The sequence below is a fragment of the Bacillus sp. AFS023182 genome, assembly GCF_002560575.1.
In the GTDB taxonomy this organism is placed as follows: Bacteria; Bacillota; Bacilli; order Bacillales; family Bacillaceae_G; genus Bacillus_A; species Bacillus_A arachidis.
The window spans coordinates 1-57,671 of record NZ_NTRO01000023.1 but is presented as its reverse complement, the minus strand read 5'-3'; the positions used below and the strand labels follow the sequence as shown (position 1 = coordinate 57,671).

General features: G+C 36.0%; 51 protein-coding genes, 4 pseudogenes and 2 riboswitches (1 of these 57 running past the window's edge). Of the genes and pseudogenes, 18 read left to right on the top strand and 37 right to left on the bottom strand.

What is annotated here, in order from left to right:
- From CN288_RS12880 to CN288_RS12870, 3 genes are all read right to left on the bottom strand, one after another.
- Positions 1 to 391 carry the 5' portion of a spore coat protein gene (locus tag CN288_RS12880; RefSeq protein WP_090692528.1) on the bottom strand. 62 nt of this gene lie to the left of the window's left edge, so the window shows 391 of its 453 coding nt (coding positions 1-391); the start codon lies at positions 389 to 391; its stop codon lies off the left edge, out of view.
- 37 nt (positions 392 to 428) lie between these two features.
- Positions 429 to 935: a hypothetical protein gene (locus CN288_RS12875; protein ID WP_026592587.1), complete on the bottom strand. Its 507-nt coding sequence runs from the start codon at positions 933 to 935 to the stop codon at positions 429 to 431.
- Positions 936 to 1,269: 334 nt separating this feature from the next.
- Positions 1,270 to 1,509, bottom strand: coding sequence for a helix-turn-helix domain-containing protein (locus CN288_RS12870; protein ID WP_090692530.1), 240 nt, complete (start codon positions 1,507 to 1,509; stop codon positions 1,270 to 1,272).
- Positions 1,510 to 1,662: 153 nt separating this feature from the next.
- Between CN288_RS12870 and CN288_RS12865 the strand changes: the two genes are divergently transcribed.
- Positions 1,663 to 2,031 carry a hypothetical protein gene (locus tag CN288_RS12865; RefSeq protein WP_098302386.1) on the top strand — a complete coding sequence of 123 codons (369 nt, stop codon included), beginning with the start codon at positions 1,663 to 1,665 and terminating at the stop codon, positions 2,029 to 2,031.
- A gap of 178 nt (positions 2,032 to 2,209) precedes the next feature.
- On the opposite strand, the gene CN288_RS12860 is transcribed toward CN288_RS12865, so the two are convergent.
- Positions 2,210 to 3,259 (bottom strand): NAD(P)/FAD-dependent oxidoreductase, encoded by a 1,050-nt coding sequence (locus CN288_RS12860; RefSeq protein ID WP_026592590.1) that lies wholly within the window; start codon positions 3,257 to 3,259, stop codon positions 2,210 to 2,212.
- 324 nt (positions 3,260 to 3,583) lie between these two features.
- Between CN288_RS12860 and CN288_RS12855 the strand changes: the two genes are divergently transcribed.
- Genes CN288_RS12855 through CN288_RS12845 form a run of 3 tightly spaced genes read left to right on the top strand, consistent with a single transcriptional unit; the run spans position 3,584 to position 6,588 of the window.
- Complete coding sequence (locus CN288_RS12855; RefSeq protein WP_026592591.1) at positions 3,584 to 4,507, top strand: iron-hydroxamate ABC transporter substrate-binding protein; 924 nt, start codon at positions 3,584 to 3,586, stop codon at positions 4,505 to 4,507.
- Positions 4,508 to 4,555: 48 nt separating this feature from the next.
- Complete coding sequence (locus tag CN288_RS12850) at positions 4,556 to 5,590, top strand: FecCD family ABC transporter permease (RefSeq protein WP_141527961.1); 1,035 nt, start codon at positions 4,556 to 4,558, stop codon at positions 5,588 to 5,590.
- Positions 5,587 to 6,588, top strand: a complete 1,002-nt coding sequence (locus CN288_RS12845; protein WP_026592593.1) for a FecCD family ABC transporter permease — start codon at positions 5,587 to 5,589, stop codon at positions 6,586 to 6,588. The genes CN288_RS12850 and CN288_RS12845 overlap by 4 nt, the downstream gene beginning before the upstream one ends.
- 27 nt (positions 6,589 to 6,615) lie before the next feature.
- Here the strand turns inward: CN288_RS12845 and CN288_RS12840 are convergent.
- Positions 6,616 to 6,774 (bottom strand): annotated as a pseudogene (locus CN288_RS12840) (DeoR/GlpR family DNA-binding transcription regulator); the annotation flags it as partial.
- Positions 6,775 to 7,127: 353 nt separating this feature from the next.
- Here CN288_RS12840 and ahpC point away from each other — a divergent pair.
- Positions 7,128 to 7,691 (top strand): alkyl hydroperoxide reductase subunit C, encoded by a 564-nt coding sequence (gene ahpC, locus CN288_RS12830; protein ID WP_026592594.1) that lies wholly within the window; start codon positions 7,128 to 7,130, stop codon positions 7,689 to 7,691.
- 14 nt (positions 7,692 to 7,705) lie between these two features.
- Positions 7,706 to 9,232 carry an alkyl hydroperoxide reductase subunit F gene (ahpF, locus tag CN288_RS12825; protein WP_026592595.1) on the top strand — a complete coding sequence of 509 codons (1,527 nt, stop codon included), beginning with the start codon at positions 7,706 to 7,708 and terminating at the stop codon, positions 9,230 to 9,232.
- Positions 9,233 to 9,284: 52 nt separating this feature from the next.
- Here the strand turns inward: ahpF and CN288_RS12820 are convergent, their stop codons facing one another.
- The 10 genes from CN288_RS12820 to murQ all read right to left on the bottom strand — a co-directional run bounded on the left by CN288_RS12820 (position 9,285) and on the right by murQ (position 18,465).
- Positions 9,285 to 9,893: an SAM-dependent methyltransferase gene (locus CN288_RS12820; protein ID WP_098302384.1), complete on the bottom strand. Its 609-nt coding sequence runs from the start codon at positions 9,891 to 9,893 to the stop codon at positions 9,285 to 9,287.
- Between the two features lie 498 nt (positions 9,894 to 10,391).
- The gene (locus CN288_RS12815; protein WP_026592597.1) at positions 10,392 to 11,255 is read right to left on the bottom strand and encodes a MurR/RpiR family transcriptional regulator; all 864 of its coding nucleotides are present in this window, start codon (positions 11,253 to 11,255) and stop codon (positions 10,392 to 10,394) included.
- A 25-nt stretch (positions 11,256 to 11,280) separates the two neighbouring features.
- Positions 11,281 to 12,177, bottom strand: coding sequence for an N-acetylglucosamine kinase (locus CN288_RS12810; protein WP_098302383.1), 897 nt, complete (start codon positions 12,175 to 12,177; stop codon positions 11,281 to 11,283).
- Between the two features lie 240 nt (positions 12,178 to 12,417).
- Entirely contained in the window at positions 12,418 to 13,503 is a 1,086-nt protein-coding gene (locus CN288_RS12800; protein ID WP_098302382.1) for a DUF871 domain-containing protein, read from the bottom strand.
- A gap of 32 nt (positions 13,504 to 13,535) precedes the next feature.
- Complete coding sequence (locus CN288_RS12795) at positions 13,536 to 13,865, bottom strand: PTS lactose/cellobiose transporter subunit IIA (RefSeq protein ID WP_026592600.1); 330 nt, start codon at positions 13,863 to 13,865, stop codon at positions 13,536 to 13,538.
- Positions 13,866 to 13,980: 115 nt separating this feature from the next.
- Complete coding sequence (locus CN288_RS12790; protein WP_026592601.1) at positions 13,981 to 15,303, bottom strand: 6-phospho-beta-glucosidase; 1,323 nt, start codon at positions 15,301 to 15,303, stop codon at positions 13,981 to 13,983.
- A 39-nt stretch (positions 15,304 to 15,342) separates the two neighbouring features.
- Positions 15,343 to 15,627: a hypothetical protein gene (locus tag CN288_RS12785; protein ID WP_026592602.1), complete on the bottom strand. Its 285-nt coding sequence runs from the start codon at positions 15,625 to 15,627 to the stop codon at positions 15,343 to 15,345.
- Between the two features lie 73 nt (positions 15,628 to 15,700).
- Positions 15,701 to 16,990, bottom strand: a complete 1,290-nt coding sequence (locus CN288_RS12780; RefSeq protein WP_098302381.1) for a PTS sugar transporter subunit IIC — start codon at positions 16,988 to 16,990, stop codon at positions 15,701 to 15,703.
- A 233-nt stretch (positions 16,991 to 17,223) separates the two neighbouring features.
- Complete coding sequence (locus CN288_RS12775; RefSeq protein ID WP_026592604.1) at positions 17,224 to 17,535, bottom strand: PTS sugar transporter subunit IIB; 312 nt, start codon at positions 17,533 to 17,535, stop codon at positions 17,224 to 17,226.
- 36 nt (positions 17,536 to 17,571) lie between these two features.
- The gene (gene murQ / locus CN288_RS12770; protein WP_255259970.1) at positions 17,572 to 18,465 is read right to left on the bottom strand and encodes an N-acetylmuramic acid 6-phosphate etherase; all 894 of its coding nucleotides are present in this window, start codon (positions 18,463 to 18,465) and stop codon (positions 17,572 to 17,574) included.
- 373 nt (positions 18,466 to 18,838) lie between these two features.
- Here murQ and anmK point away from each other — a divergent pair, with 373 nt between their 5' ends.
- Positions 18,839 to 20,038 (top strand): anhydro-N-acetylmuramic acid kinase AnmK, encoded by a 1,200-nt coding sequence (anmK, locus tag CN288_RS12765; protein ID WP_098302380.1) that lies wholly within the window; start codon positions 18,839 to 18,841, stop codon positions 20,036 to 20,038.
- Positions 20,039 to 20,285: 247 nt separating this feature from the next.
- On the opposite strand, the gene CN288_RS12760 is transcribed toward anmK, so the two are convergent.
- Positions 20,286 to 21,392: a M20 peptidase aminoacylase family protein gene (locus CN288_RS12760; RefSeq protein WP_098302379.1), complete on the bottom strand. Its 1,107-nt coding sequence runs from the start codon at positions 21,390 to 21,392 to the stop codon at positions 20,286 to 20,288.
- A gap of 238 nt (positions 21,393 to 21,630) precedes the next feature.
- Here CN288_RS12760 and CN288_RS12755 point away from each other — a divergent pair, with 238 nt between their 5' ends.
- The gene (locus CN288_RS12755; protein ID WP_098302378.1) at positions 21,631 to 22,740 is read left to right on the top strand and encodes a mandelate racemase/muconate lactonizing enzyme family protein; all 1,110 of its coding nucleotides are present in this window, start codon (positions 21,631 to 21,633) and stop codon (positions 22,738 to 22,740) included.
- A 14-nt stretch (positions 22,741 to 22,754) separates the two neighbouring features.
- Positions 22,755 to 23,450, top strand: coding sequence for a benzoate transporter (locus tag CN288_RS12750; RefSeq protein ID WP_026592609.1), 696 nt, complete (start codon positions 22,755 to 22,757; stop codon positions 23,448 to 23,450).
- A 337-nt stretch (positions 23,451 to 23,787) separates the two neighbouring features.
- Here CN288_RS12750 and CN288_RS12745 read toward each other — a convergent pair whose 3' ends face one another.
- From CN288_RS12745 to rlmD, 4 genes are all read right to left on the bottom strand, one after another.
- A complete protein-coding gene (locus tag CN288_RS12745) occupies positions 23,788 to 24,495 on the bottom strand; it encodes a M48 family metallopeptidase (RefSeq protein ID WP_098302377.1) in 708 nt (235 codons plus the stop codon).
- A gap of 113 nt (positions 24,496 to 24,608) precedes the next feature.
- The gene (locus tag CN288_RS12740) at positions 24,609 to 25,139 is read right to left on the bottom strand and encodes a DUF1456 family protein (RefSeq protein WP_026592611.1); all 531 of its coding nucleotides are present in this window, start codon (positions 25,137 to 25,139) and stop codon (positions 24,609 to 24,611) included.
- Positions 25,140 to 25,399: 260 nt separating this feature from the next.
- A complete protein-coding gene (locus tag CN288_RS12735) occupies positions 25,400 to 26,368 on the bottom strand; it encodes a tRNA dihydrouridine synthase (RefSeq protein WP_098302376.1) in 969 nt (322 codons plus the stop codon).
- Positions 26,369 to 26,604: 236 nt separating this feature from the next.
- On the bottom strand, positions 26,605 to 27,981 hold the full coding sequence (gene rlmD, locus CN288_RS12730) for a 23S rRNA (uracil(1939)-C(5))-methyltransferase RlmD (protein WP_098302375.1): 1,377 nt from the start codon (positions 27,979 to 27,981) through the stop codon (positions 26,605 to 26,607).
- A 121-nt stretch (positions 27,982 to 28,102) separates the two neighbouring features.
- Positions 28,103 to 28,204: riboswitch (purine riboswitch) on the top strand.
- A 207-nt stretch (positions 28,205 to 28,411) separates the two neighbouring features.
- On the opposite strand from rlmD, the gene CN288_RS12725 reads away from it, so the two are divergent.
- From CN288_RS12725 to CN288_RS12715, 3 genes and pseudogenes are all read left to right on the top strand, one after another.
- A complete protein-coding gene (locus CN288_RS12725; protein WP_098302374.1) occupies positions 28,412 to 29,608 on the top strand; it encodes a NupC/NupG family nucleoside CNT transporter in 1,197 nt (398 codons plus the stop codon).
- Positions 29,609 to 30,134: 526 nt separating this feature from the next.
- Complete coding sequence (locus tag CN288_RS12720; RefSeq protein ID WP_098302373.1) at positions 30,135 to 31,253, top strand: polysaccharide deacetylase family protein; 1,119 nt, start codon at positions 30,135 to 30,137, stop codon at positions 31,251 to 31,253.
- A 329-nt stretch (positions 31,254 to 31,582) separates the two neighbouring features.
- Positions 31,583 to 31,738, top strand: a pseudogene (locus CN288_RS12715) (IS6 family transposase); the annotation flags it as partial.
- A 75-nt stretch (positions 31,739 to 31,813) separates the two neighbouring features.
- Here CN288_RS12715 and CN288_RS12710 read toward each other — a convergent pair.
- The 3 genes from CN288_RS12710 to sdaAB all read right to left on the bottom strand — a co-directional run bounded on the left by CN288_RS12710 (position 31,814) and on the right by sdaAB (position 35,023).
- Positions 31,814 to 33,133, bottom strand: a complete 1,320-nt coding sequence (locus CN288_RS12710) for an amino acid permease (protein WP_026592616.1) — start codon at positions 33,131 to 33,133, stop codon at positions 31,814 to 31,816.
- Positions 33,134 to 33,413: 280 nt separating this feature from the next.
- Positions 33,414 to 34,304: an L-serine ammonia-lyase, iron-sulfur-dependent, subunit alpha gene (gene sdaAA / locus CN288_RS12705; protein ID WP_026592617.1), complete on the bottom strand. Its 891-nt coding sequence runs from the start codon at positions 34,302 to 34,304 to the stop codon at positions 33,414 to 33,416.
- Between the two features lie 20 nt (positions 34,305 to 34,324).
- Positions 34,325 to 35,023: an L-serine ammonia-lyase, iron-sulfur-dependent subunit beta gene (gene sdaAB, locus CN288_RS12700; protein ID WP_026592618.1), complete on the bottom strand. Its 699-nt coding sequence runs from the start codon at positions 35,021 to 35,023 to the stop codon at positions 34,325 to 34,327.
- A gap of 1,055 nt (positions 35,024 to 36,078) precedes the next feature.
- On the opposite strand from sdaAB, the pseudogene CN288_RS12695 reads away from it, so the two are divergent.
- A pseudogene (locus tag CN288_RS12695) lies at positions 36,079 to 36,469 on the top strand (polysaccharide deacetylase family protein); the annotation flags it as partial.
- Positions 36,470 to 36,570: 101 nt separating this feature from the next.
- A pseudogene (locus tag CN288_RS12690) lies at positions 36,571 to 37,666 on the top strand (aminopeptidase).
- 110 nt (positions 37,667 to 37,776) lie between these two features.
- On the opposite strand, the gene CN288_RS12685 reads toward CN288_RS12690, so the two are convergent.
- The 9 genes from CN288_RS12685 to CN288_RS12645 form a co-directional block, all read right to left on the bottom strand.
- Positions 37,777 to 39,228: an NAD-dependent succinate-semialdehyde dehydrogenase gene (locus CN288_RS12685; RefSeq protein WP_026593330.1), complete on the bottom strand. Its 1,452-nt coding sequence runs from the start codon at positions 39,226 to 39,228 to the stop codon at positions 37,777 to 37,779.
- Between the two features lie 295 nt (positions 39,229 to 39,523).
- On the bottom strand, positions 39,524 to 40,885 hold the full coding sequence (locus CN288_RS12680; RefSeq protein ID WP_026593329.1) for a sigma-54 interaction domain-containing protein: 1,362 nt from the start codon (positions 40,883 to 40,885) through the stop codon (positions 39,524 to 39,526).
- A 308-nt stretch (positions 40,886 to 41,193) separates the two neighbouring features.
- Positions 41,194 to 42,555, bottom strand: a complete 1,362-nt coding sequence (gene gabT / locus CN288_RS12675; protein ID WP_026593328.1) for a 4-aminobutyrate--2-oxoglutarate transaminase — start codon at positions 42,553 to 42,555, stop codon at positions 41,194 to 41,196.
- 158 nt (positions 42,556 to 42,713) lie between these two features.
- Positions 42,714 to 43,460, bottom strand: coding sequence for an HAD family hydrolase (locus tag CN288_RS12670; RefSeq protein WP_026593327.1), 747 nt, complete (start codon positions 43,458 to 43,460; stop codon positions 42,714 to 42,716).
- A gap of 157 nt (positions 43,461 to 43,617) precedes the next feature.
- Positions 43,618 to 44,523, bottom strand: a complete 906-nt coding sequence (locus tag CN288_RS12665; protein ID WP_026593326.1) for a diacylglycerol kinase — start codon at positions 44,521 to 44,523, stop codon at positions 43,618 to 43,620.
- 463 nt (positions 44,524 to 44,986) lie between these two features.
- Positions 44,987 to 46,417 (bottom strand): Asp-tRNA(Asn)/Glu-tRNA(Gln) amidotransferase subunit GatB, encoded by a 1,431-nt coding sequence (gatB, locus tag CN288_RS12660; RefSeq protein ID WP_098302372.1) that lies wholly within the window; start codon positions 46,415 to 46,417, stop codon positions 44,987 to 44,989.
- Positions 46,418 to 46,431: 14 nt separating this feature from the next.
- Entirely contained in the window at positions 46,432 to 47,889 is a 1,458-nt protein-coding gene (gatA, locus tag CN288_RS12655; RefSeq protein ID WP_026593324.1) for an Asp-tRNA(Asn)/Glu-tRNA(Gln) amidotransferase subunit GatA, read from the bottom strand.
- Positions 47,890 to 47,904: 15 nt separating this feature from the next.
- Entirely contained in the window at positions 47,905 to 48,195 is a 291-nt protein-coding gene (gatC, locus tag CN288_RS12650) for an Asp-tRNA(Asn)/Glu-tRNA(Gln) amidotransferase subunit GatC (protein WP_026593323.1), read from the bottom strand.
- Positions 48,196 to 48,336: 141 nt separating this feature from the next.
- Positions 48,337 to 48,573, bottom strand: a complete 237-nt coding sequence (locus CN288_RS12645; protein WP_026593322.1) for a YiaA/YiaB family inner membrane protein — start codon at positions 48,571 to 48,573, stop codon at positions 48,337 to 48,339.
- A 218-nt stretch (positions 48,574 to 48,791) separates the two neighbouring features.
- Here CN288_RS12645 and CN288_RS12640 point away from each other — a divergent pair, with 218 nt between their 5' ends.
- The 3 genes from CN288_RS12640 (at position 48,792) to CN288_RS12630 (ending at position 50,718) form a co-directional block, all read left to right on the top strand.
- A complete protein-coding gene (locus CN288_RS12640) occupies positions 48,792 to 49,274 on the top strand; it encodes a MarR family winged helix-turn-helix transcriptional regulator (RefSeq protein WP_026593321.1) in 483 nt (160 codons plus the stop codon).
- Between the two features lie 78 nt (positions 49,275 to 49,352).
- Positions 49,353 to 50,531 carry an ArsA family ATPase gene (locus tag CN288_RS12635; RefSeq protein ID WP_098302371.1) on the top strand — a complete coding sequence of 393 codons (1,179 nt, stop codon included), beginning with the start codon at positions 49,353 to 49,355 and terminating at the stop codon, positions 50,529 to 50,531.
- Complete coding sequence (locus CN288_RS12630; protein WP_026593319.1) at positions 50,524 to 50,718, top strand: DUF3926 domain-containing protein; 195 nt, start codon at positions 50,524 to 50,526, stop codon at positions 50,716 to 50,718. Before CN288_RS12635 ends, CN288_RS12630 begins: the two co-directional genes overlap by 8 nt.
- A gap of 189 nt (positions 50,719 to 50,907) precedes the next feature.
- On the opposite strand, the gene CN288_RS12625 is transcribed toward CN288_RS12630, so the two are convergent.
- Genes CN288_RS12625 through CN288_RS12615 form a run of 3 tightly spaced genes read right to left on the bottom strand, consistent with a single transcriptional unit; the run spans position 50,908 to position 53,458 of the window.
- The gene (locus CN288_RS12625; protein WP_026593318.1) at positions 50,908 to 51,762 is read right to left on the bottom strand and encodes a MetQ/NlpA family ABC transporter substrate-binding protein; all 855 of its coding nucleotides are present in this window, start codon (positions 51,760 to 51,762) and stop codon (positions 50,908 to 50,910) included.
- Between the two features lie 21 nt (positions 51,763 to 51,783).
- Complete coding sequence (locus tag CN288_RS12620; RefSeq protein WP_026593317.1) at positions 51,784 to 52,449, bottom strand: methionine ABC transporter permease; 666 nt, start codon at positions 52,447 to 52,449, stop codon at positions 51,784 to 51,786.
- Positions 52,439 to 53,458: a methionine ABC transporter ATP-binding protein gene (locus CN288_RS12615; protein ID WP_098302370.1), complete on the bottom strand. Its 1,020-nt coding sequence runs from the start codon at positions 53,456 to 53,458 to the stop codon at positions 52,439 to 52,441. Before CN288_RS12615 ends, CN288_RS12620 begins: the two co-directional genes overlap by 11 nt.
- Positions 53,459 to 53,578: 120 nt before the next feature.
- Positions 53,579 to 53,683, bottom strand: a riboswitch (SAM riboswitch).
- Between the two features lie 179 nt (positions 53,684 to 53,862).
- Here CN288_RS12615 and CN288_RS12610 point away from each other — a divergent pair.
- Positions 53,863 to 54,420 (top strand): cysteine hydrolase family protein, encoded by a 558-nt coding sequence (locus tag CN288_RS12610; RefSeq protein WP_026593315.1) that lies wholly within the window; start codon positions 53,863 to 53,865, stop codon positions 54,418 to 54,420.
- A gap of 677 nt (positions 54,421 to 55,097) precedes the next feature.
- On the opposite strand, the gene pruA is transcribed toward CN288_RS12610, so the two are convergent.
- Together pruA and CN288_RS12600 are read right to left on the bottom strand one after the other, a co-directional pair.
- On the bottom strand, positions 55,098 to 56,645 hold the full coding sequence (gene pruA, locus CN288_RS12605) for an L-glutamate gamma-semialdehyde dehydrogenase (RefSeq protein ID WP_026593314.1): 1,548 nt from the start codon (positions 56,643 to 56,645) through the stop codon (positions 55,098 to 55,100).
- Between the two features lie 157 nt (positions 56,646 to 56,802).
- Positions 56,803 to 57,573, bottom strand: a complete 771-nt coding sequence (locus tag CN288_RS12600) for a TSUP family transporter (RefSeq protein WP_026593313.1) — start codon at positions 57,571 to 57,573, stop codon at positions 56,803 to 56,805.
- Between the last annotated feature and the right edge of the window lie 98 nt (positions 57,574 to 57,671).

Below are 57,671 nucleotides of genomic sequence, written 5' to 3'. Positions count from 1 at the left end.
TAACAATATAAATCACTTCATCGCGGTTCACTAATGTAATATATTCATCATTCACTTCACTTAATATACCTTCAACACTCTCTGGACCACCACGATTAATTTTTACCCACTTATGCTTCAAAGTAGCAAGTATATCTTGAAAAGCTTGCCCCGTCACATATGGCTGCTCGATAAAGTTAGCGGCAACACCTAGTTCTTTTGCTTTATTTATCACGCTTTTAACATGCTCTTGTTGATAATAAACAACTTCACCCGTATTGGCTTGAAGAACAAGATAGTCATCTCCAACCGCTAACAACACACCAGTTCGACTCTCTGGTCCGCCGAGGTTCACTTTTACTCCTTGATACACCAAGCCTTTAATTTGATTGAAAGGCTGTATATTTTTCAATTCCACTCCTCCTTTTCCTCTTTTTCCTTCTTTATCATTATCGGTTTCGACTCGACTGTCTTGTTGCTCTTGCTCTATATTGTTGATTATTTGATTGATTATCTTCATCCTCTTCTGCTTGTACTTGTAAACCGTAATTTATGCTTTTAATATGATAATGAGCAATCTGTACAACTTCCTCTTTTACGATTAATGTTACAAATTCACAAGATACATCTTGTAAAATCCCTTCAATTTTTTCAGGACCACCGCGATTAATTTTCACCCAACGATATTTTAAGTTTTGGAGTAAGCCGTGAAAATCATCACTTTCTACAAATGTTGGTAAACTTACAATTTCCACACCGCTCTCCTTTACATTCCTTGTAATACTTTTAATATGCTCTAACTGATAATAGAAAACCGTTCCACTTTCACTTAACAAGACAAAGTAATCAGAATAAACCGAAACCACTGTACCTTTTTGGGACTCTGGTCCACCTCGATTCACTCTAACACTCTCTCCAATCAATCCATACAGCAAATCACTACTAAGCTCGCTCATGAGAAAACTCCTTTCATTCATTTATAAGTCGTTTGCACTGATAGTATATGTATCTGTACATGTTACGTTCTCTATGATTGTCCCATTATATAAAAATATGTTTTTAACACGGAGGTACATTTATCCAATATGTATGTCTCTTATGTACAAAAGACTAACAGGGCTCCTATCAATACCTGGCATGATATTGGCCTCCATTTATGCACATTCTTTTACTATTTCCGCATAAAAAAATACCGTTTCAAGATACTGATTCTACACATCTTGAAACGGTATTTTTAAAAACGATTCTGTATAGCTTTTCATAGGATACTACACCATAGACCCATGAATTTTAATCTTCGTCTTTTACATCCATATCCTCTGGAATTGGCTCATTTAATATTTCTTCTACTAACTGCTTATATTTTTCCATCTGCTCTAAATGCGTATTGAACTGTTCTTTATTCAGCAAATATTGCTCACCGTCATATACGGCTCGAATTCGTTTTTGCTGAATCAATTCTTCAATGTAAGCTTCCGGAAGATTTAAATATTCTGCTGCTTCTTTTACCGTTATATACAATTGTTTCATTCCCTTATTATTTTTTATGTCTAGATCATTATAAAAGATTTTGTAAATACAAATCAAAAAGCAGGTAGATGCATTCCATATCTTGTATAGTAATATAGAGGATATAAAAAATACAGATGGCACTTATCCATTTACAAAAAGGGGAGTTAACATATGGCTACTCATCACATCATTACAATGTTAGAGCAAGCATTACAATCTGAAACAACAAACACCGCTGCTCAGCTTTCTAAAGATTTACCAAAAAGAATTATTGGGCAAAGAAAGGCTATAAATGAAAACGTGAACTATAGTACAATTGGAGAATGGTATCAAAATCATTTCTTATTCCAACAAGATGATTTTCTTTGGGCTAAATATGCTTACTATGATGCATACTGCGAGGCATTACAAAATCAGGGCCGACTTACAAAACGTGTACGTCACATACTAGAATCTGTTGCTAGAAAACATGGTAAACAATACATTGCCTCTGTGCAAAACAAGCAATTTCCTGATCATTACGCACAAGGAACAGCATGATTTTCCTTGCCTTAAGAAAATAGATAAACACCCAGCCTACTTCCTTACTTAATAAAGATAAGAAAGTAACTGGGTGTTTATCTACTACAAAGATATTTATTTCAAATCCCTCATCATTCATTTACGCATTTTTCTCTATTCATTTCTTTCTTTTCTTTGGCCTTCTTAACACAACCCATTATTTCACCATTTGCTTAATAAGTTCTCGGTTACGCTGTTTGAAAACATCATTATGTGAAGAAACCATTCCATATTCACTCGCATCTGGCTGAATAAATTGTTTCGCCTTATTTACAGCATTGCCACCATCTTGGAAGGCCCCAGCAATTAAGTGCAATTTCCCTTCATGCTTTAGAATATCCCCAGCAGCATATAACCCTTCTATGGAAGATTCACTGCTTGCACTCCCAGCAATAAAATAATTATCAACGATTTCAACATTTAGCTCACTATTTTCCAATAACGTCATATCACGTTCATACCCATGATTAATAATGATTTCATCAATAGATAAATGAGAAACTTCACCTGTTTCTTGATTCGTTAACTCAATATATTCAATTACTTCGTGATTATCATCAGCCATCAACTTTGTAATAGACGTATTAAAGAAACACTCTACCGAACTATTCATAAGTTGAGTAACTTGTGCTTCGTGGCCAGCTAAAGCATCTTTTCTATATGTTAAATAAACCTTTTTCGCAATGGGTTCTAATTCATTTGCCCAATCTATCGCAGAGTTTCCTCCTCCTGAAATAATTACAGTCTTATCTTTAAAACGCTTTAAGGATTTTACAGTATAATTTAAATTTGAGACTTCAAACCTCTCTGCACCTTCAATTGCTAACTTTTGTGGCTTCAATATTCCACTTCCAGTAGCTACAATAACTGTTTTTGAAAAATGCTTTTGACCAGAGAAAGTTGTTAGTATAAAAATTCCCTCTTCATTCCGAGTGATTGATTCTACCTTTTCATTCAACACTACTTTTGGATGAAATGTTAACCCTTGCTCCACAAGTTGCTCAATTAACCGCGCTCCAGTAACTGGTGGCAATCCCCCGATATCCCAAATCATTTTTTCCGGATAAACATGTATCTTTCCACCTAACTGTGGCTGAAATTCAATTATCTTTGTTTTCATTTCTCTTAGTCCACTATAAAACGCTGAGTAAAGCCCTGCTGGACCTCCTCCAATCACGGTCACATCAAATAACTCTTCTTGATTCATTTCCGTTCACTCCTCATTCATTGAACAAAATTGATTATCATTATCAATAAAATATATCTTTTTTTCGTTAAATTTACAATTAAAAATACTATTGACAAGACAAAAAGATAAAATTATATTATTTAAAGGGTTAATATTGATAATCATTATCAATATGTAAACTATTAACAAAATTGGTAGGAAAATAAAGATTCATTTTTAGATCAATCAAGTATTTTATTCTTATAAATCTCGATATCAAGATTTATAAGAATAATTAATAGCGAGACACTTAGCTTGTTAGAAATCTATACATTACAAACACTTTATAGAAGGAGAAGAAAAATGAAAAAATTATTCATTTCACTTACAGTTCTATTTGTACTCGCTATGAGTGCTTGTAGCAATGGCTCTACAGATAAGAAAAACGCTTCAAATGCAAAGGAAAGTAAAACAGAAACAGTTACATACCAATCCGAAAACGGGAAAGTTGAAGTTCCCGCAAATCCAAAACGTGTTGTTGTACTATCATCATTCGCAGGTAACGTAATGTCTTTAGGTGTAAATCTTGTTGGTGTAGATTCTTGGTCTAAAATGAATCCACGTTTCGAGAAACAATTAAAAGATGTTACAGAAGTATCTGATGAAAATATTGAAAAAATCATCGAATTAAATCCAGATTTAATCATTGGTTTATCAAACGTTAAAAATATCGATAAGTTAAAGAAAATCGCTCCTACTGTAACATTCACATATGGAAAAGTAGACTACTTAACACAACATTTAGAAATCGGTAAACTACTAAATAAAGAAAAAGAAGCACAAGCTTGGGTCGATGATTTCAAAAAACGTGCACAAACTGCAGGAAAAGATATTAAAGCAAAAATTGGTGAAGATACAACCGTTTCTGTTATCGAAAACTTTGACAAACAAATTTATGTATTTGGTGATAACTGGGGACGTGGAACGGAAATTCTTTATCAAGAAATGAAATTAAAAATGCCTGAAAAAGTAAAAGAAAAAGCGCAAAAAGATGGATACTATGCATTATCTGCTGAGGTTCTACCTGAATATGCTGGAGATTACTTAATCGTAAGTAAAAACAATGATGCAAATAATTCATTCCAAGAAACAGAATCGTATAAAAATATTCCAGCTGTTAAAAACAATAAAGTTTTTGAAGTAAATGCAAAAGAATTCTACTTTAATGATCCAATTACGTTAGATTTTCAATTAGATTTCTTCAAAAAAAGCTTTCTTGGTAAATAATACAACAATGAGGAATTCTTATTTTAAGAATTCCTCTTCCTTTATTCTATGAAAAGAAAAGATGTGAAACTGATGACAAAAGACAATCTACGTTCCACCTCCTTTATATACAAGTTCATTTTAGGAATCATTATGTTCTTCCTTATTTTTATGCTTGCCATGGTATTTGGCGCAGCAGATACCACCATACAAGATGTATGGACCGCACTTACTTCTAACGCTACTGGAGAAAAGCTCTCCCTCATCCGTGAACTTCGGCTACCCCGTGAAATTGCAGCCATTTTTGTTGGAGCTGGGCTCGCTGTTTCTGGTGCAATTATGCAAGGCATAACGCGAAATCCACTCGCTGATCCAGGATTACTTGGGCTAACTGGTGGCGCCAACGCTGCCTTGGCGATTACAATTGCCTTTATCCCTTCTGCAAACTATTTTCATATAATGATTGCTTGTTTTATTGGTGCCGCTGTCGGGGCCATTATGGTCTTCGGAATTGGTATGATGAAAAAAGGTGGCCTTTCTCCTCTTCGTATTGTACTCGCTGGTGCCGCGGTTTCAGCATTTTTAATCGCGATTTCAGAGGGCATTGGGATTTACTTTAAAATTTCACAAGATGTATCTATGTGGACTGCCGGAGGAGTAATCGGAACATCATGGAGCCAACTGCAGGTCATTGTTCCAGTTATTTCAATTAGTATATTCATAGCAATCTTATTTTCAAAGAAACTGACTATTCTTAGCCTAAGCGAAGAAGTTGCAGTCGGATTAGGTCAAAAAATTATCGTCATTAAAATCATTCTTTTTATCGTTATCATTTTACTTGCTGGTGCTTCTGTTGCACTTGTTGGAAATACGGCATTTATAGGTTTAATGGTACCTCATATGGTCCGTCCTATTGTCGGACCTGACTATCGGTTTGTTATACCGATGTCTGCCATTACCGGTGCTTCTTTTATGTTATTAGCAGACACACTTGGACGTACAATCAACGCACCGTATGAGACGCCAATCGCTGCAATTATCGCAATAGTAGGCTTACCATTCTTCCTATTTATCGTACGCAAAGGAGGAAGATCGTTCTCATGATTCAACAATCTAAAAAACAACGAGTAATTGTGCTCATCTTACTTATACTTATTGCAACAACCATCACAATTGGAATGGGCCTAGGGGCTGCTTCGCTATCCTATGATAGGCTACTGCCGACACTTTTTGGCCAAGGCACATTTAAAGAAGAGTTTATTTTATTTTCTCTTCGATTACCTAGAATTGTAATTACACTATTAGCTGGTATGGCCCTTGCACTATCAGGAGCTATACTACAAGGCATAACGCGTAATGATTTAGCTGAACCTGGTATTATCGGTATTAATTCAGGAGCAGGTGTTGCAATTGCCCTTTTCTTTTTATATTTTCCAATAGATGCAGGGTCATTTGTTTACTCACTACCAATTGTTGGATTTATCGGCGCCTTTATTACAGCTTGTCTCATCTATGCATTTTCATATAGTAAAACTGCCGGACTTCAGCCCATAAGACTGACACTAACAGGAATTGGATTTTCATTCGCTCTTTCTGGAATAATGATTGTACTTATTTCATCTGCTGAACGTGCAAAAGTAGACTTTATCGCAAAGTGGATTGCTGGTAACATTTGGGGGGACGACTGGATTTTTGTTTTCGCACTCCTTCCATGGTTAGCTGTGCTCATTCCATTTACTCTCTATAAAGCAAATCGATTGAATCTCCTTGCATTAAACGAGCATGTAGCAATTGGTGTTGGTGTTGCACTCGAAAAAGAACGCCGCTCACTCCTTATAGCAGCCGTTGCATTAGCTGCTTCTGCCGTTTCGGTCACAGGAGGAATCGCCTTTATCGGACTCATGGCTCCTCACATCGCAAAATCTTTAGTCGGGCCGAGACATCAATTATTTATTCCTGTAGCCATTCTAATCGGTGGCTGGTTATTGTTACTGGCAGACACGGTTGGTCGTAATATTGTAGAACCAAGCGGTATTCCTGCTGGGATTATGGTTGCTTTAATTGGAGCTCCTTATTTTATGTATTTGTTGCTTAAAAAATAAAAAACCCCCTTGAGAATGAATTTTTTCTCAAGGGGGTTTTTGTTCACTTGATTTGCTAAGCATTGCTTGTTTCGCTTCCCCTTCATCGATAGACGTATCTGTCAAACCTTCATGAAAGCTCAGCGTTTTACTTGAAATAAAGGCTTTATCAATATAAATTGACTCTAAATACTGTTTTAAAGAAGCTCCCCTAACAGATAAAAATTTTCACTAAATGAGGTTATGGAAAAAGACCGGCTTGAAATTTCAAATAATATTCAAATTAGAGTTAGCGTTATTGATGGTATCTTTTACTATAATAGAATGAAAGGAAATAATAAATTTTACCAGTATCGCATCTATTTTAAGGGAAAAAACATTACATTTCTAAAACAATTGATAATTATTTTCAATAAAGTTATACATTTCCCTTGACAAAATAAACAATTTTATATGATAATTAATATCGAATTAGAATTATTATTGTTAATTTAAAAACTTTATTCTATGAGCAAGCTAATCTATAATGCTCAAAACCCACATTTAGGAGGAATTTTAATATGTTATTAATCGGAACAGAAGTAAAACCGTTTAAAGCGAATGCTTACCATAATGGAGAGTTTATCCAAGTTACTGACGAAAGTTTCAAAGGAAAATGGAGCGTAGTTTGCTTCTACCCAGCAGACTTCACATTCGTATGCCCAACTGAACTTGAAGATTTACAAAACCAATACGGGGCTTTAAAAGAACTAGGCGCTGAAGTATACTCTGTATCTACAGACACTCACTTCACACATAAAGCATGGCATGATAGCTCAGAAACTATCGGCAAAATCGAATACATTATGATCGGCGACCCTACTCGCACAATCACTAGCAACTTCGACGTATTAGTTGAAGAAGAAGGTCTTGCTGCTCGTGCTACATTCATCATCGATCCAGACGGCGTTATCCAATCTGTGGAAATCAATGCTGACGGTATCGGCCGCGATGCAAGCATCCTTGCTAACAAAATTAAAGCAGCACAATACGTTCGTAACAATCCAGGCGAAGTTTGCCCAGCTAAATGGAAAGAAGGATCTGCAACACTTAAACCAAGCCTTGACCTTGTAGGCAAAATCTAAGGAGCCTGATCAAAATGATACTAGATGCAGATATAAAAACACAACTAACCCAATACCTTCAATTAATGGAGAACGATATTCTACTTAAAGTTAGCGCAGGATCCGATGACGTATCTAAAGATATGTTAGCTCTAGTAGATGAATTAGCTACTATGTCATCTAAGATTACAGTGGAAAAAGCTGAGCTTGAAAGAACACCAAGCTTTAGCGTAAATCGCATCGGTGAAGACACTGGAGTAACTTTCGCTGGTATTCCTTTAGGACACGAATTTACTTCATTAGTGTTAGCGTTACTACAAGTGAGTGGACGTGCTCCAAAAGTTGAACAAAAAGTAATCGATCAAGTTAAAAACATTCAAGGTGAATATCATTTTGAATCTTATATCAGCTTAAGCTGTCATAACTGCCCGGATGTTGTACAAGCACTTAATGTAATGAGCGTTCTTAACCCTGGTATTACACATACTATGATTGACGGCGCTGCATTTAAAGAAGAAGTGGAAAGCAAAGACATCATGGCAGTACCAACTGTTTACTTAAATGGTGAATCCTTCGGCAGTGGTCGTATGACACTTGAAGAAATTCTAGCTAAGATGGGTAATGGTCCTGACGCATCAGAGTTTTCTGATAAAGATCCATACGACGTTCTTGTTGTTGGTGGCGGTCCAGCTGGTGCAAGTGCAGCAATTTACGCAGCACGTAAAGGCATCCGCACAGGTATCGTTGCTGAGCGCTTCGGTGGTCAAGTAATGGATACAATGGGCATTGAGAACTTCATTAGCGTAAAACGCACTGAAGGTCCTAAGCTAGTAGCAAGCCTTGAAGAGCACGTAAAAGAGTACGATATTGATGTAATGAAATTACAACGTGCGAAACGGTTAGAAAAGAAAGAACTTATTGAAGTGGAACTTGAAAATGGCGCTGTTCTGAAAAGTAAGAGCGTAATCATTTCAACAGGTGCTCGTTGGCGCAATGTTGGCGTACCAGGTGAAGCTGAGTTCAAAAACAAAGGTGTAGCATACTGCCCTCACTGTGACGGTCCACTATTCGCTGGAAAACACGTAGCAGTTATCGGCGGCGGTAACTCTGGTATTGAAGCTGCAATCGACTTAGCAGGTATCGTAAAACACGTAACTGTTCTTGAGTTCATGCCAGAATTAAAAGCTGATGCTGTCTTGCAAGAACGTCTTTACAGCCTACCTAACGTAACGGTTCTAAAGAACGTTCAAACAAAAGAAATTACTGGTACTGACACAGTAAACGGTATTTCTTATATCGATCGTGAAACTGAAGAAGTTCATCATATTGAACTTCAAGGTGTATTCGTTCAAATCGGTCTTGTACCAAACACAGATTGGTTAGGCGATACTGTTGAACGTGTTCGCGGTGAAATCGTAACAGACAAGCACGGTGCTACAAATGTACCGGGAGTGTTTGCTGCAGGCGACTGTACAAATAATCCGTACAAACAAATCATTATTTCTATGGGATCAGGAGCGAATGCAGCTTTAGGTGCATTTGATTATCTAATCCGAAATTAATGAACTGATATGAACTTTACAAAAGCGGGTGTCTTATCGACACCTGCTTTCTTTATAATTCTAATCTATAAACTAAAAACCTCTCATTCCCGTTCTTTTCATAAGCTCCAGGCAATCTAACTTCCTTGTTCAGGTCAAAAGCAGTCTGATTCTCTAAGAAAAAGATATAATCTTCCGACGGATAATACAAAATAAGTTCAACATCCCTCTCTACTTCTTCTACCGAAAGCAAAATGTTATTCACTACGTTCATAAATACTTGCACTGAAAATGGATTAAAGAAATAAAATCGATTATCACGTGGATCAATTTCATATTCTTGTGCTAAACAACATTGAAATTGAACTTTATCCTTAATATTCTTTGATTTTCTTGCATAACGCTCACGGTTTTCCATTGCTTCCTTATAGCACTCTTCATTCATTTCAATCCCAACTGCCGAAGCACCGCACTTATGATGCATATAAAAGTTTAGTCGCCCTTTTCCGCACCCAAAGTCTACTATTCGATCATTACTACTTATTTCATATTGATTCAACAGTTCTTCTAGACCACTATATGGCGTTGGTTCATAGCGATGATAATGTAAAGATTTATTAAATCCTTTTTGTTCTCCAACTGTTTTTATATTTAATACCGCGTCATAATATTGTTCGTTCATGTGTTCACCCTACTCTCTACAAAAAGAATCTTGATACAATCCAGAATCTTTTCGATTTTCCGTCTTTTATTTTCTACGGAATCCAAATTACATGCGATCCAATTTTATCATATGAATCAATTTCATAATTTCCAATTCTAATATACCAAGGATTTTGAGGACACAAAAAGGAGTACTATTCCAAATTTTTGTATAATGCAAATAACGACACAAACCAAAAACAAGAGAAGCCGTTAATTTCCTCTATGCCTATTATATGATTTAGAGTTAATAAGACGATTCCAAACGTTTTTTCTATCTTGATCATCGAACCTCCTATCGAAAGTACTTCAAAATCTTGTCTTGATGGCGATGCTATGATTCTTCTAATAGTAAAAGTTATACAAAGAAAAAAGCCTTATCTTAAATAGACATAGGCTCTTTAAATAACAGTTCAATAACTACGCAGCAAAAATCACAGGTAAATAATTTGTAATGAGATTTATTACACTTTATATCTTAGAAGGATTTTTTTCCTGTGAATCTTAATACTGATTCTCTTGAACGTTCAATTTCTTTAATATTTTCATCATAATATTTTGATGCATATGCATAAAAGATTATGTCAATAGTCAGAAATTGTGCGAATAACGAACTAGTTGCTGCACTACGAAATTTTGCCTCTGGTGCACGAACATGTTGCAAAGACATATCGACTTTGTTAGTTAATCTGTTATTACCAAATCGTGATAATCCAATTGTTTGAATACCAGATGCTTTAGCAATATCAACAAGTTGCAGTACTTCTTCAGTTTCTCCACTATTAGATATACTGAAAAAAACACAATTTTTTGTGGATGCAGCAAGTGCTGTCGCCATGATATGTGCGTCTTGATTTGCACTTACAATCTTTCCTAAACGTAACCATTTATGAGTAATATCTTCCGCAACAAGCCATGAAGCTCCTAATCCATAGGCATAAATAACATCAGCATTTCTCATAGTTTCAACAATTTGATTAAGAATAACTTCATCTAAATAAATCGCTGTTTCTTGTATCGCCTGTACAGAGTTAGAAACTATTTTTTCTTTAATTTCCGCTATTGTTTCATTTGGTTCAATATCATAAAAACCTTTCTTCTCTGGTTGTGAGATATACGATGATAGAGATACCTTTAACTCCGAAAAACTAGCAATTTCGATAGAACGACAAAGTCTAGTGACCGCCGAACTACTAGCATTAGCATGCGCAGCTAATTCATGTATAGTCATTCTAATCACTTCTTGAGGATTGTCTAAAATATATTGTGCTATTTTCCCTTCAGACTTTGGTAATTGATGTAATAAACTCTCGATTTTTAACAATACATTTACAACATGCATATTGAATGGCTCCCTTACCTTTTAATTAACTCATATATTTCAGAGCTAAATAATATCCCCCTAATGTAGATGATACATCTTCTAAAATAAATTGGACTTTCGGTTTTTCTTGTTTAATATTTTCAATAAAGGCGGTTTGTACAGACGGTATATTAGTTAATATGCCCCCTTTAATAGCAATTGTAACATCGTTATCAAAATTTAGTTTCTTCCAAACAGCAAGCGTAGTCTTGGCAAGGTGATAGCCCGCTTGCTTGAGAATATTCTCTGCAAAACCATCTCCTGCTTTTGCTTGTTGAACGATTATTGGAACAAATGACGCAATATCCGCTTTAGTTGAGGAATAAATAAATGTTTTTAATTCTAGTACATTCTGATAACCAAGTTTTGTTAGTACCAACTTAGTTAGGTCACTATAATTCCCTTCCCCATCTTCCTCTTGCGTCATTTTAATAAAAGCCTGCATAGCAATCCAATACCCACTTCCTCCATCTCCAAGAATATGTCCCCAACCACCTGCTAATTTTTCAATACCATTATGAATTCCAATACTAACAGAACCGGTTCCTGAAATTGTTAAAATACCATCTTTCCCTTTTAGTAAAGCTGCATGTGCAATAATTCCATCATTGACTATCGTAAACGGGATATGAAACGCCTCAGAGAGAGCATCTTTTATACCTTTTGTATTTTTAACCCCTCCATACCCGGCCAATCCTAGGCATATATACTGGCATTCTTCCTTTTTTAAAGGAACTAAGCATTGTTCAATCGCACTAATAATATTATGCATAGCTTGTTTTTCATCTAAAAGTAAATTTCCGAACCCTGCTTTACCCTCACTTATTTTTTCACCATTTAAATTATAAGCTACCGCTTCCGTTTTAGTACCTCCACCGTCTACTCCAATAATATAACTCATACTGGTTCCTCCTTGTGTATAAAGTGAAACTTTAATTAGTGGGGGTTTTCTTCATCCCCCACTGATTATCAGCCCTCACCAATCGGGCTTTTACGGACAGTCGATCTCCCACCTACCTTCTTTGCTTTTGCCGAATTTTGAGGTGGGAGTCTTACTGTCCGTAAATAACAGTATAAATAAAAAGAGAAGGAGCGTTCTGTCCCTTCCCTTTCCCTTACTTTGAGGTTTTTCTCGATAAAATCACTTAATTGAAAATTGGAATTTCTCCCAAGGATCGAGATAATCAAGGAGAAAAATTTCTTCCTCAACTATCCGGCCAACCACATTCGTTTTACCTGAATTCTCCATGTCTTTCAACGCAATCTGTAATTCACCCTTGTATTGTCCATATAGCTCATTCTCAATTAAAATGTCTCCTCTTCTAATATCAGGGGTATAGGTTGGTTTAAATTCTTCTCGTTTATATTTTACACGTGATTGAGTCGAGCGAATAAGGTATTCTGAAACATCTCCACGATAAAAATGAAATTCTTCTAGCACAATCTTTTTCTCTAACTCTGTAATTGTGTCATATAGTTCTATATGAAGCGTTAGCAATTCACTGTTTAATGTACTGAGGGCTTCTAATTCAATCTTTGATGCATATGCGTTAGCAATAATCACATCATCTATTACTCCAGTTGCAAATAAGTGTTTGGCTTGCGTTACAATTGGTAATTCACGATGCATTTCTAATGTACATAAACCTTCTGTTACTGGCCAAGGTCCGTAAGTTGCTGCTTGTGAACTAATGAATGCTGCTGTACGAATATTATGGTGTTTAAATTGCTCACAGCATTTTAGAAAATGAGCATAGCTTAATCCCGCATAACGATGAGGATAGAAATTATGTGACCCTACTAAATTCTCTTTATTAGGCTTATAAGCAATGAGATTATCTAAATAATGCGTTGCATTGCTCATATTAATTTCAACTTTTAAATTATAGGGATTATGTGTCATGATGGACTCTTCAGTTCCTGTAAATCCCATATCTAGACGGATTCCATACGCTCCTAAATCAGCAAAGAATGATAAGTCTTTATAGGAAATATCTAAATCTCCAAATACACGAGGAGATATATCAACCATTACTTCCATACCTAATTGATTTGCAAATGCAATTGTTTCTTTAAATTCCCTCATAATTTTTTCCTTATCACCTTCTACTGACAGCAAGCAAGTAAAGATTTTTTTAAATCCATATTTGTGTGCAAGTGCAATATACTCTATATCTTTTTCTACGGTTGAATGTTCTGGATAAATGGAGATACCTAATTTTCTCATCTTTACATCACCTTTACCTTCCCACATCCCAATTATTGTTGTGGCGCCAGTTTTTTTATGATACGGATCATATGTTCAATCAATTTTTGTTCGCTTATCGCGGTCATTAAGTGATCTTGAGCATGAATCATTAGTAACGTTTTTTCACTTGGAATTCCGTTCAATTCAGCTTGAATTAACTTTGTTTGTGTCTTATGAGCCAAGCTAAGTTCTTCTGCAGCTTGGTTAATAAGATTCGCTGCTCTTTCAAAGTCAAATTCCTCTGCAGCTGTTAATGCTTCATAAGCTAAACCTCTTGCATTTCCACCATGAGAAATAATTTCAAAAATTTCCATTTCGTTATTATTGATTTCCGTTGACATATCATAGCACTCCATATCGTAGTAAAGTATGGGACAATATTCTCTAACTGAAGTTACGTTTCAGAAAATATTATGTCTCAATTTGTCTTTCATATTAAATTTATTATTCTCCTAATCATCTAAAAAATTGAGGCAAATACTCTTTATGGGCTTCTAATAATTTCTGTAATACAGCTTCCGCTAAATCATCACTTGGAATAAGTGGATTAATTGTTAAAGCTAATAAAGCCTTATCATAAGAACCCGTTACGGCTGCCTCAGCACCTACTCTTTCGAATGATTTGATTTGCTGAATTAATCCTTGAATTTGAATAGGCAATTTCCCCATCGTCAAAGGAACTGGTCCATTTTTTGTTACAATACAACTCACTTCAACCGCTGAATCATAATCAACCTCATTAATTGCGCCTTTGTTTTGAATATTTAATACTTGAATTTCCTTTTTGTCATTATAGATAGAAGAAATTACATTACACGCTGCATCACTATAGTATGCACCACCCCGCTTTTCTAATTGTGGAGGTTTCATGTCTAGCTTTTCATCTTTATACAACTCAAATAGATCTTCCTCTAATTTCTTGACAATTTCAGCACGCGTTTTCCCTGATTTAAATGCTTCTAATTCTTCATCTAGAATATTTTTTGTTTTGTAATAATAACGATGATAGGGGCAAGGTACTACGCCTAATGATTTCAAAAATCTTGGATTCCAAGGCAGTGGAGCAATGTTCTTCATTGACATTTGTATCGCTGGATTCCCTAGCATTTCAAGTACTTTCTCTGTTACTTCTTGATCATCAACATATACATGTATTCCGAATACCATATGGTTTAATCCAGCGAAATCAATGTGTACTCTCTCCATTTCAACACCTAACATGTTCGAAATAGACATGTGCATATTAAATGGTACATTACATACACCGATTACTTTTTTATGCTCGCTGTAACGAAGGAGTGCTTCTGTTACCATTCCAGCTGGATTTGTAAAGTTAATTAACCATGCATTTGAGCAAAGTTCTTGCATTTCTTCTGCGATTTCTAGAAGAACAGGGATTGTTCGTAATGCTTTAAATAGGCCTCCTGCACCATTTGTTTCTTGCCCAATTAACCCTAGTTGCAAAGGAATACGCTCGTCTTTAATTCGGGCATCTAGTAAACCAACTCTCATTTGCGTTGTCACAAAGTCAGCATCCTGTAAAGCTTGACGGCGGTCTAACGTCAAATGAATTTCCATAGGAACTCCTGCCTTTTCGACCATTCTTCGTGCTAAGTTCCCTACAATCTCAAGTTTTTCTCTTCCGGCCTCAATATCCACTAACCAAAGTTCTCTAACTGGTAGCTCATCATAACGTTTAATAAAACCTTCAATTAATTCTGGCGTGTAACTAGATCCACCACCAATTGTGGCAATTTTTATTCCGTTTCGCTTTTCCATTTCACTAACACCTCATTTTAGATAACTTACTTTTTTCATTTACGCATAGACAATTGGGTAACAAATTAGTGCACTCGCTACTAATAAAGACAAGAACAAAATTAACGCTTGTTTCTTGTTTTTAAACTTACCTTCAACAAAAATAAGAACAAGAGTTAATCCTGCGCTGATTGCAAAGATATTATCTAGGTACAGTGACAAGCGTTTGTCTATTCCAACTGCATTCATTAAAGGATTAAAGATAAGATTAAAAACAAGAATAAAACTAAAAAATAGAAACGCACTTTTGTAACTAAAAAAGTGAATTCTAGATGTTGAATTCATTTTTATCTCCCTTCTCTCTTTTATATGAAAGGAAGTTTGGAGCAATTAGTCCCAAACCTCCTTTCATGTATTTTTATAAGGCTACGTTTGTGTCCTCTTTTGTTTCTGTTGGATTTTCTTGTGCTAATAGCTTTTGATCATACATTTTAAAGAATGGTAGATAAACAATAACTGAAATCGTAATATTGACTAATACAAGAATAATTGCTCTCCAGTCACCACCCGTTGAAAGGTAGGCACCTATTGGGGCTGGTAATGTCCATGGAACCATTACATATGTCGGATTTACTAATCCGATTGATGTCGCGACATACGCAATTGTTGCACCAATTAATGGTGTCAAGACAAATGGAATAGTTAAAATTGGGTTTAGCACAATTGGCATCCCAAAAATAACAGGTTCATTGATGTTAAATATACTTGGAACAATTGTTGCTCTTGCCATCGTCTTACTATAAGTAGATCTTGCTGTTAATAACATCGCAATTACTAATCCTAATGTTGCACCAGATCCCCCAATCCAAATAAACCATTGGAAGAATGTTTCAGGAGCTACGTGAGGGATCGTCTCACCAGCAGCAACTGCCGCTGAGTTATTAGCCAAGTAAACTTCCCAAACTGGACGAGCAACAGCACCTACAACTGATACACCATGAATACCGAATGACCAGAAAAATGTTATTAAAAAGACTGGAATTAATACACCTGGTAATGTATCCCCAGCTTTAATAAGTGGTGCAACAGCTTTATCAACAAGTGAATGTAGATCAACACCTGCAACTACTGTAATTAATGTCATAATAGAGAGTACGATTGTAACTGGTATTAACGCTTCAAATGAACGAGATACGGACGTTGGAACAGAATCTGGCATTTTTATTGTAATATTTTTAGTCTTACATAAACGTATCATTTCAACCGAAAATATAGAAACAATCATCGCTACAAAGAGCCCATGCCCACCGAGGTTTGTCATTGGCAATACAAAACCTATATCTTTCACCATTTTTACGCCTATTGTGAATAAGAAGGCAGCTACAGATAATAATCCTCCTGATAAAGGGTCTAACTTATAGCTTTGAGACAGACTATGACCGATTCCAAAAGTAATATATAGGGTCATAATAAACATTGTTAATCGATAAGGTATTAAAATCTCCGCGATATGTTTTGCTGCCCATTGACCTATTGCGGAATCTGCTGCCACGGGTGGGAAAGCAATGATAAGAAATATGCTCCCAAAGATGATGAATGGCAAAGCAGAAACTACACCATCACGTATCGCACGTAAATGCTTCTGCTCAGACAATTTAGCCATAGGTGTCGATAAATTATTTTCTAAAAAAGCTACAAATTTGTTCATTTGTATTTTCCCCTTTAGATTGATTAGTAGTTAAGATTTCTTGCTAGATTATGTTTTTACTATCCACAAACGAATAAAGTGAAACTTCCAGCAGTTATTCTTTCTCATCCCCCAATGAGTCTGCACCAATCGGGATTTTACGGGTAGGTAATCTCTCACCTACCTTCCTCTTTCCTCTCTGATTCTTGAGGTAGAAGTCTTACTACCCGCGAATAACAAAATAAATAACAACTTTAATTTGATTGTATTATTTCATTAATTAAATTTAATAGAGCAGGTCCACCAAGGGGACTATATGATCGAGCAGGAATCATTAAACACGGGACTCCTGCTTCATCTGCAGAAGCTTTAAAACCATCAAATCGATGTTTTACTTGTGGGGCAACCATAGCAACATCCCAACCGTTTCGAACCTCTGAATCAAATTCTTGCGTACCAACAGCTAATACTTCTAAATTTTGACCATGCTTTTCCCCTTCTTTTTTCAACGCATTTACAACAATCGCACTCGACATTCCACCTGAACATACAAATAATACTTTCATTTTTACTCCCCCTCATAATATTTTTATATTGAAGCTTTAAATTGCTTTTCTTATAAATCCCTCTGCTGCGTTTAAACGCTCTACGGCTTCCTCATAAGAAACATTTGTTAAAATCATAACAATGGCAACCTTAGGTTGATTATTTGCTTTTACTAAGTATTTTTCTGCTACTTCATAACTGCATTCAGTGGCATCCATAACAATACGTTTTGCACGTTCAACCAACTTTTCATTTGTTAACTGCAAATCTACCATTAAATTCCCATAAACTTTTCCAATCCCAACCATTGAAGCTGTTGAGATCATGTTACATACTAATTTTTGAGCTGTTCCAGCTTTTAAGCGGGTGGATCCTGTAAGTACTTCAGGTCCATTTACAACTTCAATGGCAATTGCAGCAATTTTTCCAATCTCTGATTCCTTATTGCAACTTATCGCTACTGTGCCTGCCCCAAGTTGATTTGCATAATTTAGCCCCGCAATAACATAAGGCGTACGCCCACTCGCAGCAATGCCTACTACAACATCGTTACTCGTTAATTGGATTTTTTCTAAATCTTGACGACCTAATATAAAACTATCCTCTGCGCCCTCAACTGCCTTAATAAATGCACTTTCTCCACCTGCGATTAAACCTACTACTTTACTAGGATCAGTATTGAACGTTGGCGGGCATTCTACAGCATCCAACAATCCAATGCGCCCGCTTGTTCCCGCACCCATATAGATTAATCTACCGCCGCGTTTCATCGCCGCAACAATCATCTCTACAGCTTTTGCAATTTGAGGGAGTTCTTTTTGAACACAGTAAGCAACTTTCATATCTTCTTCATTCATCACCTCCAATAGATTAAGCGTTTTCATTTCATCTAAAAATATAGTCTTTTCATTACGCCCTTCCGTTGTTAAATGTTCTAGCATATAAATCATCCTTCTATCATTCGTAATCTAAAAGCTTTTTTGAAACCGCTTTCTTTAATAAGACTATAGCATCGTTAAAAATAAATTTCAATAATCAAAGATGATTTTAAAATAAAATTTCAAAAAATCTACACAATTAGAAAACTAGCGAGTATAATAACTAATTGTCAACGCTTACATTTTTTATAAACTAAAAATAAGAAAAGGATGTATACCATTAAGTAAAGAAAGCATTTCTAAAAAAATTAAGTTCATTGGCAATATCAATTTTTTAGGTGAATCACTACTACTTCCACTTAAAGTTTCATCATGGTTTTATAAGAATCACCATTGTCGCTTAGCAAGGAATTAAAAAAATCTATGCAAAGTAGGTGTTATGATAATGTACATTGTTGGGTTAATGTCTGGAACATCATTGGATGGTATTGATGCTGTGCTTATCCGTGTGAATAATAGCAAACTAAACACCGAGTTAGAAATGATTGAATTTATAACACATCCTTTTCCAAAAGATGTTAGAGAAGAAATTATACAGTCATTGTCTGTAGATACATCTAATGTGCAGCTAATTTGTAGTTTAAACTTTAAACTAGGAAAATTATTTGCAGATGCTACAAAGGAAGTTTGCAAAAAAGCCGGATTTCCTTTAGATCAGCTGGATCTTATAGGATCTCATGGGCAAACGATTTACCATCAGCCCTTGCAAGAACAAAACTTGGTCCCCTCAACTCTGCAAATTGGAGAACCTTCGGTAATTGCGTACGAAACAAATACAACCGTAATATCTAATTTCCGTACTATGGACATAGCAGCGGGTGGACAGGGTGCTCCTTTAGTACCTTATACTGAATATGTTCTTTACTGGAGTGAAACAAAGGGAAGGTTGTTACAAAACATCGGGGGCATCGGAAATGTAACTGTTTTACCTAAGCAATCTTCACTAGATAACATGTATGCCTTTGATACAGGACCTGGGAATATGATTATTGATGAGGTATGTCGCCAATTGTTTAACATAGGATACGATGAAGGTGGTAATTTAGCGAAACAAGGGAAAATAAATGAACAGCTCCTATCATACTGCATAAATCACCCTTATATTATGAGCCCTCCTCCCAAAACAACAGGAAGAGAATTGTTTGGTAAGCAATATGTTGAAAAACTATTAAATAAGTTTAATAATCTTTCAAGCCACGATATAGTAGCAACCGTAACAATGTTTACAGCGCAATCTATTGTAGAGAACTATCGCAACTTTATCCTTCCACAAGTTAAAATCGATGAAGTCATTATTGGGGGCGGTGGTAGCTATAATACAACTTTACTGAAAATGATTCAATCACTACTTGGGGAGTCAATTCAAATTTACACCCAAGAGGAATTAGGATACTCTTCGGAGGCTAAAGAGGCTATAGCGTTTGCTCTTCTTGCAAATGAAACCTACCATGGTAATGTAAGTAACGTTCCAAATGCTACAGGTGCAAAAAACGCTGTCGTTCTTGGGAACGTGTCCTTCCCAACATCAGATCATTGGATTAAGATAAGAAATTCTTTAGAAGAAAGCAGGGATTTCATCAACTGAGGATTTCTTCATCCCCATCTGATGCTTAACTCTAACCAATCAGACTATCCCTACCTCGTCATTGAAGTAGGGATAGCGCGATAAAGTAAAGAAATTATAATGGCATTCTTATACTCAAAAAATTTTCTCATAGAAATACCGGGAACTATTTGTGCTAGTTTGTATTTCTATCGATTTGAATTTTGTCCTCTAACAAGGCAAAGGATCAATTATGAAATTGATTCAAATGTAAAAAATAAAAACAATACTAGTTTAAAACTTCCAACACAGTTTGCTTCATTATTTCTACTCCATCCATTATGCAAGCATGATCAAATTTCATATAAGGGTGATGTAACCCTGGCTTTAAATTTGCTCCTAATCCTAACATAACGGCTTTTAAATGCGGTCTCTTGACTGTATAATAATGAAAATCATCACTTCCTGTAGTATAAAGCGGTGGTGCGCAACCTTCTTTCCCATATATTTCAATAATCCCTTTGCGCATGATTTGTTCTGCCTCTTCCGAAACCTGTGCCCCAGGCGCAATATCAACCCATCCGTAAGAAATCTTTGTTCCCATTGATTCAGCTGACTGAATGACATGCTCTATCTTTTTCATTAACTCCTCGAGCAATGCATTATTCTCAGCTCTTACATCTAAACCGAATTGTCCATTCCCTGGAATGATATTTAAATTATCTCCACCAGCTTGGCATTTCGTCATTTTGACAGAATATGATTTTTGCGGAGATAGCCATATATTTTTTAATCCGATATTAATCATAGAAAGGACATCAATTGCATTCACACCTTGATGCGGTCGTGCTCCATGTGCATCCTCCCCATGTATATTCGCTTCTAAGAAGGCTGCTGCTCCGTGACGGATAGATGGTGCTGCTTTTTTAAAAGGTAATTCCTCAATTGGACGTAAATGAACACCAAATAAGAAATCAGCGTCATCAACCACACCTTTCTCCACCATTTTTAAAGCGCCGTTCCCTTTTTCTTCCGCAGGTTGGAAAATAAATCTAACTGTTCCGCTTTTCCAACTGGCATTTTTCAATTGTAAAATAAGCCCCATCGCAATCGTCATATGGGCATCGTGACCACATGAATGATTCGCTTTAAATTCTCCATCTACTTCTTGCCACAATGCATCCATATCAGCTCGAATCGCGATAACTGGCTTCCCGTTCCCAACCTCTGCGATCACTCCAGGACAATCATCAAATGTTTTATATGAAATTTCTTCTTCTTTTAGAAATTGAGTGATATAAGCTGTTGTCTCATATTCCTTCCAACTCACTTCAGGGTTTTCGTGTAAATGCTGAAAAATTTCTGTTAAACGCTCTTGTAGCTCTAAAGTTTTCAACCTTCCAGTCTCCTTCCTAAATTCGAAGCAGTTTTTCGTTTATAAAAAATCCTATTTCGAAAAACATATTGAATATTCACTTAAATGTCAAGAGATTGTCCCTTCATTTCTTTTGAAATATAATAAGATAATTAAGATTAAAATTCCGAAAATTCTTTTAAATCACTCATCATTTATCTAAACTCCTTATGAATACGTATAACTTTAAATCTATGACACAAAGGACGTGAATTATACAATGAAAATTACAGCTATTCACATTTATGCAATTCGTTTACCACTTCGTAACCCATTTGTTATTAGCTATGGCTCTTATCCTGATATGCCATCTATTATCGTAAAATTGGAAACAGATGAGGGCATTATCGGTTACGGCGAGGGAGTTGCTGATGATCACGTTACAGGTGAGTCATGGGAAAGTACTTTCCATGTTTTAAAACACACGTTGGCTCCAGCACTAATTGGGAAAAACCCAATGAATATCGAAAAAATACACGACATCATGAGTCAAACAATTTACGGTGTACCTACTGCAAAAGCTGCGATTGATATCGCCTGCTTTGATGTAACGGGGAAAAAACTTGGCCAACCTGTATATCAACTAATTGGCGGACGCTACCATGAAAAATTCCCTGTCACTCATGTCTTAAGCATCGCTTCTCCAGAAAATATGGCAGAAGAATCTGCTTTCATGATTCAAAAAGGATACCAATCTTTCAAAATGAAAGTCGGTACAAATGTAAAAGAAGATGTAAAAAGAATTGAAGCTGTACGTAAGCGTGTAGGAAATGATATCGCCATTCGTGTTGATGTAAACCAAGGTTGGAAAAATAGCGCAAATACATTAACAGCACTTCGTTCATTAGGGCATTTGAACATCGACTGGATTGAACAACCTGTTGTAGCAGATGATATTGAGGCAATGGCTCATATTCGCTCTAAAACAGACATCCCCCTTATGATTGATGAAGGACTAAAAAGCTCTCGTGAAATGCGCCAAATTATTAAACTGAAAGCAGCCGATAAGGTAAATATAAAACTAATGAAATGCGGCGGTATATACCCCGCTATGAAACTCGCTCATCAAGCGGAAATGGCAGGTATTGAATGTCAAGTTGGTTCCATGGTTGAATCATCTGTTGCATCTTCTGCAGGATTTCATGTTGCCTTCTCTAAAAAAATCATTACAAGTGTCGAGCTGACCGGACCATTAAAATTCACGAAAGACATTGGAGATTTATCTTACGACATACCATTTATTCGTTTAAACCAAAAGTCAGGATTAGGTATTGAGGTTAACGAGGATACATTACGTGAATTAACTGTCTTTCAAGACGTTGTTCGCTAAAGGAGGACTACACCATGGATATCCTTTATGAAGGAACATTAAAACAAAATGTGCAAAACTTTCAAGTTACAACATTATCGTTAAATCACGTTGAGGAAATCCTATTATTACAGGATATCATAATTGAAGCATTAGAAAATAAGGATCGTCTGCAGCCTCTGACACTAGAAGAATTTCGATACATATTAAACAGTAATGGCATGATGATAGGTGCCTTTGCAGGAGACCAATTGATCGCATTCCGTGCCCTATTAGTCCCTCCTATTGATGAGGATCATTTAGGACTTGATATTGGTTTAACACATGAAGAATTAGAGCGGGTTATCTATCAAGAAATTTCAAACGTCCACCCTGACTATCGTGGCAATGGCATGCAAAAAATATTAGCGAAAGTCATTATGAAAAAGTTACAACAAGCCGATGGTAAATTCGATTACGTTTGTTGCACCGTTGCGCCATTTAACATTCCGAGTTTAAAAGATAAATTTGCGCAAGGAATGGAAATTGCGGCGCTGAAGGAGAAGTATGGCGGTAGTATGCGGTATGTTTTTGTAAAGGAGTTGCGTAAAGATAAGGAAAGAGATTGGACGGATATTAAAAGCGTTCCGATGAATAATACTAGTGAACAACAGGCATTACTTGCGGAGGGGTATCGTGGGTATGAGATGGAGAAAATAGATGAGAATTTTATTGTGAAGTTTGGACAATAAAGTGAAATTTTAATCAGTGGGGGTCTTCTTCATCCCCCACTGATTATTAGCCCCCACCAATCGGGCTTTTACGGGCAGTTTATCTCCCGCCTAACTTCTTAAAGAAAAGTGGAAGTGGCTCGTCCAGAATGTGAGGGGATGGAGCTTCTGACGTAGAGGTGTTTTTTACCTCGCAGGAAGAAGCGAAGCCACCGAACATTCTAGCCACTGGAACTGGACGATGCTTTCACTCAGTTTTGAAGCGGAAATATTACTGCCCGCAAATAGCTGGATAAATTAGGGTTCTACGTTATTTTAAGCCATATACTCTACATGTCTAGAGTAATAGTAACCGCCACTAAACAGTCATCTTCCAACTTGATAACGCTAACCAGTTTTCCATCTCCTTATAATCAGGCATTATCTTCCCAACAAGGCGCCAAAAAGAGCGATCATGATTTAGATGAACCATATGGCACATTTCATGAACGACTACATAGTCGATCACCCTCTGTGGTGCCATTGCCAGCTTCCAATTAAATGTTAACTGTAGATTTGAATCACAAGTTCCCCATGTACGGTTACTATCTGAAATACGGATGGAACGCGGTTTTGTTTTAAAGTTGCTTTGATACGATTTAATACTCTTCTCTACTAATGCTTTACACTGCTTATAATAAAACCGTTTTAAAGCTTGTTTTATTTTCTCATCTTCAAGCTCTTTCACATATATATGCAGCTTATCACCTTCAAACACTGCATTGTCTTGCCCAATACTTGCATCTTGAGAGATTTGTATCGAATATATGTTTCCTAAATACAGAAAACCCTCTCCTTGATCATAAGCCTTTTCCTGCGGTCCAAGCACTCGCTCCTGCATTTCCTTACATGTTCTCTGAATCCAATCCCATTTCTCCTCTAACAATTGAATTATATATTCAACTGGCGTCCCTTTCGGAGCTTGCACTTCAACATTCCCATAAGAATCTACATAAAGACGTACGGATTTTTTCTTCTTATAATTTATATGAAAATTAATCGTCTCACCTAAATATGTATGTATCATTTCATCACCTAGCGTATTTGTTCTTATTATTTTACAAATAAAAAAGAGTAGGCTATAAACGTCCTACTCTACCTATTATATCATTTACTGCTTTACCATGAATGTTACAATGCTTATCCTCTATACTTTACAGCTAATCCCTTTAAGAAATTCCTTGCGTATCTATCACCACACTCTTTGTAATTCTTGTGGCCTTTCTTTCTTAATAGAGCGCCTAACTCTCCTTTTGTCACCTTAACACCCACGCTATCTAATATAGCAAGTACATCTTCACTCGTTAATGATAGTGCTATTTTCATTTTCTTTAAAAGAAGATTATTGGCACTCTCATTGCCCTGTAAAGGTGCTGCTTGTCCTGCAGGTTGCCCCGGTTTCGGATCTTGCTTTCCTCTTTTTAAAGTAATAAAGCCATTTAAAAATGATTCTAACATCATCATATCGCATGTTAATACATAATCATCTTCGACTACATCCGCATTTTCAGCTTCATGTTGTGGACTTTTCTTTACTTTTGTAAGCATATCAACTACTTCTTCTTTCGTTACTTCCATGCCACCAAGTTTAAATATCTCTACCATATCTATATCTTTTATATCCATAGCATATCTTACTCTTTTTAATATATCGTTGTTGCTCATTGCCATTGTTAGTCCTCCTAAAATATTGATTATTTATACAGCTGTTAAAGTTTATCCTCTAACATGCTTTAAACTATCATGTTTAATATAACCTTTCAGTTAATGTCCGCCAAATTAATACTTTAACATTTTAAAGATAGGTTTTATAGTCTCCCTCGAACTTTTCTCCACCATTGTATCTATGGATCTCTTACTTGTTCGTTGTATGCTAATAAAAAGGTTTCTCTCTTAACATTAAATAAAAGAAAAAACAGTGCTTTGATTTCTCAAATACACTGTTCTTTTCCAAAGTTATCAAGCAATGCACGCACTTCATCTGTTGATTTCGTACTCATCAATTGATTTCTTAATTCAGCAGCTCCATGGAATCCTTTTACATAAATTTTGAAAAAGCGATGAAGCCCTGTAATTGAACGTGGTAGTACTTCTGCATATTGATCTTGAAGATCCAGCTGTAGTCTTAAAAGATCAAGGTATTCTTTACTGCTATGCTCTTTTGGCTCTTTTTCAAAAGCAAAAGGATTTTTAAAAATACCTCGCCCGATCATAACGCCATCAATACCATATTGCTGGGCAAGCTGCAGCCCAGTTTGACGGTCAGGAATGTCTCCATTGATTGTTAGTAGCGTATTTGGTGCGATACGGTCACGTAATTTTTTGATTTCCGGGATTAGCTCCCAATGCGCATCTACTTGGCTCATTTCTTCTCTTGTACGTAAATGAATAGAAAGGTTCGCAATATCCTGTTTTAAAATATGCGTTAGCCACGCCTCCCACTCATTTAACTCCTTATAGCCAAGTCGCGTTTTCACGCTGACAGGCAGTCCGCCCGCTTTTGCTGCTTGAATAAGTTCTGCCGCAACGTCTGGACGCAGAATAAGGCCACTACCTTTTCCTCTTGATGCCACATTCGGTACAGGGCAACCCATATTAATATCGATGCCTTTAAATCCTAGCTCTGCCATGCCAATACTCATTTGACGAAAATATTCAGGATTATCCCCCCAAATATGTGCCACCATTGGCTGTTCATCTTCTGTAAAAATCAAACGGCCACGCACACTTTTCACGCCCTCTGGATGACAATAGCTATCCGAGTTTGTAAACTCTGTGAAAAATACATCCGGTCGCCCGGCTTCACTTACTACGTGACGAAAAACAACATCTGTCACATCTTCCATTGGTGCAAGTACAAAAAATGGTCGTGGTAAATCACGCCAAAAATTATCTATCATTTCAAACTCAAATCCTCTCACTATGATCAAAATTTCAAGCTCTCGGTCAAAAATATACAGCCAAATGTTACATTTATACCATACGTAATAACTTATTATCAAACACAAATATATGTGGACATTTATAATTTGTAAAAATCGGCAATGTTTATTTTAACTACAATCGGGCCTGAATGGTATTTTTATAAGCCAAAAAGCAGATGGTATAGATTTTTTCTATATCAACTGCTTTTCTATTATACCAACTTAAGCCAAGCCACACACTCCACATGAGTAGTATGCGGGAACATATCAACAGGTTGTACTTCCTGCGTTTTATATCCGCCTTCTTCTAATACTTTTAAGTCACGTGCAAGTGTCGCCGGGCTACATGATACATATACAACACGCTTCGGCTTCATATCAATAATCGTGTTTAATAAGGCCTCATCGCAGCCTTTACGCGGTGGGTCTACAACGATTGTGTCTGCGATTACACCTTCTTTATACCAGTTTGGAATAACTACTTCTGCTTCTCCTACTGCAAATTCGGCGTTTGTCATGTTGTTTAATGCCGCATTTCGATTTGCATCCTCAATTGCTTCTGGAACGATTTCAACACCATATACTTTCTTCGCTTTTTGCGCTAGGAATAGTGAGATTGATCCGATTCCGCAGTATGCGTCGATAACTGTTTCATTTCCAGCTAGTTTTGCGTATTCTAATGCTTTATCATATAGCACTTTCGTTTGTTCTGGGTTTACTTGGTAGAAAGAACGTGCCGAGATAGCAAATTTAATATCGCCGATAAAGTCATAAATATATTCCGATCCGTATAGGACTGTTGTTGTGTCTCCAAAGATTACGTTTGTACGTTTCGTGTTTACGTTTTGAACAATTGATTTTACATTTGGGAACTTCGCTGTAATTTCTTCGATGATTGTCTTATTATTTTGAAGTTCTGCCGTACGTGTAATGAAGACAAGCATAATTTCCCCTGTTACTTGTCCGTAACGGGCCATTACGTGACGAAGTGTGCCTTTATGACGTTCTTCGTTGTACGCTGTGATTCCGTGTTTTTCACAAATACGTTTTACTTCTTGAATTAACGTATCGTTTTCTTCTGCTTGAATTAAGCATGTTTCCATATTAATGATCTCATGCGTGCCTTGACGATAGAAACCAGCTACAAGCCCGCCTTCACGTTCTCCAATCGGTACTTGTGCTTTATTTCGATACACCCAAGGATTTTCCATACCAAGAACCGGATGAACTGGTACATCGTGAAGTCCGCCGATGCGTTGCATCACGTCACGCACTTGTTTTTCTTTCGCCTTTAGTTGTCCTTCATATGTTAAATGCTGAAGCTGGCAACCACCGCATTGGTTGTATACTGGGCATTCTGCATCTTTGCGATATGGGCTTTCAGTATGAAGCTTCATTAAACGACCAAATGCGAAATTCTTCTTTACTTTAATAATTTTAATTTGTGCTTCTTCGCCTGGTAATCCGTTTTTTACGAAAATAGGATATCCTTTTACCTTCGCAACACCGGCACCATCATGTGTTAAATCTTCAAATACTACATTTATAAACTCGTTTTTTTCAACTGGTGGCTTCATTTTAGTACTCATCTTCCGACCTCTCTTTTTCATAACACTGCGTTACATTTTATCATACTTATATAGTCTTTTTCTATTGGAAGAAAAAAACCTATTGACGATGCTTCTCTATTAGTGTTACGCTACTACTAATTTAATACGGACGATGTTACCTCATATATACTCGATAATATGGATCGAGAGTTTCTACCCGGCAACCGAAAATTGCTGGACTATGGGGAAACTAATGAATATTAGCTTTTTTGTGTATACAAAGACTCATATTGATTAGCTTTCTCTCATAGATGAAAGTAAATCCATATGGGTCTTTTTTTATTTTTTATTTTTCTAAAAGGTCAGACATCTTACGTATGACATGAAACCTCTACTACTTTTATTTATTAGTTATATAACGAGCGTTTTATGTAAAAACTTTATACGAACTTCTGAAAGGGGCTACTACATGCAATATGTAATAAGCATTATCGGCATTCTTGCCGTGTTAGGTTTATGTTTTGCTTTGTCAAACAACAAAAGTAAAATCAACTTCCGTGCAATTGCTATTATGATTGGTTTCCAGATTTTAATTGGTTGGTTTATGTTTGGCACAAAAATTGGTCAAGAGATCATCATTTTTATTAGTAAAGTCTTCAACAAGTTGATTAAGCTTGGTACAACAGGTGTTGACTTCCTATTTAATGGAATCCAAAGAGACTTTGTCTTTTTCTTCAACGTGCTATTAATTATTATCTTTTTCTCAACACTTCTCTCTATTTTTAGTTATTTAGGCGTTTTACCATTCATCGTTCGCGTCGTCGGTGGTGCGATTTCCAAAATTACTGGTTTACCACGCGTTGAATCATTTCATGCGGTAAACTCTGTATTCTTCGGTTCCAGCGAGGCATTAATCGTAATTAAAAATGACCTAAAACACTTTAATAAAAACCGTATGTTTATCATTTGCTGTTCAGCAATGAGCTCAGTTTCAGCTTCTGTTACAGCTTCATACGTGATGATGCTAGATGCGAAATATGTACTAGCAGCACTCCCACTGAACTTATTCTCTAGCTTAATTGTTTGTTCATTATTAACACCAGTTGATACGAAAAAAGAAGAAGAAACGGTTCAAAAATTTGAAAGAAGTCTATTCGGTGACAGCTTGATCGGCGCAATGATTAACGGCGCATTAGATGGTTTAAAAGTAGCTGGTATCGTTGCCGCTTTAATGATTGCATTTATTGGCGTTATGGAAGTTGTAAACTATGTGATTAGTGCAGTTTCAGGCGCAATGGGACATGCTGTTACACTGCAACAAATCTTCGGTTATATTCTTGCTCCATTTGCATTCCTAATGGGTATTCCAGTTCATGATATTATCTCAGCTGGTGGAATCATGGGAACAAAAATTGTTTTAAATGAATTCGTAGCTATTCTTGATTTAAAAGAAGTTGCTACAACGTTATCTCCACGTACAGTTGGAATCGTTACCGTATTCTTAATTAGCTTCGCAAGTATTAGCCAAATTGGTGCGATTGTTGGTACAATCCGTGCCCTTTCTGAAAAACAAGGAAGCGTTGTATCTAAGTTTGGTTGGAAAATGCTATTTGCATCAACACTTGCTTCTATTTTATCCGCTACGATTGCTGGATTATTTATTTAATAATGAATCACCCTTCTCTTTTTATTAAAGAGAAGGGTGATTTTTTTTAATCAAAAGTAACGATTCTAATAATGTAACGATATGCAAAATTGCATACACTCTTCAGCACAATTTCTCTTTTGTAAATCAAGAAAGAAATATATACTAGTATTGGCACTAAGATATGTTTTGTCTGTTTATAGTGAAAGAAATATCCAACATCAAAACCCCAAAAGAAAAAACGTTTTTAAAGATACCTTCGAAAATAGCTATTTTCGGAGGTATCTTTTTTCATCAAGTAATATATACATACAATTATTTTTCTTCACAAAAATTTCACATAAGACAAAGCCTATGTAAATGAACATCACCTTTGTCGAATTCTCCCAAAAGAGATATTCCCCTCTATATGCCATAGTGATATGATGAACAAGGGTATTATTCAAATAGAAATATTTGAATGCATAGTCTCTTGTAATCAAAAAAGATAAAGAATCGATTACATATGAGAGACAGCACGATAAAAACACAATAGAAGGATGATATTATGAAAAAATATGCTCGTATTGCTTTACTTTCTTCTACTATTCTCGTAGGTTGTAACACTAGCACCATTAGTGAGAAACAGACAAAAGAAGCAACTTACAAGAAGCAAAAGGAAACGCAAGAAGTACAGGCAAAAGCAATAGAAATCCCTGTAACACAAGGACTTATTTCGTGGGATTCCTTTGATTACAACGCAAAAAACACCACACTCTACACTAAAAACTTAAAAGATTCATTTAAAACAGTGCGTTACAATATTTGGCGTACAGCTGATGGACCTGCAAGTAAACAAACATTTGTATCACACGACAAAGCTCGTGATTTCGCTCTCCCATTTCATTTACAATCATTTCATTTAAAACGCGGGGAATTTCAAATTGAAACAGTGGGATTAAAAGAAGATAACACAGAAGTTCCTCTAGTGAAATCTACGATTACATTCCAACAGTATGTACCTTTCCTTATGTATCATGCCATTGAGAAATACCCTGGACCAAGTGATGGCGATTTAGGTTTATATGTGCCACCAGAGCAATTTGAAAAGCATATGCAGTATTTAAAAGATAACGGTTATACAATGTTAACGTTTGAACGTTGGGGTGATATAAATCGTGTCAATAAACCTATCTTTATAACAATGGATGATGGTCGAAAAAATAATATGAATGCTCTGCATATTTTACAAAAATTAAAAGATGATAGATTCCAACCAGCAGCAACAGAATTCCTTGTTTCAAATGATATTGATAAACCAAATCGTCTTACAACAGACGAGGTAAAACAAATGCTTGATTCAGGTATTTTTTCTATTCAATCTCATACCGCTAACCATGCAATGTTGGCTTATACAAACAACTATGATGAAGAATTACGTAAATCTAAAGAAAAAATTGAAAATCTTACAGGCAAAAAAATCATCGCCCTTGCTTATCCAGTAGGTTCTTATAATGATCCAGCTGTGGAAGAAACAAAGAAACATTACCAATTTGCAGTAACGACAGATCATGGAACTCACATTACAAAAGGCTCACCGAACGAACAATACTTAATTAAACGTCATTTTGTTGGTCCTAACACAACAATGGCGCAGTTCATCTCACTTGTAAAAGAAAAGTATTAATCATTTTTCAGGCTACTTTTTATGAAAAAGTAGCCTTTTCTTTTATTTAGAGGTAATCACAGCTTGTTGCTTTAGTCCGTTATATCATTTACATAAAAAACCTTTTTGTTTATCTTTCCGTTTGAATACAGCCAGTACCATAATTATAAGGAAGTGTAGCGGGAGACATATATCGATATAACTCTTCGGTCAATAAAGATCATGCTTGTTTTTGGTTCATATTCATAAAAAGCACGTTACTATCCTCATTAGCATAAGAGAATAGTAACGTGCTTTTCAATTCAAAAATAGTCTAAATCCTTAAGTTGATAGATGTAGGGCGGCACCCCAATATGCTTGGATTAAAATCATTGCAAACAGCTAAAAAAGTGATTGCTGGAATAGAAGTTATGCATATGACCAAAAAGGGACAAACTCCCCAAAGTGAGAAGTCTGTCCAAAAACAGATATATCTTATCCATGATCTCTTTGGTTTAACAGCATAAAATTCAATTCCGCTAAGAATCTTTCGTTCTTTTTTCATACCTCACTATTTTTGCATCAGAACCTACAATAGTGAATTAGAATAATGATTTAATACTTGCTAGGACAGTCAATATACCTATAATAATAACAAATACATTGCTCGCTTTCCCTTTGTATTTAGCTAGTACTGGTACTTTGTGGATCGCGTACATTGGTAATAGACATAAGATAGCAGCAACTAACGGACCGCTAAGGGCATCAATGATTCCAAGAATACTTGGATTTGCATAAGCAACATACCAGCATGTTAATACGACAAAAGTAAGGATCATTGTCTTAACTGTTTTTTCTCCCATATTTTTTCCGCGTTTTTTACCGAACTTGATAATCACGTCACGCATTACTTCATATGCTCCTATATAATGGCCAAGGAAGGACTTTGTTATAGCCACAAAAGCAATGATAGGAGCTGCAATAGTGATTACAGGCGAATTCAGCTCATTAGCAAGATAAGATAGGATTGATAAGTTCTCTTCTTTTGCTTTCATAAGATCACTTGGAGTCAAACTTAATGTACTGCTCCAAACAAAGAACATAACAACAGCGAATGTCATGATATAACAAGCTTTTTGTATTTGAGCACATTTGGCATCAGTAGCTTCTATTCCATAGGTTGCTCTCTGTTTCATAACAAATGATGAAATCATAGGAGAATGATTAAACGAGAATACGATGATTGGTAATATCATTAAAATCGTTCCCATATATCCCGTTCCTGTTGAAGCAGTAGAAACACTTGAAAAACTAAGCATTGACGTATTCCACTGTGGAATCAAAGATATTGCGATAAAAAGTAGAGAAGCTATGAAAGGATATACTAGCATGCTCATTATCTTCACGGTGATATCTTGTCCAAAATTTAGTATAGCTATAAGACCGAGTACTAATACAAGCGATAAAATGGCCCTTGGAGGCTCTGGCATGTGCAATTGATTCACAATAAAACTACTTGCAGTATTTGTAAGTGCAACCGAATACATCAGCACGATCGTATAAATTGAAACGAAGTATACTATGTTAAAAATTATACTTGCCTTATTTCCGAAATACTCTCTTATTGTACCTGTAATCCCCTCATCAGCAGAATTAGAAGCGTATATCATTTTAGCAAGCGCTCTATGTGAGTAATACATAACAGGATATGCAAGTATGGTAATTAACAATAATGATAATAAACCACCTGAACCCGCATTAATCGGTAAAAAGAGTACGCCTGCTCCAATTGCTGTTCCAAAAAGGCTCAATGCCCAGGTAGTATCCTGTTTATGCCACTTTTTAGGATCTAGATATTTCTCATTTTTTACTGCAGTGTTTTCATCTTGAAATTCTATTTTTTTTGCAGTATTTCCATTCATATAATAATTCCTCCTTATATCCTATTCTTACGTCTCTTTTTAAGGCTTAGGAATATAGACCATTCTTGAATAATGAATTGCTTACAAGGTGCGCCACATCGTGTGTCCAACCTGATAGATTTGTTAGCGTTTACAAAACAACTCAATTATATAATATATTAGTATACTTTAATTGTATAGTAGTATATTTTAGTGATAATGGCTTTTAGCATACTGACGCCCTTAGGAGAACAATAGAGAATAGAATTGTTAACTATTTCACAACATTTCCAATAACTGTTTATTTATTTAATTGTTTCTCTCCAAAGATTTTACTTTTAATGGCAATCCCTGTAGGTGTGGCTGCAATTCCACCTAAACCTGTCTCTCTTAATTCGCGAGGCATCTGTCTTCCAACTCTATACATCGCTTCAATAACTTCGTCAGCATTGATGATATTGTTTACACCGGCTAATGCGATGTCCGCTGCTGCTAAAGCATTGGCCGTTCCAATAGCGTTTCTCTTTACACAAGGAATTTCTACCAAACCAGCGACCGGATCACAAACTAAACCGAGTAAATTTTGTAATGCGGTTGAGAAAGCTTCAGAAGATTGCTGCGCTGTTCCTCCGGCAGCTTCTACCGCTGCTGCTGCAGCCATTGCTGAGGCACTGCCTACTTCAGCTTGGCACCCTCCGTACGCTCCGGAAATACAAGCGTTATTTGCGACTATCATTCCAAATAAAGATGAAGTGAATAGAAAATGGACCATATCTTCATGACTTAACTGCAACGTATCTTTAATACTAAATAGGACTCCCGGGATCGTCCCACTCGCACCTGCTGTTGGAGTTGCACAAATAGCTCCTAATGAAGCATTTACTTCATTAACCCCGATAGCACTTTGAATCCCTAACACCATCAAATCTCCAGAAAGAGTTTTTCCATTTTCTCGATATTTTTTTATTTTAACAGCATCCCCTCCGGTTAAACCAGTCGGAGAAAATACCCCGTTGCCCCCGATACTTTTATTTACGGCATTTTCCATAGTCGCTAAGTTCTTTTCCATTTTACTCCAAACTTCTTCATAAGAAGTTTTAGTTTGTTCAATTTCCTGTTCGATTGCTAATTCATAAATTGGCTTTTGCCTTTTATTAGCTGCATCTACAATTTCTTTTATGGTCATATACATATTTTTTCACCTCTTAATAACTAAAGAATAATGATATTAGCTATACTGCTTACACTTCCCAATTCCTTCTGAGCATCACCAGGCAATAGCGAATCCAAAGCGAATACATATAAATATTTTCCATTTTCTTCTAAACTATAAAAATTGTTAATTTCCACATCATATTGTTTAAAGATTCTGCGTAAGACAAATTCAAAGTCAGCTCTTTCGGAAATCGCAATAATAACTGGTAATGGCCCCTGCAAATCTAGGCTAAATCCGTCAATTTCAACATGTTTAACTTCAATTAATCCGCCGCCAACCGAAATACCCACTGTTCTAATACTTCGATTTTCATCCTCTAAATATACATCTGCCGTATTTGGATGACCAGCAGGGCTATCACCTGCTTTTTCAATAAAGGTAATGTCAATTCCTTTAGATTCTGCTATTTTAATAGCATCTGGCACTTTGCTGTCATCGGCAGCAAACCCTAATATCCCAGCAATAATTGCAAAATCAGTTCCGTGTCCTTTATGGGTTTCAGCAAATGATTCATAATACCTTACCACGACTTTTTTTGGAAGACCTTGAAGTAACTTATTGGCAACTGTTCCAATAGCTAAAGCACCTGCAGTATGTGAACTTGAAGGACCTATCATTACCGGCCCAATTACATCAAAACAACTTTTGTATTTAACGACCTTTTTTTCTTTAATAGATACTACATTCATGTTTATATAAGCACCTCCATCATTTATTATTTTTAAGTGCAGTTGAATCTAAGTTATTAGAGTGACCAATTCAAAATAAAATCTGGCTGATAACGTTTCCATTTTCATATTGAATAAATTTCCTTCTGATCACACACCTTTCTTAGAGAAGAAATCGTATCAGTTTGTCCAATTTTAGAAGATTACTTGCAAGGTCTTTAAAATTTTTGTATCCGAACCAAGTTTAATATTTTCTTCGAGGTAATAGATTATTTCTCGACGCCCTCATTATAACTTGTATATTTATAAGTTTAATATTTTTTTATTTTTAGAAAAATTGAATAAATAAAATTTTGAATGAATAATAAATTACATTTGGCACGTAGCAATTGTGTCCATTATTTGAAGCTGTATTAGTTAGTAGCAAAGCAAAAATAACACAGAGTTCCTTTGATTAACACATTGACTATATTGGAAAATCATTATAAAGATACTTATATTATTCTTTGTAGAAACATCTTATTTTATGCGTGAAAGCTGTTGTAATAAATGATTCATGTAGATGAAAAGGAATAAATTAAGAAAATATAAAATTTATTTCGGTTATTTATTATCCTTTTTGAATTTATATACATTTTTCAGAAAAAATAAACTTCCTTTTTCAGCAATCGGTCCATATAGTTGCATAAATCCCAATTTCTCAATTATGACAATGAGAGATGACAATATCGAACAAGGAGATATAAGATGTTGAAAAAAGCAGATCTGCGGATTATTCGGAATTTCAAAAAGTTACTTTGCGGTCTATGACAGCAATCCTGTCACTACCCCATTCCATTCTCCAACTTTAAAATTAGCTTAAATCATAGACTTAAACATGTAGCTCCCTCCCTTCAAATGCTATAATTTGTAAAAAAGTTTATTGGAGGCTTCAATGAAATTACATGCTCTTTTGGATTTTCTACATTTATTATTTTTAAGCATTAAAAGTCATTATGTTCTTGGCATCCCTATTTATGTATTTTTAATCCCTTTCATATTTGTTGTCGGTTACATTATTATCACGATTAACAAACCTATAAAAAGAAAAAGACGCTACATTTAAGCCAATTGCAACCGAATATATGATTGTTGATAACGTCGATGCAGAAGGTTCTTTATCCACCGCGAATCTAAAAGAAATGGTTGATTCAGGTATATTCTCTGTCCAATCACACACAGCAACACATGCTGAAAGCCCCAAAAGAAAAATTTGAAAAGATTACTGGCAAACCTGTCATTGCCTTCGCATACCCATTTGGTCATGTAAATGATTAAGTTGTCGAAGAAACAAAAAAATATTATCAATTTGCAACAACGACAAAGCCAGGGCGGTTTATTACGAAAGGTGAGCCTAACGAATTATTCAAAATGAAGCGTTTTCGCATACATCATTCCATAACAGTGGAACAATTTACACGCTCTATTAAATAACCAAAAAATAGAACTCAATCTCATTTGAGTTCTATTTATATTTTTGAATTTTTCTTGTATTATGTATATAATAAATCTTTTGAATAAAGGAGATCGTACATATGTCATTTGAACAAACGTTAGAAAAGTATGCTGCTCTTGCAGTAAATGTTGGTGTTAATATTCAACCTGGGCAAACATTATCTATTAATGCGCCACTTGAGGCAGCTCCATTTGTCCGCCTTGTTACAGAAAAAGCATATAAATCAGGGGCAAAGCATGTATATGTAGANNGAGAATCCAGATCTATTAAAGGGTGTAGATGCAAAGCGAATTGCAAGTGCTCATAAGGTTGCTGGTGAAGCAATGAAAGTATACCGCGATTATGTACAAGCAGATAAAGTAAGCTGGTGCGTGATCTCTGTACCTACGAAAGAATGGGCTGCAAAAGTATTCCCTGATGTTGCGCCAGAAAAGCAAGAAGAAAAGCTATGGGATGCAATTTTCCAAGCAACTCGTGCAAATTTAGAAAATCCTGTGGAAGCATGGAAAGAACATGATGAAACATTACATGAAAAAGTAGACTACTTAAATGAAAAACATTATAAAGCTCTTCATTATACAGGTCCTGGGACAGATTTAACAATTGAACTTCCAGAAAAACATGTATGGGCTGGAGCTGGAAGCTTAAATGAAAAAAACGTACCCTTTATGGCTAATATTCCAACAGAAGAAGTATTTACAATGCCATTAAAATCAGGTGTAAACGGACAAGTATCAAGTACGAAACCATTAGTTTTTGGAGGCAACATCATTGATAATTTTACACTTACATTCGAAAATGGACGTATTGTAAACTATAAAGCTGATACTGGCGAAGAAGCTTTAAAACATTTAGTAGAGACAGATGAAGGCTCTCATTTCTTAGGAGAGGTTGCATTGGTACCTCACGACTCGCCAATTTCTAATACAAATATTTTGTTCTATAATACGTTATTTGATGAAAATGCATCTTGCCATTTAGCAATTGGAAATGCTTATGCATTTAACTTAGAAGGCGGTAAAACAATGACAAAAGAAGAGCTTGCTGAAAATGGGGCGAACTCTAGTATTACACACGAAGACTTTATGATCGGGTCAGCTGAGCTTGATATCGACGGTATTACAGCTGATGGAAGACATGAGCCAATCTTCCGTAAAGGAAACTGGGCATTCTAAAAATATAAATGATTGAATGAAAAAGAGCTGCTTTCTTAGAAAACAGCTCTTTTTCATTTTACCTCGCTTTAACGGGTAGTAAGGCTCCCACTGATTAAAGTTTCACCTTATTATAATCCTAATGAAATATATTTAATTTCTAAATACTCTTCGATTCCAAAATAACCGCCTTCACGACCAATCCCACTTTCTTTAAATCCGCCAAATGGCGCTTGTGCAACAGATGGAAGTCCATCGTTTAAACCAATAATACCGTATTCTAATGCTTCACTAATTTGAAATGCTTGGCTAATGTCTTTTGTAAATACATAAGCCGCTAAGCCATACGGTGTGTTATTCGCACGCTCAATAACTTCTTCCACCGTTTCAAATTTCGCAACTGGTGCAACAGGACCAAATGTTTCTTCAGTCATACATAACATTGTGTCATTTGCGCCTCCAATGACAGTTGGCTCAATGAAATGGCCATTTAATTCTGTAAGTGTTTGGCCTCCATATAGAATTTCGCCGCCTTTTTTGATTGCATCTTCAATATGCTCCTGTACTTTTTCTACAGCATTCGCATCGATAAGTGGCCCTACAGTCGTACCTTCTCCAAATCCATCGCCTACTTTAAGCTGCCCTACTGCTTTTTGGAATTTTTCCGCGAATTCTGCATACACCCCTTCTTGCACAAATACGCGATTTGTACATATACATGTTTGTCCAGCATTACGGAATTTCGAACCAATTACTGCTTCTACCGCTTTATCTAAATCCGCATCGCTCATTACAATAAATGGAGCATGGCCACCTAGCTCAAGCGAAACTTTCTTCATTGTTTTCGCAGCTCCAGACATTAATTCTTTTCCGATTTCAGTTGATCCTGTAAATGAAACCTTTCTTACGCGTCCATCCTCCATCCAAGTATCAGCAATTGCCTTGGCGCTACCAGTGACAATATTTAAAACACCTTTTGGAATATCGGCTTCATGTGCAAGTTCAGCTAATTTCAATGCAGTTAACGGTGTTTGACTTGCAGGTTTTACAACTGCTGTGCAGCCTGCTGCAAGTGCTGGTGCCACTTTTCTTGTAATCATTGCAGCTGGAAAATTCCACGGTGTAATCGCCGCAATAACGCCTACAGGCTGCTTCGTTACTAAAATGCGTTTATTCGGATGAGAAGCTGGAATCATGTCCCCGTATACTCGTTTCCCTTCTTCCGCATACCACTCTACAAAACTATTCGCATAGTTCACTTCCCCAAGTGCTTCTGCAAATGGCTTCCCTTGTTCCTTTGTCATAATCGCCGCAATTTCTTCTTTGTTTTCATCAATTAATGTAAACCACTTTTTTAGTTTTTGCGCACGATCAGCTGCTGTTAATTTTGACCATGATTTAAAAGCTTCATGTGCAGCATCTACCGCCTGCTTTGCCTCAGTGACTCCGCCCTTTGGGACAGTTGCAAAGATTTCCTGCGTCGCCGGATTATTAATCTCAATTTGTTCCTGCAACTGAATCCATTCTCCATTTATATACATAGCTTTCTGCTCTAGATTTACATACGCCGCTTTCTTATTCACTATTTTCTTCCTCCTTTATATTCACTTCATTTTTTTCCATATTTCTATCATACTTTCAAAAAGGCGTTCGAACAAAGAAATACCCTCCAAAAAACTTTCATCCAAATGTCATTAGCCATCCTTATAGCTATATAAATCTACCTTGATTTTTCAACATATAAGTTACTGCCATGGGGTACGCAAAGTAACCTCTACTCGTTTTCTCCTCGACAAAAAAGATGCTGATGGTTTCTATGCATGAACAGGTACTCTCTCATCTAAAAAGAAAGATTATATACCTGCTTTCAATTTGTATTTATATAATTTCCTCTCCTATAAACTTCTTAATTTTCCTAGTTGCTGCAGACTGGCTTATTTTCAAAAACTCTGCTACTTTATAGCTTGATCCATATGTTTTATATGCTTTAAGGATAATATTCCGTTCTACTTCTTCCAACATTTTATAGAGACTTTGACCGGACTGCTCAACTGTTGACCCTTGCATAGATAATGGTAAGTCTTCTATCATGACAATATCATCTGCAGTAATAACAATCCTTTCAATTACATTTTCTATTTCTCTATTATTCCCTTCCCAAGGATACCCTACAAACATTTGTAAAGTACTAGGGGCCAATTTCACATCACGTCCATACTTTTCGTTAAAGTGATGTAAATAATGATAGACTAACGGTAAAATATCTTCTGTTCGCTCGCGAAGTGGAGGAATTTGAATCGGTATTACATTCAAACGATAGTATAAATCTTTTCGGAAAGTACCTTGTCTTACCATTTCAGCTAAATCTCTATTCGTAGCTGCCACAATACGAACATCTACTTTCTTTAGTTCCCTACCTCCTACTGCGCGGAATGTTTTTTCCTGCAGTACTTGTAACAGTTTGGCTTGAATTTCAAGCGGCATTTCACCGATTTCATCTAAGAAAAGAGTCCCTTTATGAGCTAGCTCTAAAATTCCTTTTTTTCCTTCACGATTTGCACCTGTAAATGAACCACCCGAATAGCCAAACAGTTCCGATTCGATTAAGTTTGTTGGCAATGCCGCACAATTAATTTCATAAAACATTTCATTTTTACGATGACTCACTTCATGTAAATGACGCACTAATCTACTTTTCCCGACTCCGGTTTCACCTAAAATAAGGACCGTACTATCTACCATAGATACTTTTTTGATTGTTGCGACTATTTTTTGCATAGCTACACTTTTAAAAATGAGCCCTTCATATTCATATGTTTCTCTTAACTCTTTCTTATATGTCTTTAACTGATTATCCATCTCCTCTACTTTTTTTCGTAATTGGTAGAGTTCAGTGAGATCACGAGAATAACTAATGACTCTTCGCAAATTCCCTTGTTCATCAAACACAGGCCTTGTACGGACGTGTAAATACTCTCCCGACTTTGTTGTCTGAACAAGTTCAATCGGCTTTTTCTTCTCAATTACTTCCAACGTTGCAGATGGATAAAAAATCCCTTCTTTTTGTAACTCTTTTACATGCTTACCTACTAACTCCTCGGCAGATAATTGATAGTGCCTTTCACATGTACTATTTACACGAACAACGGTTCCTTCCTCATCCGTAACAAAGATCTCATCAAATGCATATTCAAATACATCTTTTAAATCCATAAATGCTCGTTCCTTTTCTGCAACCATTCCAGCCACTCCTCAAATTCAGGTTCCATTGCTTCACTTTATTATCGCTTATATTTCATTATAAAGTGAAACTTGCATTTAAGGGAATTTTCTGTTTTTTCAAGAGACAAACTAGAATGGTCACAAATATGTTTTATATTCATTTTGATTTTCCAACATATACATCACTGTTACGAAAAACAAAACGTGGCCCGTGCTCATTTTTTCTCTTTATTTTCACTTAGTATGGGGCAAGAAGAGAACCTGACCGCTTCCATGCACGACAGATGCTCTCACCCCAAAAAAGAAAGGTTTTTATATCGTATTATTTACACACGAGCGATATCTGCTTGCTCATAACAAGCTTGCAAGGAATCTTCAATAATTGTAAGCCCTTCTTCTAATTGTTCATCTGTAATGACAAGTGGCATTAAGACACGAACTACATTCCCATACGTTCCAGCAGATAATAAGAGGAGTCCTCGTTTATTTGCTTCAGCACATAAATTTGCTGTTAATACTTTATCTGCTTCTTTCGTTGTACGATCTTTAACAAGTTCGAACGCACACATCGCCCCTAAACCACGTACATCACCAATACAGTTATATTTTTTCTTCATTTCTTCAAATCGATCCATTACAACTTTTCCTACATGTACAGCTCGATCATTTAATTTTTCTTTCTCTATAATATCCAAAACAGCTAATGCCGCAGCGCATCCTAATGGACTTCCAGCATATGTTCCACCAAGTTCCCCTGGTGCGGATTCATTCATAATTTCTTTTCGTCCAATAACACCACTAATTGGTACTCCTGCCCCTAATGATTTCGAAACAGTAATTAAATCTGGAACGACATCATAGTGATCTATTGCAAAGTATTTTCCCGTACGGCTAAAGCCTGTTTGAATTTCATCCGCTACAAATAAGATGCCATGCTCAGAGCAAAGACGACGTACTTCCTGTACGAACTTTTTACTTGGAACAATAAAGCCACCTTCACCTTGGACTGGCTCCATCACAACGGCCGCTATGCTTTCTGGTGCAACTTCTGATATTAAAAAGTTTTTAAACTCTTCAATAATAAAGTTATCGTATTGCTCATCTGTTAAGCCTTCTGGACGACGGTATTCATATGGGAATGGCGCTTTATATACTTCTGGTGCAAATGGACCAAATCCAAATTTATAAGGCTTTACTTTACTTGTCATCGTCATTGTCATCAAAGTGCGGCCGTGAAATCCTTTTGTAAAAGCAATAATTCCAGGGCGCTTCGTATATTTACGAGCAATTTTCACAGCATTTTCAACTGCTTCAGCACCACTATTTAAAAATAGTACTTGTTTTTCAAAATTTCCAGGAGCTAACGCAGCAAGCTTCTCTGCTAGTTCAATATATGGCTCATACATCATGACATTAAAGCCAGTATGAATATATTGATCTACTTGTTTATGAAGCGCCTCTTTCACAGCAGGGTGACAATGTCCTACATTAATTGTTCCAATTGCTCCCGCAAAATCGATAAATTGATTTCCATCTACATCTGTTACAAGCGCTCCATCTGCTGATTGTACAAATGTTGGAATTCCATTACTCACGCCCCTTGGTACGATATTTTGACGGCGTTCTAATAAAGAAGCTGCTTTCGGTCCTGGAATTTGTTCGTTTACTTTAGCAAATTTTGTATTCATCGTTTCTCCCATCCTTTTCTATGCTATGATTTTCTTTTTCTATATTGCAAGATGTATGCCAATTTAATGAATACAATAAACTTCTAGTTTTCTCAGGATTTCGACATAAAAAATAAGTCTATATCGACTCATTACGAGTCAATATAGACTTATTTTATTTATAGATTAGACTTTTCTCGTTCCCAAATAAGTTCTCCAGAATCAGAAATAAAATTACCGACAGAATCTAATATAATGTCTGCAAGTGGTGCTAATGTTTGACGATCACCCGTCCCAGAAAGAACACCAATTGCATAGCAAGCCCCGCTATTTTTCGCTAAATGTAAATCTGTTGGCGTATCCCCAACAACAACTACCTCCCTTGGAGATAACCCAAACTTTTCACAAAATGATTCTACAATTTGCTTGTCTGGCTTTTGGGCTGGAAATGTATCTGAAGCTACAATATAGTCAAAAAACGATTCTAAGTGACACTGCTTTAAAAAGAGGTCAGTCGGCGCCAAATCATCAGCTGTCACAATACCTAAAATAAATCCTTTATCTTTTAGTGTTTGTAAAACTCTTGGTAAATCTGCAGTCATTCTTATATGTGAACGGTGTTCGTACATAAGCTTAAATATTTTTTCACTTATCCAATGATGCATGTCACACTCTTCAACAGAAGATATATGTTTACAAAAGATTTGTGCTATATCAAGACTTGTTCCTGCTGCTAATGCACTATGTGGATTAACAAACGCTCCTTCAACACCAATTTCTTGTAAAAGAACGTCCTGTAGTGATGCAGGCAATTTGTATAATTGTATAAATTCAACTACAAGCTCTTCCGCTACCTTTATCCAAATAGAATGAAAATCCATTAATGTTCCATCTTTATCAAATAGTATCGCTCTTACTTTCTCCATAACACCCTACCTTTCTGCGCTTCTTACATTCAGTGTAACAAGTAAATGTGGATGTAGGATGAAAAAATTGTAAAAATACCATAAAAATCAAAACTACTCCCAATTTATGAAAATATTCCATGGGCACGCTCCTGTATGAATAATAAAAAGGATACCTTTATAAGGTATCCTCTTGATGCTTCGGAACAAATAGTTCTAGACAATGATATATATTTTCAAATTCCATTGGTGCATCCCCGCCATATTCACCATCTAAATTAATCATTAATTTATCTGGCGAATGAACTTTAATACGATTTGCCTGCGTATATAAAACCTTTGGATTATTAATATGCTCACCGCGCTGTGCTTGTGTTGCTGCTTTAATTAAATCAGCAATAGAGCCCTTCTTTAGCACTAATAAGTCAAATAAGCCATCGTTAATAGAGGCATATGGTGCAACCTTTTCAAATCCACCAACGGAGCGCGTATTCGTAATTAAAAACATCGTAATCTCTTCTTGCAATAGCTTTCCATCATACTCGATTTCAACATATGTTGGATGTAGTGACGGTAGCATTTCAATACCTTTTAAATAATATGCAAGTTGTCCTAATACCGTTTTCAACTTACTCGGTACTTCGTATGTTAATTCTGTAATACGTCCGCCGCCAGCAATGTTAATAAAATATGTATCGTTCGCTCTACCAAGGTCTAGCGGAACTGTATTACCTTCGCAAATAATATCAGCAGCCTCTTCAATAGAACGAGGCACACCAATTGCACGTGCAAAATCATTTGTCGTTCCAACTGGAATGATACCGAACTTTGGACGATGTTCATGCCCTACTAAACCATTTACGACTTCATTTAGCGTTCCATCACCACCTGCTGCAATGACAACATCAAACTTACGCTCTACCGCTTGCCTCGCTGCCACAGTCGCATCTCCTTGACCCGTTGTCGCATGACAAGATGTTTCATATCCAGCTTGTTCTAATTTTTGTAATACTTCTGGTAAGCTTTTTTTAAATAACTCACGACCAGAAGTAGGGTTATAAATTATTCTTGCTCGCTTCATCATTCATTAGCACAGGAATTTCCTTCTTTATGAAAAAAGAATACACCAAACTTTTATTCAGCGTTCCTATGCCTACCTCCTCTCATCTCCATATCCTTCTTTTAGCCCATTTAAAAGGACAAGTAAGAACCTAGGCTCTTATCACTTTACATCGACAATATATATCATTTCATTCTTCATAGTACTTTCTGTTTCTTGCATATAAAACAAGGAGTTAACAATTATCCATTATTTCACGAGATGAAAAAACTCTCTATGTCTAGATTTATCATTATTTCCACCTTTTTGCAACTATCATACCATAGTTGCTATACAAACATTTTTTCACTTTTGTCAGTTAATCAAACGTTTGTTTNNAAACAAACGTTTGATTAACTCAGAAAAAACACCCAAATATGGGTGCTTTCTCTGTTTAATCTTTGTTGTTTAATAACTTCTTAATTCTAAGAGCTAAGCTATCTCGTTATTAGCGTTTATTGATTTCTTCTAACAAGATTTTGTTAACAAGTGGTGGATTAGCCTGTCCTTTTGTTGCTTTCATAATTTGACCAACTAAGAAGCCAATCGCACGGTCCTTACCGTTTTTGAAGTCTTCAATAGATTGTTCATTATTATCAAGAATTTCAGTTACGACCTTACGAAGTGTACCTTCGTCAGAAATTTGAACAAGACCTTTCGCCTTAACGATTTCTTCTGGGTCTCCACCTTTTTCAATTAACTCGTTAAATACTTTTTTCGCAATTTTAGATGAAATTGTACCTTTTTCAATTAATTGAATCATTTTAGATAGACCAGCTGGTGTTAATGCTACGTCTTTTAATTCTTTTTGTTGTTTGTTTAAGTATGCAAGTACTTCACCCATTAACCAGTTCGATGTTAACTTCGCATCTGCACCGTCCACAATTGTTGCTTCAAAGAAATCAGACATCTCTTTTGTTAATGTTAATACATGTGCATCGTAAACTGGTAAACCAAGCTCTTCAACATAGCGTACTTTACGAGCATCTGGAAGTTCAGGGATAGAAGCACGAACTTCTTCTTTCCACTCATCGTCAATGTAAAGCTCAACTAAGTCTGGTTCTGGGAAGTAACGGTAATCGTCAGATCCTTCTTTTACACGCATTAAGATTGTTTTCTTCGTTGCTTCATCATAACGACGTGTTTCTTGTTGAATGATACCACCAGATAATAGTTCTTTTTCTTGACGAGCTTGTTCAAACTCAAGACCTTTTTGTACATAAGTGAATGAGTTTAAGTTTTTAAGCTCTGCTTTTGTACCAAACTTCTCTTGCCCTACTGGACGAAGGGAGATGTTTGCATCACAGCGAAGGGAACCTTCTTCCATCTTACAATCAGATACGCCTGTATATTGAATGATAGATTTTAATTTTTCTAAGTATGCATATGCTTCTTCTGGCGTACGCATATCCGGCTCAGATACGATTTCGATTAATGACATACCTTGACGGTTGTAGTCTACTAATGAGTAACCTTCACCTGTATGCGTTGATTTACCTGCATCTTCTTCTAAATGAAGACGTGTAATACCGATACGTTTCTTTTTACCGTCTACTTCAATTTCAATCCAACCATTCTCTCCAATTGGCTTATCAAATTGAGAGATTTGGTATGCTTTTGGATTATCTGGATAGAAATAATTTTTACGATCAAACTTCGTTTCTGTTGCGATCTCACAGTTTAATGCCATTGCAGCTTTCATTGCAAAGTTAACAGCTTCTTTATTTAAAGTCGGAAGTACCCCAGGGTATCCTAAATCAATTACACTTGTTTGTGTATTTGGATCCGCTCCGAATTCTGTTGGACTCGCAGAGAAAATTTTCGAATTTGTTTTTAACTCAACGTGAACCTCTAAACCAATAATTGTTTCAAAATTCATCTATGCTCGCCTCCTTACAGACTTGCTTTTTTTGTATGATAATCTGTTGCTTGCTCAAACGCATGTGCAACGCGGTAAATTGTTGCTTCATCAAAGTGTTTACCGATAATTTGTAAACCAAGTGGCATGTTGTTTGCACCGAATCCACATGGAACAGAAATTGCTGGAACACCCGCTAAGTTGACTGGGATTGTTAAAATGTCATTTGCATACATTGTCATTGGATCATCAATCTTTTCGCCTACTTTGAACGCTGGAGTTGGCGTTGTTGGTCCAATAATAACATCGTAATTAGCAAATACATTGTCAAAGTCATTTTTAATTAATGTACGTACTTGTTGTGCTTTTTTGTAATATGCATCATAGTAACCAGAGCTAAGCGCAAATGTACCAAGCATAATACGGCGTTTTACTTCGTCACCGAAGCCTTCACTACGCGTATTTTTGTAAAGGTCCATTAAGTTATTCACATTATCAGAACGAACGCCATAGCGTACGCCATCAAAGCGTGAAAGGTTAGCAGACGCTTCAGAAGAAGAAATTAAGTAGTACGTTGCTAATGCATATTTAGAGTGTGGAAGAGATACTTCCTCCCAAGTCGCTCCCATGCCTTCTAATACTTTTAAAGCAGCTAGTACTGACTCACGAGCTTCTTCGCCAACACCTTCGCCTAAATATTCTTTTGGTACAGCGATACGTAAACCTTTTACATCGCCTGTTAAACCAGCTAAATAGTTGCCTACTTCAATATTTGCAGAAGTTGCATCCATGCGGTCAATACCTGAAATCGCTTGTAATAAGTATGCATTATCTTCTACTGTACGTGTAATTGGTCCGATTTGGTCAAGTGAAGATGCGAATGCAACTAAACCATAACGAGATACGCGTCCATAAGTTGGTTTTAAACCTACAACACCGCAATATGCAGCTGGTTGACGGATAGAACCACCTGTATCAGAACCTAAAGAGAATAATACTTCGCCTGCCGCTACTGCTGCTGCAGAACCACCACTAGACCCACCTGGAACGTAATCTAAATTCCATGGGTTTTTCGTAGCATAGAAACCTGAGTTTTCATTTGAAGAACCCATTGCGAACTCATCCATATTTAATTTACCAATAGTAATTGTGTCAGCTGCTTTTAGCTTTTGCACAACTGTCGCATCATAAATTGGATCGAAGTTTGCTAATATTTTGCTCGCACAAGTTGTACGAAGGCCATTTGTTACAATGTTGTCTTTCACACCGATTGGCATACCAAATAGTAAACCATTATCTTCAGCACCAATTTTCGCATCTAATTCTTTCGCTTTCACGCGTGCATTTTCTTCATCTAATGTAAGAAAAGCTTTTACGTTGTCTTCAACATCCGCAATACGTTTGTATGATTCATCTACTAAATCCGTAACGGAAATTTCTTTGCTGTTTAATTTCTTATGTAACTCTGATACAGAATGATCAAATAATGACATCGAAATTCCCCTCCTCTATTCTAATACTGCTGGAACACGGATTTGATTATCTTTGTGATCCGGTGCATTTTTTAATACTTCTTCAACTGGTAAACCTTTTTCTGGTACATCTTCACGCATAATATTTCTCATATTTAATACGTGAGTTGTTGGTTTTACATTTGTTGTATCTAATTCATTTAACTGTTCTGCAAATGTAACAATTGCATCGAGTTGTTTTTGAAATTTTTCTGCCTCTTGATCTGTAATTGCAAGACGTGCTAAATGCGCTACATGCTTTACATTTTCAACGGAAATTCTTGACACGGCTAGGCCACCTCCATAATATATCGTTCAATCTACAATACTATTGATGATACCAAATTTTCAGTACTTCAAGCAAGTCAACACGCGGCACTTACAGTATTTTTACATAAAAAAAGAAAGGCTTCTGCCTTTCTTCGTACATTACTCTTTATCTGACGGCTTGCTTTTGGGAAATCTTTCATTATCTTCTTCATTATCACGAATTGTTTTTTGTAACACAAAACATGACATTGTTAAAAATAATGTACCTATTAAATAGTACCCTTTTACACTAAGCGTTTCATCTAATGTATAAATACCAATTAACATACCTGAAAGTGCGCAAACAAACGAAGTCCATGCTAAAAATGTAAACGCTTGCGTATTTCTCCTTCTCATTGTTCTCCCCCTCGTAGCTGCATATTAATTATAGGTGATTATATTACTGTTATGGGTTTTTATGTAAAATATACTGATCTATCACAATTATTTTCTATTATAAAGTTTATTTTTTATTTAATCTGAAAAAAACAAAATATAGATTTGACATTTATTTCAAACATGCATACAATAAAAATAAATATTACGAATCTCGAAATATACGGGAGTGGAAATAATTGTTGCAATATGAACATTTTTTAGATTTACTGCTAGATAACGCCAAGAAGCTTTTCTATCCAGAAGAATGGGTGAGCCTTGATTTATCACTTTCTAAAACGGAGGTATTCTGTCTCTTATGGATGGAGCGAAATAAAGATATTACGATGACAAAAATTACTGAGCTTCTTGATATTCCAATGAGTACAACAACAGGTGTTGTAAATCGTCTTGTCAAAAAAGGATATATTGAGCGCTATCGAAATGAAAGTGATCGACGTATCGTATTAATTCGCTTAACAGAAGCAGGTATGTTACTCGTTCAAGAAGTGAAACAAAACGCAGCTCATTACTTTAATCTTGTGACAGGAGCATTATCAGAAGAAGAAAAGGCATTCTTACTGCAAATCTTCCAAAAGATTATGAATCACGTCGCTACGTCACAACAAAAACAGGTCGAAAAGCTTTCTACACCTAACATGAAAAACATTCCGATCGAATAAAGCCCTTTATGGGTTTTTATTCAAAAATATATTTCGACACTCGTAATATTCGACAATCGAAACAAAGGGGATATAAATATGAGAATTATTTTGTATACAGGTAAAGGCGGCGTAGGAAAAACTAGCATTTCAGCAGCAACAGCTCTTCAAAGTGCCAAACAAGGGCTAAAAACATTAGTCATGAGTACAGACCCAGCTCATAGCTTAGGAGATTCATTCGGCATAAAATTATCTTCCGAACCACAAGAAATTCGTGAAAATTTATGGGCGCAAGAAATCAATACTATTTATGAAATGGAAAAAGGCTGGAGAAAATTACAAAAGTATATTACATTGCTGTTCACATCAAAAGCAGCTGACGATATTACAACTGAGGAATTAACGATGTTCCCAGGTATGGAAGACTTAATTAGTTTACTCCGTGTACTCGATTACTATAAACAAAAAACATATGATGTCATCATTATTGACTGTGCACCAACGGGAGAAACGCTAGCTATGTTAAGCTTTCCTGATATGCTTGGTTGGTGGATGGAAAAACTCTTCCCGATTAAAAGAAAAGTTTTAAAAGTTGTCCGTCCTGTTGCACAACCGCTCCTCGGCGTCCCACTCCCTACTGATGATATTATGGATGAATTAACGAATACACTTGAACAGCTAGGGGAAATGCGGGATATTTTATCCAATCGAGAAGTAACGAGCATTCGCGTTGTTGTAAATCCAGAAAAAATGGTTATTAAAGAAGCACAGCGTAGTTTCACCTATTTAAATTTATATGATTATAACGTCGATGCCATCATGATTAACCGTGTCATCCCTGATACTGTTACTGACTCCTACTTCCAAGCATGGAAAGATGCCCAAAAGAAATATAAAGCACTTATCCAAGATAGCTTTCAACCACTTCCTATTTATGAAGCTCCAATGTTCGAACAAGAAGTAATTGGATTACCTATGCTAGAGCGTGTAGGAGATGCCTTGTTCAAAGATGATGCAGAACCAACCGCCGTAAAATTTAACGGGCGTACACAATATGTAAAAAAAGATGGAGATGCATATATTTTTGTTCTCTCTATTCCATTCTCAGATAAAAGTGAGCTTTCTTTAAATCAAAAAGGTGATGAACTCATCATTCGCGCAGGCTCTGTTAAACGAAACATTACATTACCCAAAACATTAACGCACTTATCCGTTCAAGGTGCAAAATTTGAAGGGGATGTATTAAACATTCGCTTTGGAGGTGCTGTTCATGCGTGAGGATTTACTAAGAAAAGCAATTCGTACAAAGGTGGAAGTTGGAATGTATATCATGAATGAATTACCTACTCCGGTTCAGCAATCTGCAAAGAAAGTGCTAAGTATTTTACAAGAAGAGCTTTCTTCTTGTATGCAAAAAACAACGAGACCTACAACTAGTAACTTAAAGAACATTACCATTGAATAAATACAATAATTGATCAAATAAAAAAGACCAGGAATTTCCCTGGTCTTTTCATCTTACCTAACAAACATTGGATTTTATGATATACAGAATTGGAAGATACAAAATTAGGGTATCGTCTGTTAAGTATGATTATATGTCGAACGAGCTAACAACGGAGGGGTTCCTACAGTTAGTCCGTTTAACCCCATATTATTTTACGATTTTCTCTAACTCTTCCAGTGAAAGATTTACTGCTATTGAACCATCTTTTGTTTCTTTCTTAATTGCGTCTATTACTTCTTTTGAATGGTACAATTCAATCACTTTTTTGATCGTTGGATCATCTTTATCTTTCGTACGAGCTGCGAAAATATTAATATATGGTTTCGCATTTTCGTTTTTTGGATCTTCTAAGAAGATAGGGTCTTTCACTGGGTCTAAACCAGCTTGACCCGCAACACCATTATTAATAACTGAAGCTGCCACATCTTTTAATACACGGGGTGTTTGCTGTGCAATTACTGGTGTAATCTTTAGCTTTTTCGGATTTTCAGCAATACCACTTGAATCTCCAAATAGTCCAAAGTCTTTCTTCAATTTTAATAATCCAGCTGCATCAAGAAGTTTCAATGCACGTGCTTGGTTCGTTGGATCATTTGGAATTGCAATTTCTGAACCCTCTGGAATTTCATTTGGCTTTTTATACTTTTCAGAGAATAATCCCATTGGCGCAATCTGTGTTGTACCAACGGCTGTAATATCTAACTTATGCTCCTTTTTAAATTGCTCTAAGAAAGCAATATGTTGGAATGAGTTCAATTCTATATCACCGTCAGCTAATGCTTTATTTGGTGTTGTATAATCAGAGAACTCCACAAGTTTAATTTTAATCCCTTCTTTTTCAGCTTTCTTCTGAAGAATAGTCCAAGCGTCTCCATCCGTTCCTGTTACACCGATACGAACTACTTTTTCTTTTCCTTTTGCCCCTGTATCTTCACTTGAGCATCCACTTAAAGCTGTAATTCCTACAATTGTTGATAATGCAAATGCTAATAGTTTCTTCATGCTTCTCTTCCCCTTTTCGTTTTATGATCTACGTAAAAATACTTTTGAAAAGTAGTTTCCTAAGTTTTGAGCCAATTGCACAAGAATAATAAGTAATATAACTGTCACGAACATAACAGATGTATCAAAACGTTGATAACCATATGTCATTGCTAAATCACCAAGACCACCACCGCCAACAAGGCCGGCAACTGCCGAAAATTCAATTAAACCAACTGTCATAAACGTAATCCCTAAAATTAATGGTGCTACTGCTTCTGGAACAAGAATTTCGAAAACAATTCTTAGTGGTGATGCTCCCATAGCTTGCGCTGCTTCAATCACGCCTTTTGGAACTGAAACAAGATTTGTTTCTACCATTCTTGCAATTCCAATTGATGCAACCAGTGTCATTGGAAAAATTGCTGCCGCCGTTCCAATTGTTGTTCCAATAACAGTTCTTGTTATTGGACTTAAAGTTACTAAAAAGATAATAAATGGAATTGGACGAATCGTATTAATAACAATATTAAGAATAGAAAAGACCAGCTTGTTTTCTAAAAAGTTTCCTTTTCTTGTTACATATAAAAGTAAACCTAGAGGTATACCAAGTATTACAGCGAATATAAGGGTTACAATTACCATCAAAAGGGTATCCCCTGCCGCATCTAAAATCCGAGGCCAAAATATACTCCAATCAACTCGCATGGGCTTCAACCTCCTTCAATTGTACTTGCACTCTTAGATGTTGCAGCGCTTTTTGAATTTCTTTCTGTTCTCCTTGTAGTTCTACAAGAAGGTTTCCGAATAAAACATTTTGTAGTTCTATAATATTTCCATAGAGTACATTTACATCCACATTATAATTTTTAGCAATATACGATAATACAGGTTGCCCCGTCTCTTCACCAGTGAATGTTAAGCGATAAATCCTTCCTCCATTTTGAATTTTTGTCAACACACTTTTTGGTAAGTGATCATTAATAACAGAGCGCACAAAATTTTGCGTTGTCTTCGTTTTAGGTTTCGTAAAGACATCGAATAATGTTCCCTCTTCAATTACTTTTCCTTTTTCCATAACGGCTACACGGTGGCAAATTTCTTTCACAACGTGCATTTCATGTGTAATAAGAAGGATTGTTAAATTATATTCTCGATTCACTTTCTTTAATAAATTTAGAATTTCTGTCGTTGTTTCTGGATCTAACGCTGATGTGGCCTCATCACAAATGAGAATATCTGGCGATGTTGCAAGCGCTCTTGCAATTCCAACACGTTGTTTTTGACCACCTGATAGCTGTTCTGGATAATAGTTTGCCTTATCTTCTAAACCTACAAACTTTAGCAATTCATTTACTCGTTCTTTTATTTCATTTTTCGGTACTTTCGCCAATTTTAATGGATAAGCAACATTCCCAAAAACAGTTCTTGAATTAAATAGATTAAAACTTTGAAAAATCATCCCAATTCTTTGTCTTAGTTTTCGTAATTCTTTCGTTGTTAACGATGTAATATCTTTATCATCTATTGAAATGGTTCCCTCAGTTGGTCTTTCTAGCATGTTTACTAGACGTAACAATGTACTTTTTCCAGCTCCACTAAAACCGATAATGCCAAAAATTTCCCCCTTTCCAATCGACAGTGTTACATCTTCTACCGCATGAACAGGTTTCCCACCAGATTCATATACTTTGCTTACATTGTTAAAAAAAATCATCTTCTTCCCTCCTATATGCTGAAACAACTTGAAGTAGAGCCTTGAGGTAAAATAAAAAGTGCTCTCCTCCTTATCCATAATAAAAATAAGAAGAAGAGCACTTATATACTCATTCACATCTTCTCATCTTCCAAGCTTCTAAGAGCTTGCTGGAATTAGCACGGTATTAAATAACCCGTTGCTGAGGTATCACAGGGCCAGTCCCTCCACCTCTCTGGATAAGAGTGTATCAATTTAATTGTCGTTTAATTAAGTCCCATTATAAAACTCTGAAAAGTAAGAGTCAACAAAAATATCAGAAAATAACAACTTTATTTTTCATCAGGATTATGGAAAGGAAAATATCCGCTGCTAATTGAATAACATTACATGAATAAGAAATAAAACGGAGGACGATAACTGATATGAAAACAGCCCTTTTACTCGTCGATATTCAAAATGATTATTTTCCAAATGGTAAGATGGAACTACGTGGTGCCGCTGAAGCTAGCGAGTATGCAAGTCAGCTACTTCAGCATTTTCGAGAAGTGAACCAACCTATTTTTCATATCCAACATGTATCTATTAAAGAAACTGCTACCTTTTTTCTTCCGAATACAGAAGGTGTTCACATTCATGAAAATGTTCGCCCCTTAAAGAATGAAACTGTTATTCTCAAACACTATCCAAACAGTTTTCGGGAAACTGGCCTGCTAGAGCAATTGCAGAACTTAGAAATTGAACATGTTATTATATGTGGGATGATGACTCATATGTGTATTGATGCCACAGTAAGAGCTGCTTTTGATTTCGGTTTTCGTTGCACTGTTGTACATGATGCATGTGCAACAAAAGATCTCCTCTTTAAAAATGCTACGATTCCCGCTGTCTATATCCATAATACAATTTTAGCAAGTTTAAATGACCTATATGCAAATGTTATGAGTACCGAAGAGCTTTTAAGTTTTAGGAACTCCATCTGAAACAAAAGATTATGTCTGTAAAGTGAAACTTTAATCAGTGGTGGGGGTTCTTGATCCCCCGCCTATCTCTGAATCCTAAGGTGGGGGTCTTACTTCCCGTTAAGGCGGGATAAAGACATGATCTTTTATACTATTATTCACAGGTTACCATAACTTGAAGTCTCTCAAACTCGCTTTCCTCTTCACCTTATTTTTCCCTATACCTCTTACTCTAATCAACTGATTCTTTAATTTCTCTTCATATAGCAGACCTGCAACATTTACATCCGCTTGATCCGAACTTCTATTGAACTCAACTTTTAAAGATTTAGGAAGTGTATCAAATTACAGCTTAACATTACCGCTTTATGTATTACACTCTACCTCTCCTTGCGAACTACGACCTTACTATTTGTTATAAGTTACACCTGCTAAAAAATAAAAAAACACTACTTTCAGTGAGCAAGACTGAAAGCAGTGTTCTCTTGTCTAACCATAGATTTTCTTTCAAATTGAATTATACAGGAAATTCAAAAAAATAATACAGAAAAATATGACGAATGAATTAATTTTTTTAGCACTTTTGTTCCTTTTCACTCTCTTACACTTTATTAAAGCAAAATAGTTGTTTTCTAATCGGAATCTTTCTTACATGAAAAAGGCTCTCCCCATTATAGGAAGGCCTTTTCATCTATTTCTTATAAAGTTTCAGAAGTAGTTTTTGCTTGCATGTGAAGTGCTAAGTAGTCAGGTCCGCCTGCTTTAGAATCTGTACCAGACATGTTAAAGCCACCGAATGGTTGGTAACCTACGATTGCACCAGTACATCCACGGTTGAAGTATAAGTTACCAACGTGGAAGTCTTCACGTGCTTTTTCGATATGTTCACGGTTGTTAGAGACAACTGCTCCTGTTAAACCGTATTCTGTATTGTTTGCAATTGCAAGTGCATGATCAAAGTCTTTTGCTTTACAGAATGCTACTACTGGTCCGAAGATTTCTTCTTTCATTAAGCGAGCATCTTCTGCAACGTCAGCAACGATTGTTGGTTGGATGAACCAGCCTTTAGAATCATCACCTTCGCCACCAGCTACTACTTTACCTTCTTCTTTCCCAATTGCAACATAGCTCATTACTTTATCAAATGCAGCTTGATCATTAACTGGTCCCATGTTCATGCCTTTTTCAGCTGGGTTACCTACAGTTAATTCTTTTGTTAATTCAACAGCACGATTTAATACGTGATCGTATACATCTTCGTGGATTACTGCACGAGAGCAAGCAGAACATTTTTGTCCTGAGAATCCAAATGCTGATGCAACGATAGATTTAGCAGCTAATTCAAGATCTGCTTCTTTATCAACAACGATTGTATCTTTACCGCCCATTTCAGCGATAACGCGTTTTAACCAAATTTGACCTGGATTTACTTTTGCTGCGCGCTCGTAAATACGAATACCTACATCGCGTGATCCAGTAAAGCTAATGAAACGTGTACGAGGGTGGTCTACTAAGTAGTCACCAACTTCAGATCCACTACCAGGGATGAAGTTTACAACGCCTGCTGGTAAGCCTGCTTCTTCTAAAACTTCCATAAACTTCGCTGCTACTACAGGTGTTGTGCTAGCTGGCTTTAGTAATACTGTGTTACCAGAAACTAATGCAGCTGTTGTCATACCTGCCATAATTGCGAATGGGAAATTCCAAGGAGAAATAATTACACCTACTCCTAATGGAATGTAAGAGAAACGATTATATTCAATTGGACGGCTTTCTACTGGAATACCGTCTTTTAATTTTAACATTTGACGACCATAATATTCCATAAAATCGATTGCTTCTGCTGTATCAGCATCTGCCTCATTCCATGGTTTACCTGCTTCTTTTACAAGAATAGCAGAGAACTCATGTTTTCTACGACGAACGATTGCTGCAGCACGGAATAAAATGTCTGCACGCATTTCTGGTTTTGACTTTCTCCAAGTTTGGAATGTTTCATCCGCAACTTGCATTGCTTTTTCAGCTAATTCACGGCTTGCTTTTGAAACACTACCTACAACTTCTTCTTTATTTGCAGGGTTTACAGAAACGATTTTCTCGTCTGTAGTGATCTTTTCTCCCCCGATAATTAATGGATAGTCTTGTCCAAGATAAGATTCAACTTTCTTTAAACCTTCTTCAAACGCTAACTTGTTAGCCTCTACTGAAAAATCTGTAAATGGCTCATGTTTGTATGCTACTACCATTCTTTTTAGCCTCCCCTTAGAAAAACGTTTACATTTTACAACATTATTCTACACGATAATTTAGATTTATTCAAATATTCCTAGACTTATATTTTAAAAATTAATTAATTTTTAAAATATAATAAATAAAAAAAAAGCTTCACACGTACGTATGAAGCTAAATAATATGAACATACTCCATAATATTTTTTCCAATTAATAAAATTGTTACTAGTAAAAATAAAGTACGAACATACCCAACACCTTTTTGCACAGCAAACTTTGATCCTAAATATGCTCCTAAAATCATAGATAATCCCATAATAATACCGTATTCAAAATGAATAATGTCTAAAAATAAAAATGTAATTAAAGATACAATATTACTAACAAAATTCAAAACTTTCCCAGACGCAGCTGCTCGAATAAAATCCAAACCAATTAATAAAAATGCAAAAATTAAAAAAGATCCTGTTCCCGGTCCGAAAAAACCATCATAAAATCCTATAATTAAAATAACGAAGTAAAACATTAATGCTTTTCCTTTTGTCATCTTTTTATAGGTCGAAACACTTCCCCAATCCTTTTTTGCAATAATATAAATCGCAATAAATACCAACATTACCAGTACAAGCGGACGCAAAATATCTGGTGGAATAAATTTTACTACTAAAGCTCCTATAATGGCCCCAATAATAGTTAACGGGATTAACTTTCCCACTATACGAAAATCAACCTTCTTTGAACGAATAAAATAAACTGTACTTGTTAATGATCCCATTGTCGAAGCTAACTTATTTGTAGCGATTGCCGAAGCTGGTGGTAATCCTACAAACATAAGTGCAGGAAGTGAAATGAGTCCCCCTCCTCCAACAACTGAATCAATAAATGCAGCCAAAAAACCAAAAGCAACGAGTAATACAACAATCTGTAGACTTAACTCATCCATGTCTTTTCTCCTTACCCCTTTTTGTTCATAACATTAGAAATTATAACAAAATTACAGAAGAAAAAAAGCCGTTCCAGAATGAAGTGACCCCTAAAAGT

What these genes read in the sequence shown, in the direction of transcription:
- CN288_RS12875 (WP_026592587.1), bottom strand. Translation starts at nt 935, where the DNA reads ATGAGCGAGCTTAGTAGTGATTTGCTGTATGGATTGATTGGAGAGAGT.
- CN288_RS12870 (WP_090692530.1), bottom strand. Translation starts at nt 1,509, where the DNA reads ATGAAACAATTGTATATAACGGTAAAAGAAGCAGCAGAATATTTAAAT.
- CN288_RS12865 (WP_098302386.1), top strand. Translation starts at nt 1,663, where the DNA reads ATGGCTACTCATCACATCATTACAATGTTAGAGCAAGCATTACAATCT.
- CN288_RS12860 (WP_026592590.1), bottom strand. Translation starts at nt 3,259, where the DNA reads ATGAATCAAGAAGAGTTATTTGATGTGACCGTGATTGGAGGAGGTCCA.
- CN288_RS12855 (WP_026592591.1), top strand. Translation starts at nt 3,584, where the DNA reads ATGAAAAAATTATTCATTTCACTTACAGTTCTATTTGTACTCGCTATG.
- CN288_RS12850 (WP_141527961.1), top strand. Translation starts at nt 4,556, where the DNA reads ATGAAAAGAAAAGATGTGAAACTGATGACAAAAGACAATCTACGTTCC.
- CN288_RS12845 (WP_026592593.1), top strand. Translation starts at nt 5,587, where the DNA reads ATGATTCAACAATCTAAAAAACAACGAGTAATTGTGCTCATCTTACTT.
- ahpC (WP_026592594.1), top strand. Translation starts at nt 7,128, where the DNA reads ATGTTATTAATCGGAACAGAAGTAAAACCGTTTAAAGCGAATGCTTAC.
- ahpF (WP_026592595.1), top strand. Translation starts at nt 7,706, where the DNA reads ATGATACTAGATGCAGATATAAAAACACAACTAACCCAATACCTTCAA.
- CN288_RS12820 (WP_098302384.1), bottom strand. Translation starts at nt 9,893, where the DNA reads ATGAACGAACAATATTATGACGCGGTATTAAATATAAAAACAGTTGGA.
- CN288_RS12815 (WP_026592597.1), bottom strand. Translation starts at nt 11,255, where the DNA reads ATGCATGTTGTAAATGTATTGTTAAAAATCGAGAGTTTATTACATCAA.
- CN288_RS12810 (WP_098302383.1), bottom strand. Translation starts at nt 12,177, where the DNA reads ATGAGTTATATTATTGGAGTAGACGGTGGAGGTACTAAAACGGAAGCG.
- CN288_RS12800 (WP_098302382.1), bottom strand. Translation starts at nt 13,503, where the DNA reads ATGAGAAAATTAGGTATCTCCATTTATCCAGAACATTCAACCGTAGAA.
- CN288_RS12795 (WP_026592600.1), bottom strand. Translation starts at nt 13,865, where the DNA reads ATGTCAACGGAAATCAATAATAACGAAATGGAAATTTTTGAAATTATT.
- CN288_RS12790 (WP_026592601.1), bottom strand. Translation starts at nt 15,303, where the DNA reads ATGGAAAAGCGAAACGGAATAAAAATTGCCACAATTGGTGGTGGATCT.
- CN288_RS12785 (WP_026592602.1), bottom strand. Translation starts at nt 15,627, where the DNA reads ATGAATTCAACATCTAGAATTCACTTTTTTAGTTACAAAAGTGCGTTT.
- CN288_RS12780 (WP_098302381.1), bottom strand. Translation starts at nt 16,990, where the DNA reads ATGAACAAATTTGTAGCTTTTTTAGAAAATAATTTATCGACACCTATG.
- CN288_RS12775 (WP_026592604.1), bottom strand. Translation starts at nt 17,535, where the DNA reads ATGAAAGTATTATTTGTATGTTCAGGTGGAATGTCGAGTGCGATTGTT.
- murQ (WP_255259970.1), bottom strand. Translation starts at nt 18,465, where the DNA reads ATGATTTATATGCTAGAACATTTAACAACGGAAGGGCGTAATGAAAAG.
- anmK (WP_098302380.1), top strand. Translation starts at nt 18,839, where the DNA reads ATGTACATTGTTGGGTTAATGTCTGGAACATCATTGGATGGTATTGAT.
- CN288_RS12755 (WP_098302378.1), top strand. Translation starts at nt 21,631, where the DNA reads ATGAAAATTACAGCTATTCACATTTATGCAATTCGTTTACCACTTCGT.
- CN288_RS12750 (WP_026592609.1), top strand. Translation starts at nt 22,755, where the DNA reads ATGGATATCCTTTATGAAGGAACATTAAAACAAAATGTGCAAAACTTT.
- CN288_RS12745 (WP_098302377.1), bottom strand. Translation starts at nt 24,495, where the DNA reads ATGATACATACATATTTAGGTGAGACGATTAATTTTCATATAAATTAT.
- CN288_RS12740 (WP_026592611.1), bottom strand. Translation starts at nt 25,139, where the DNA reads ATGGCAATGAGCAACAACGATATATTAAAAAGAGTAAGATATGCTATG.
- CN288_RS12735 (WP_098302376.1), bottom strand. Translation starts at nt 26,368, where the DNA reads ATGATAGATAATTTTTGGCGTGATTTACCACGACCATTTTTTGTACTT.
- rlmD (WP_098302375.1), bottom strand. Translation starts at nt 27,981, where the DNA reads ATGAGTACTAAAATGAAGCCACCAGTTGAAAAAAACGAGTTTATAAAT.
- CN288_RS12725 (WP_098302374.1), top strand. Translation starts at nt 28,412, where the DNA reads ATGCAATATGTAATAAGCATTATCGGCATTCTTGCCGTGTTAGGTTTA.
- CN288_RS12720 (WP_098302373.1), top strand. Translation starts at nt 30,135, where the DNA reads ATGAAAAAATATGCTCGTATTGCTTTACTTTCTTCTACTATTCTCGTA.
- CN288_RS12710 (WP_026592616.1), bottom strand. Translation starts at nt 33,133, where the DNA reads ATGAATGGAAATACTGCAAAAAAAATAGAATTTCAAGATGAAAACACT.
- sdaAA (WP_026592617.1), bottom strand. Translation starts at nt 34,304, where the DNA reads ATGTATATGACCATAAAAGAAATTGTAGATGCAGCTAATAAAAGGCAA.
- CN288_RS12680 (WP_026593329.1), bottom strand. Translation starts at nt 40,885, where the DNA reads ATGGTTGCAGAAAAGGAACGAGCATTTATGGATTTAAAAGATGTATTT.
- gabT (WP_026593328.1), bottom strand. Translation starts at nt 42,555, where the DNA reads ATGAATACAAAATTTGCTAAAGTAAACGAACAAATTCCAGGACCGAAA.
- CN288_RS12670 (WP_026593327.1), bottom strand. Translation starts at nt 43,460, where the DNA reads ATGGAGAAAGTAAGAGCGATACTATTTGATAAAGATGGAACATTAATG.
- CN288_RS12665 (WP_026593326.1), bottom strand. Translation starts at nt 44,523, where the DNA reads ATGATGAAGCGAGCAAGAATAATTTATAACCCTACTTCTGGTCGTGAG.
- gatB (WP_098302372.1), bottom strand. Translation starts at nt 46,417, where the DNA reads ATGAATTTTGAAACAATTATTGGTTTAGAGGTTCACGTTGAGTTAAAA.
- gatA (WP_026593324.1), bottom strand. Translation starts at nt 47,889, where the DNA reads ATGTCATTATTTGATCATTCTGTATCAGAGTTACATAAGAAATTAAAC.
- CN288_RS12645 (WP_026593322.1), bottom strand. Translation starts at nt 48,573, where the DNA reads ATGAGAAGGAGAAATACGCAAGCGTTTACATTTTTAGCATGGACTTCG.
- CN288_RS12635 (WP_098302371.1), top strand. Translation starts at nt 49,353, where the DNA reads ATGAGAATTATTTTGTATACAGGTAAAGGCGGCGTAGGAAAAACTAGC.
- CN288_RS12630 (WP_026593319.1), top strand. Translation starts at nt 50,524, where the DNA reads ATGCGTGAGGATTTACTAAGAAAAGCAATTCGTACAAAGGTGGAAGTT.
- CN288_RS12625 (WP_026593318.1), bottom strand. Translation starts at nt 51,762, where the DNA reads ATGAAGAAACTATTAGCATTTGCATTATCAACAATTGTAGGAATTACA.
- CN288_RS12620 (WP_026593317.1), bottom strand. Translation starts at nt 52,449, where the DNA reads ATGCGAGTTGATTGGAGTATATTTTGGCCTCGGATTTTAGATGCGGCA.
- CN288_RS12615 (WP_098302370.1), bottom strand. Translation starts at nt 53,458, where the DNA reads ATGATTTTTTTTAACAATGTAAGCAAAGTATATGAATCTGGTGGGAAA.
- CN288_RS12610 (WP_026593315.1), top strand. Translation starts at nt 53,863, where the DNA reads ATGAAAACAGCCCTTTTACTCGTCGATATTCAAAATGATTATTTTCCA.
- pruA (WP_026593314.1), bottom strand. Translation starts at nt 56,645, where the DNA reads ATGGTAGTAGCATACAAACATGAGCCATTTACAGATTTTTCAGTAGAG.
- CN288_RS12600 (WP_026593313.1), bottom strand. Translation starts at nt 57,573, where the DNA reads ATGGATGAGTTAAGTCTACAGATTGTTGTATTACTCGTTGCTTTTGGT.